At 69.0% G+C, this 53330-nt stretch carries 56 protein-coding genes and 1 pseudogene (1 of these 57 running past the window's edge); 18 read left to right on the forward strand and 39 right to left on the reverse strand.

Going from position 1 to position 53330, the window contains the following annotated elements:
- Nucleotides 1-4: 4 nt before the first annotated feature.
- A complete protein-coding gene (locus AC1DJH_RS13515) occupies nucleotides 5-721 on the forward strand; it encodes a hypothetical protein (protein ID WP_478186038.1) in 717 nt (238 codons plus the stop codon).
- A 76-nt stretch (nucleotides 722-797) separates the two neighbouring features.
- Here AC1DJH_RS13515 and AC1DJH_RS13520 read toward each other — a convergent pair whose 3' ends face one another.
- Nucleotides 798-2618 (reverse strand): DEAD/DEAH box helicase, encoded by a 1821-nt coding sequence (locus AC1DJH_RS13520; protein WP_472119093.1) that lies wholly within the window; start codon nucleotides 2616-2618, stop codon nucleotides 798-800.
- Between the two features lie 285 nt (nucleotides 2619-2903).
- On the opposite strand from AC1DJH_RS13520, the gene ettA reads away from it, so the two are divergent.
- Nucleotides 2904-4565 carry an energy-dependent translational throttle protein EttA gene (ettA, locus tag AC1DJH_RS13525; RefSeq protein ID WP_472119096.1) on the forward strand — a complete coding sequence of 554 codons (1662 nt, stop codon included), beginning with the start codon at nucleotides 2904-2906 and terminating at the stop codon, nucleotides 4563-4565.
- Between the two features lie 159 nt (nucleotides 4566-4724).
- Here ettA and AC1DJH_RS13530 read toward each other — a convergent pair whose 3' ends face one another.
- The 4 genes from AC1DJH_RS13530 to AC1DJH_RS13545 are packed head-to-tail and all read right to left on the reverse strand — an operon-like array spanning nucleotide 4725 to nucleotide 8062.
- Nucleotides 4725-5177, reverse strand: a complete 453-nt coding sequence (locus AC1DJH_RS13530) for a carboxymuconolactone decarboxylase family protein (RefSeq protein WP_478186039.1) — start codon at nucleotides 5175-5177, stop codon at nucleotides 4725-4727.
- The gene (locus AC1DJH_RS13535; protein ID WP_478186040.1) at nucleotides 5095-5592 is read right to left on the reverse strand and encodes a MerR family transcriptional regulator; all 498 of its coding nucleotides are present in this window, start codon (nucleotides 5590-5592) and stop codon (nucleotides 5095-5097) included. Before AC1DJH_RS13535 ends, AC1DJH_RS13530 begins: the two co-directional genes overlap by 83 nt.
- 50 nt (nucleotides 5593-5642) lie before the next feature.
- A complete protein-coding gene (locus tag AC1DJH_RS13540) occupies nucleotides 5643-7022 on the reverse strand; it encodes a TAXI family TRAP transporter solute-binding subunit (protein WP_478186041.1) in 1380 nt (459 codons plus the stop codon).
- 11 nt (nucleotides 7023-7033) lie between these two features.
- Nucleotides 7034-8062 carry a P1 family peptidase gene (locus AC1DJH_RS13545; RefSeq protein WP_478186042.1) on the reverse strand — a complete coding sequence of 343 codons (1029 nt, stop codon included), beginning with the start codon at nucleotides 8060-8062 and terminating at the stop codon, nucleotides 7034-7036.
- A 40-nt stretch (nucleotides 8063-8102) separates the two neighbouring features.
- On the opposite strand from AC1DJH_RS13545, the gene AC1DJH_RS13550 reads away from it, so the two are divergent.
- A complete protein-coding gene (locus AC1DJH_RS13550) occupies nucleotides 8103-9437 on the forward strand; it encodes an NAD(P)/FAD-dependent oxidoreductase (RefSeq protein WP_478186043.1) in 1335 nt (444 codons plus the stop codon).
- On the opposite strand, the gene AC1DJH_RS13555 is transcribed toward AC1DJH_RS13550, so the two are convergent.
- The 23 genes and pseudogenes from AC1DJH_RS13555 to AC1DJH_RS13665 all read right to left on the reverse strand — a co-directional run bounded on the left by AC1DJH_RS13555 (nucleotide 9400) and on the right by AC1DJH_RS13665 (nucleotide 30584).
- Nucleotides 9400-9696: a copper-binding protein gene (locus AC1DJH_RS13555; protein WP_435436408.1), complete on the reverse strand. Its 297-nt coding sequence runs from the start codon at nucleotides 9694-9696 to the stop codon at nucleotides 9400-9402. The genes AC1DJH_RS13550 and AC1DJH_RS13555 overlap by 38 nt on opposite strands.
- Before the next feature lie 32 nt (nucleotides 9697-9728).
- Complete coding sequence (locus tag AC1DJH_RS13560) at nucleotides 9729-10175, reverse strand: DUF411 domain-containing protein (protein ID WP_435436409.1); 447 nt, start codon at nucleotides 10173-10175, stop codon at nucleotides 9729-9731.
- 33 nt (nucleotides 10176-10208) lie between these two features.
- Nucleotides 10209-11603, reverse strand: a complete 1395-nt coding sequence (locus AC1DJH_RS13565) for a multicopper oxidase family protein (RefSeq protein ID WP_478186044.1) — start codon at nucleotides 11601-11603, stop codon at nucleotides 10209-10211.
- 184 nt (nucleotides 11604-11787) lie between these two features.
- A complete protein-coding gene (locus AC1DJH_RS13570) occupies nucleotides 11788-13290 on the reverse strand; it encodes a TolC family protein (RefSeq protein ID WP_478186045.1) in 1503 nt (500 codons plus the stop codon).
- Between the two features lie 77 nt (nucleotides 13291-13367).
- Complete coding sequence (locus AC1DJH_RS13575; protein WP_435484432.1) at nucleotides 13368-13799, reverse strand: hypothetical protein; 432 nt, start codon at nucleotides 13797-13799, stop codon at nucleotides 13368-13370.
- Nucleotides 13800-13823: 24 nt separating this feature from the next.
- Entirely contained in the window at nucleotides 13824-14102 is a 279-nt protein-coding gene (locus tag AC1DJH_RS13580) for a hypothetical protein (protein ID WP_435484431.1), read from the reverse strand.
- The gene (locus AC1DJH_RS13585; RefSeq protein WP_435484430.1) at nucleotides 14099-15106 is read right to left on the reverse strand and encodes a glycerophosphodiester phosphodiesterase; all 1008 of its coding nucleotides are present in this window, start codon (nucleotides 15104-15106) and stop codon (nucleotides 14099-14101) included. The genes AC1DJH_RS13580 and AC1DJH_RS13585 overlap by 4 nt, the downstream gene beginning before the upstream one ends.
- Nucleotides 15103-15711, reverse strand: coding sequence for a DUF1439 domain-containing protein (locus AC1DJH_RS13590; protein ID WP_435436415.1), 609 nt, complete (start codon nucleotides 15709-15711; stop codon nucleotides 15103-15105). Before AC1DJH_RS13590 ends, AC1DJH_RS13585 begins: the two co-directional genes overlap by 4 nt.
- 97 nt (nucleotides 15712-15808) lie before the next feature.
- On the reverse strand, nucleotides 15809-18409 hold the full coding sequence (locus tag AC1DJH_RS13595) for an ATP-binding protein (RefSeq protein WP_478186046.1): 2601 nt from the start codon (nucleotides 18407-18409) through the stop codon (nucleotides 15809-15811).
- 118 nt (nucleotides 18410-18527) lie between these two features.
- Nucleotides 18528-19493 carry a M14 family metallopeptidase gene (locus AC1DJH_RS13600; RefSeq protein WP_435484427.1) on the reverse strand — a complete coding sequence of 322 codons (966 nt, stop codon included), beginning with the start codon at nucleotides 19491-19493 and terminating at the stop codon, nucleotides 18528-18530.
- An 8-nt stretch (nucleotides 19494-19501) separates the two neighbouring features.
- Complete coding sequence (locus tag AC1DJH_RS13605) at nucleotides 19502-20482, reverse strand: Bug family tripartite tricarboxylate transporter substrate binding protein (RefSeq protein ID WP_478186047.1); 981 nt, start codon at nucleotides 20480-20482, stop codon at nucleotides 19502-19504.
- A gap of 97 nt (nucleotides 20483-20579) precedes the next feature.
- Nucleotides 20580-21473 carry a LysR family transcriptional regulator gene (locus AC1DJH_RS13610; RefSeq protein WP_435484425.1) on the reverse strand — a complete coding sequence of 298 codons (894 nt, stop codon included), beginning with the start codon at nucleotides 21471-21473 and terminating at the stop codon, nucleotides 20580-20582.
- A gap of 34 nt (nucleotides 21474-21507) precedes the next feature.
- Entirely contained in the window at nucleotides 21508-22005 is a 498-nt protein-coding gene (locus tag AC1DJH_RS13615) for a GNAT family N-acetyltransferase (RefSeq protein WP_478186048.1), read from the reverse strand.
- Between the two features lie 275 nt (nucleotides 22006-22280).
- The gene (locus AC1DJH_RS13620; RefSeq protein ID WP_478186049.1) at nucleotides 22281-22787 is read right to left on the reverse strand and encodes a P-loop nucleotide/nucleoside kinase family protein; all 507 of its coding nucleotides are present in this window, start codon (nucleotides 22785-22787) and stop codon (nucleotides 22281-22283) included.
- Between the two features lie 178 nt (nucleotides 22788-22965).
- Nucleotides 22966-23745, reverse strand: a complete 780-nt coding sequence (locus AC1DJH_RS13625; protein ID WP_435436421.1) for an amino acid ABC transporter ATP-binding protein — start codon at nucleotides 23743-23745, stop codon at nucleotides 22966-22968.
- The gene (locus tag AC1DJH_RS13630; RefSeq protein ID WP_435436422.1) at nucleotides 23729-24382 is read right to left on the reverse strand and encodes an amino acid ABC transporter permease; all 654 of its coding nucleotides are present in this window, start codon (nucleotides 24380-24382) and stop codon (nucleotides 23729-23731) included. Before AC1DJH_RS13630 ends, AC1DJH_RS13625 begins: the two co-directional genes overlap by 17 nt.
- Nucleotides 24383-24409: 27 nt before the next feature.
- Nucleotides 24410-25072 (reverse strand): amino acid ABC transporter permease, encoded by a 663-nt coding sequence (locus tag AC1DJH_RS13635; protein ID WP_435436423.1) that lies wholly within the window; start codon nucleotides 25070-25072, stop codon nucleotides 24410-24412.
- 15 nt (nucleotides 25073-25087) lie between these two features.
- Nucleotides 25088-25888 carry a transporter substrate-binding domain-containing protein gene (locus tag AC1DJH_RS13640; RefSeq protein WP_435484422.1) on the reverse strand — a complete coding sequence of 267 codons (801 nt, stop codon included), beginning with the start codon at nucleotides 25886-25888 and terminating at the stop codon, nucleotides 25088-25090.
- Nucleotides 25885-26682, reverse strand: a complete 798-nt coding sequence (locus tag AC1DJH_RS13645) for a GntR family transcriptional regulator (RefSeq protein ID WP_478186050.1) — start codon at nucleotides 26680-26682, stop codon at nucleotides 25885-25887. The genes AC1DJH_RS13640 and AC1DJH_RS13645 overlap by 4 nt, the downstream gene beginning before the upstream one ends.
- A gap of 97 nt (nucleotides 26683-26779) precedes the next feature.
- Nucleotides 26780-28120: pseudogene (locus tag AC1DJH_RS13650) on the reverse strand (MFS transporter).
- 33 nt (nucleotides 28121-28153) lie between these two features.
- The gene (locus AC1DJH_RS13655) at nucleotides 28154-29227 is read right to left on the reverse strand and encodes an MBL fold metallo-hydrolase (protein WP_478186051.1); all 1074 of its coding nucleotides are present in this window, start codon (nucleotides 29225-29227) and stop codon (nucleotides 28154-28156) included.
- A gap of 80 nt (nucleotides 29228-29307) precedes the next feature.
- Complete coding sequence (locus tag AC1DJH_RS13660) at nucleotides 29308-30081, reverse strand: SDR family NAD(P)-dependent oxidoreductase (RefSeq protein WP_478186052.1); 774 nt, start codon at nucleotides 30079-30081, stop codon at nucleotides 29308-29310.
- Complete coding sequence (locus AC1DJH_RS13665) at nucleotides 30078-30584, reverse strand: ester cyclase (protein ID WP_478186053.1); 507 nt, start codon at nucleotides 30582-30584, stop codon at nucleotides 30078-30080. The genes AC1DJH_RS13660 and AC1DJH_RS13665 overlap by 4 nt, the downstream gene beginning before the upstream one ends.
- 167 nt (nucleotides 30585-30751) lie before the next feature.
- Between AC1DJH_RS13665 and AC1DJH_RS13670 the strand changes: the two genes are divergently transcribed.
- Nucleotides 30752-31447: a Crp/Fnr family transcriptional regulator gene (locus AC1DJH_RS13670; protein WP_435484416.1), complete on the forward strand. Its 696-nt coding sequence runs from the start codon at nucleotides 30752-30754 to the stop codon at nucleotides 31445-31447.
- Nucleotides 31448-31460: 13 nt separating this feature from the next.
- Here the strand turns inward: AC1DJH_RS13670 and AC1DJH_RS13675 are convergent, their stop codons facing one another.
- Together AC1DJH_RS13675 and AC1DJH_RS13680 are read right to left on the reverse strand one after the other, a co-directional pair.
- Entirely contained in the window at nucleotides 31461-32435 is a 975-nt protein-coding gene (locus AC1DJH_RS13675) for a Bug family tripartite tricarboxylate transporter substrate binding protein (protein ID WP_435484415.1), read from the reverse strand.
- A 41-nt stretch (nucleotides 32436-32476) separates the two neighbouring features.
- On the reverse strand, nucleotides 32477-32917 hold the full coding sequence (locus AC1DJH_RS13680; protein ID WP_435436432.1) for an OsmC family protein: 441 nt from the start codon (nucleotides 32915-32917) through the stop codon (nucleotides 32477-32479).
- Between the two features lie 228 nt (nucleotides 32918-33145).
- On the opposite strand from AC1DJH_RS13680, the gene AC1DJH_RS13685 reads away from it, so the two are divergent.
- The 3 genes from AC1DJH_RS13685 to AC1DJH_RS13695 all read left to right on the forward strand — a co-directional run bounded on the left by AC1DJH_RS13685 (nucleotide 33146) and on the right by AC1DJH_RS13695 (nucleotide 36582).
- Nucleotides 33146-34834 (forward strand): long-chain fatty acid--CoA ligase, encoded by a 1689-nt coding sequence (locus AC1DJH_RS13685; protein ID WP_478186054.1) that lies wholly within the window; start codon nucleotides 33146-33148, stop codon nucleotides 34832-34834.
- A gap of 183 nt (nucleotides 34835-35017) precedes the next feature.
- Entirely contained in the window at nucleotides 35018-36013 is a 996-nt protein-coding gene (locus tag AC1DJH_RS13690) for a L,D-transpeptidase family protein (RefSeq protein ID WP_478186055.1), read from the forward strand.
- A 23-nt stretch (nucleotides 36014-36036) separates the two neighbouring features.
- The gene (locus AC1DJH_RS13695) at nucleotides 36037-36582 is read left to right on the forward strand and encodes a M23 family metallopeptidase (protein WP_478186056.1); all 546 of its coding nucleotides are present in this window, start codon (nucleotides 36037-36039) and stop codon (nucleotides 36580-36582) included.
- A 19-nt stretch (nucleotides 36583-36601) separates the two neighbouring features.
- On the opposite strand, the gene AC1DJH_RS13700 is transcribed toward AC1DJH_RS13695, so the two are convergent.
- Nucleotides 36602-39724, reverse strand: a complete 3123-nt coding sequence (locus AC1DJH_RS13700; RefSeq protein WP_478186057.1) for an autotransporter family protein — start codon at nucleotides 39722-39724, stop codon at nucleotides 36602-36604.
- Between the two features lie 447 nt (nucleotides 39725-40171).
- Between AC1DJH_RS13700 and AC1DJH_RS13705 the strand changes: the two genes are divergently transcribed.
- Nucleotides 40172-40420: a GlsB/YeaQ/YmgE family stress response membrane protein gene (locus AC1DJH_RS13705; protein WP_435436438.1), complete on the forward strand. Its 249-nt coding sequence runs from the start codon at nucleotides 40172-40174 to the stop codon at nucleotides 40418-40420.
- 28 nt (nucleotides 40421-40448) lie between these two features.
- Here AC1DJH_RS13705 and AC1DJH_RS13710 read toward each other — a convergent pair whose 3' ends face one another.
- Nucleotides 40449-40928 carry a tetratricopeptide repeat protein gene (locus AC1DJH_RS13710; RefSeq protein ID WP_478186058.1) on the reverse strand — a complete coding sequence of 160 codons (480 nt, stop codon included), beginning with the start codon at nucleotides 40926-40928 and terminating at the stop codon, nucleotides 40449-40451.
- A gap of 133 nt (nucleotides 40929-41061) precedes the next feature.
- On the opposite strand from AC1DJH_RS13710, the gene AC1DJH_RS13715 reads away from it, so the two are divergent.
- The gene (locus AC1DJH_RS13715) at nucleotides 41062-41595 is read left to right on the forward strand and encodes a thermonuclease family protein (RefSeq protein WP_472126552.1); all 534 of its coding nucleotides are present in this window, start codon (nucleotides 41062-41064) and stop codon (nucleotides 41593-41595) included.
- Between the two features lie 55 nt (nucleotides 41596-41650).
- Here the strand turns inward: AC1DJH_RS13715 and AC1DJH_RS13720 are convergent, their stop codons facing one another.
- Complete coding sequence (locus tag AC1DJH_RS13720) at nucleotides 41651-42997, reverse strand: NAD(P)/FAD-dependent oxidoreductase (protein WP_478186059.1); 1347 nt, start codon at nucleotides 42995-42997, stop codon at nucleotides 41651-41653.
- A 156-nt stretch (nucleotides 42998-43153) separates the two neighbouring features.
- Here AC1DJH_RS13720 and egtB point away from each other — a divergent pair, with 156 nt between their 5' ends.
- The 5 genes from egtB (at nucleotide 43154) to AC1DJH_RS13745 (ending at nucleotide 47787) form a co-directional block, all read left to right on the forward strand.
- Entirely contained in the window at nucleotides 43154-44410 is a 1257-nt protein-coding gene (gene egtB / locus AC1DJH_RS13725; RefSeq protein ID WP_478186060.1) for an ergothioneine biosynthesis protein EgtB, read from the forward strand.
- A 2-nt stretch (nucleotides 44411-44412) separates the two neighbouring features.
- Entirely contained in the window at nucleotides 44413-45432 is a 1020-nt protein-coding gene (gene egtD, locus AC1DJH_RS13730; RefSeq protein ID WP_472126561.1) for an L-histidine N(alpha)-methyltransferase, read from the forward strand.
- A 721-nt stretch (nucleotides 45433-46153) separates the two neighbouring features.
- Entirely contained in the window at nucleotides 46154-46438 is a 285-nt protein-coding gene (locus AC1DJH_RS13735) for a DUF427 domain-containing protein (protein ID WP_435436443.1), read from the forward strand.
- Nucleotides 46435-47190: a 2OG-Fe dioxygenase family protein gene (locus AC1DJH_RS13740; protein WP_435484403.1), complete on the forward strand. Its 756-nt coding sequence runs from the start codon at nucleotides 46435-46437 to the stop codon at nucleotides 47188-47190. Before AC1DJH_RS13735 ends, AC1DJH_RS13740 begins: the two co-directional genes overlap by 4 nt.
- A 150-nt stretch (nucleotides 47191-47340) precedes the next feature.
- Complete coding sequence (locus AC1DJH_RS13745) at nucleotides 47341-47787, forward strand: universal stress protein (protein ID WP_093128323.1); 447 nt, start codon at nucleotides 47341-47343, stop codon at nucleotides 47785-47787.
- Here the strand turns inward: AC1DJH_RS13745 and AC1DJH_RS13750 are convergent.
- Nucleotides 47784-48458, reverse strand: coding sequence for an RluA family pseudouridine synthase (locus AC1DJH_RS13750; protein WP_478186061.1), 675 nt, complete (start codon nucleotides 48456-48458; stop codon nucleotides 47784-47786). The genes AC1DJH_RS13745 and AC1DJH_RS13750 overlap by 4 nt on opposite strands.
- 107 nt (nucleotides 48459-48565) lie before the next feature.
- Here AC1DJH_RS13750 and AC1DJH_RS13755 point away from each other — a divergent pair, with 107 nt between their 5' ends.
- Nucleotides 48566-49870 (forward strand): MFS transporter, encoded by a 1305-nt coding sequence (locus tag AC1DJH_RS13755; protein WP_478186062.1) that lies wholly within the window; start codon nucleotides 48566-48568, stop codon nucleotides 49868-49870.
- Here the strand turns inward: AC1DJH_RS13755 and AC1DJH_RS13760 are convergent.
- Genes AC1DJH_RS13760 through AC1DJH_RS13770 form a run of 3 tightly spaced genes read right to left on the reverse strand, consistent with a single transcriptional unit; the run spans nucleotide 49867 to nucleotide 50608 of the window.
- Nucleotides 49867-50154, reverse strand: coding sequence for a 2Fe-2S iron-sulfur cluster-binding protein (locus AC1DJH_RS13760; protein WP_478186063.1), 288 nt, complete (start codon nucleotides 50152-50154; stop codon nucleotides 49867-49869). The genes AC1DJH_RS13755 and AC1DJH_RS13760 overlap by 4 nt on opposite strands.
- Complete coding sequence (locus tag AC1DJH_RS13765; protein ID WP_478186064.1) at nucleotides 50151-50462, reverse strand: VF530 family protein; 312 nt, start codon at nucleotides 50460-50462, stop codon at nucleotides 50151-50153. The genes AC1DJH_RS13760 and AC1DJH_RS13765 overlap by 4 nt, the downstream gene beginning before the upstream one ends.
- The gene (locus AC1DJH_RS13770; RefSeq protein ID WP_015866429.1) at nucleotides 50459-50608 is read right to left on the reverse strand and encodes a hypothetical protein; all 150 of its coding nucleotides are present in this window, start codon (nucleotides 50606-50608) and stop codon (nucleotides 50459-50461) included. Before AC1DJH_RS13770 ends, AC1DJH_RS13765 begins: the two co-directional genes overlap by 4 nt.
- Nucleotides 50609-50695: 87 nt before the next feature.
- Between AC1DJH_RS13770 and AC1DJH_RS13775 the strand changes: the two genes are divergently transcribed.
- From AC1DJH_RS13775 to AC1DJH_RS13785, 3 genes are all read left to right on the forward strand, one after another.
- On the forward strand, nucleotides 50696-51214 hold the full coding sequence (locus AC1DJH_RS13775) for a GNAT family N-acetyltransferase (RefSeq protein WP_435436450.1): 519 nt from the start codon (nucleotides 50696-50698) through the stop codon (nucleotides 51212-51214).
- A gap of 14 nt (nucleotides 51215-51228) precedes the next feature.
- Nucleotides 51229-51912 carry a PepSY-associated TM helix domain-containing protein gene (locus tag AC1DJH_RS13780; protein ID WP_478186065.1) on the forward strand — a complete coding sequence of 228 codons (684 nt, stop codon included), beginning with the start codon at nucleotides 51229-51231 and terminating at the stop codon, nucleotides 51910-51912.
- A gap of 118 nt (nucleotides 51913-52030) precedes the next feature.
- Nucleotides 52031-52939, forward strand: a complete 909-nt coding sequence (locus tag AC1DJH_RS13785; protein ID WP_478186066.1) for a DUF808 domain-containing protein — start codon at nucleotides 52031-52033, stop codon at nucleotides 52937-52939.
- A 55-nt stretch (nucleotides 52940-52994) separates the two neighbouring features.
- On the opposite strand, the gene AC1DJH_RS13790 is transcribed toward AC1DJH_RS13785, so the two are convergent.
- Together AC1DJH_RS13790 and AC1DJH_RS13795 are read right to left on the reverse strand one after the other, a co-directional pair.
- Nucleotides 52995-53207 (reverse strand): hypothetical protein, encoded by a 213-nt coding sequence (locus AC1DJH_RS13790; RefSeq protein WP_435484395.1) that lies wholly within the window; start codon nucleotides 53205-53207, stop codon nucleotides 52995-52997.
- 26 nt (nucleotides 53208-53233) lie between these two features.
- Nucleotides 53234-53330 carry the 3' end of a lactonase family protein gene (locus tag AC1DJH_RS13795; RefSeq protein ID WP_478186067.1) on the reverse strand. It continues 1100 nt past the right edge of the window, so 97 of the gene's 1197 nt are visible here — the last part of the coding sequence; its start codon lies off the right edge, out of view — the gene reads right to left on this strand; its stop codon occupies nucleotides 53234-53236.

Here is a 53330-nt window from a genome sequence, read left to right on the forward strand (position 1 = left end):
ACACATGAAGCCTCATCACGCCTCGTCACGCCGCCTGCTTCTCGCCTGCGCACTGGTGGGCAGCCTCTGGCTCGCCGCCTGTGGCTCCAGCCCCCCGGCCCCGCCGCCCACCGTCACCCGCATCATGGTGATCCCGGTGGCGCCCATCGCCAAGCTGCACACCGAAAACAAGGGCATCCCGCTCGGCGTGCTGTGGCAGTCGATTGCCGACCGCGTGAAGGGCTCGGACTTCAACGAGCGCATGGAGTCCGTGCGCAAGGGCATGGGGCCCAGGCTCACGGCGGCGCTGGTCGCGCAATTGAATGCACAGGGCTACCAGGCGCAGGTGCTCGACGGCGTGGTGCGGCCCGCGGGGTCGCCCGACAACATCGACCTGGCGAAGCTGCCGACCTCGCTGCCCGTGCTGCACGTGTACTTCAACGAGGTCGGCATGCTGTCGGCGCGCTTTTCCAACGACTACGTGCCGCGCGTCAACGTGAGCGGCTACCTGATGGGCGCCAGGGACGGCGACACCGTCTGGACGGACACGATCTACTACGGCGCCGACGCCAGCGGCGACACGCCGACCAGCGTGCCGGGCAATCCGGCGTACCGCTGGGCGAGCTTCGGCGAGCTTGTGGGCCAGCCGCAGGCCGTGGCCCAGAGCTACGACGACGCCGTGGACGCGCTGGCGTTGCGCATCGCGAAGAACATCCGCGCGAGCACGGCACCGCCGCGCTGAGCGGGCGCCAAAAGAAAAAGGGCACCGAAGTGCCCTTGATCTGGAGTGCCGGGCAGGTGTGGCCTGCCCGCGGAATTCAGCGACCGAACGAACGGCCACCGCCACCGCCGCCACCCGAACGGCCACCGCCGCCGCCGTAGCCGCCGCCACCACCCGAACGGCCACCGCCGCCCGAACGGTTGCCGCCGTAGCCGCCACCGCCGCCGCCGCCCGGGCGACCGCGACCGCGGCCGGCACCCATGTGGTCGACGCTCGTGCGCAACGGATCCGGCTGGCCCTCGCCACCTGCGACCGCTTCGGCGCGCAGATGCGCCACCTGGTTGGCTTGCGTCGGGCTGTGGCTGTTGCCGTGATGGCGCGGTTGGCGCTCGTCGTGCGGCAGATGGTTCTGTTGCGGATGCTGCGGTGCATGGTGCGGCGCGCGCGCCGGACCTTGCGGCCCACGGCCTTGCGCCGGGCGTGCGCCCTGGCCGCGCGGGCCCTGGCCCTGGCCTTGACCGCCGCCATTGGCGTTGCGGCCTTGACCACCGCCAGCACCTGCACCCTGGCCACCGCCACGGCGTTGACCGCCGCCGCCACCGCCGCCAGCGCGTTCGCCGCCACCCTGGCCGGCCTTGTTCTCACGAATGCGCGAGAGCATCTCGGTGCGGGCGGCCTTGGCGGCTGCCTGCATCACGTCGCGGCTCGGCGGACGACCGGCGCCGCCCCAGATCGTCTGGCGACCCATGGCGATCGGTTCGGCGCGTTCGCCGTCTTCAGGACCGAAGCCCTCGACGATCTGCACCGGAATCGTCTGCTTGGTGAAGCGTTCGATTTCCTGCATGAAGCCTTCTTCGTCCAGGCACACGAAGCTCACGGCCTCGCCGCTCGAACCGGCACGGCCGGTGCGGCCGATGCGGTGAACGTAGTCTTCGCTGACGTTCGGGATCTCGTAGTTCACGACGTGCGGCAGCTCGTCGATGTCGATGCCGCGCGCGGCGATGTCGGTGGCCACCAGCGCGCGGATGTCGCCGCTCTTGAAGCCGGCCAGCGCCTGCGTGCGGGCGCTCTGGCTCTTGTTGCCGTGCAGCGCCATCGCCTCGATGCCGTTCTTGGTGAGGAACTCGGCCACGCTGTTGGCGCCGAATTTTGTGCGCGTGAACACGAGCACCTGGCTCCACTTGTGCTCGTTGATGATGTGCGCGAGCAGCGCCTTCTTCTTGCCGCGGCCCACCGGGTGGATCACCTGGGTGATGCGCTGCACGGTGGTGTTGCGCGGCGTGACCTGGATGCTTTGCGGGTTCTTGAGCAGCGTGGCGGCCAGGTCGCGAATTTCGTCGCTGAAGGTGGCCGAGAACAGCAGGCTCTGCTTTTCCTTGGGCACCAGGGCCAGGATCTTCTTCACGTCGTGGATGAAGCCCATGTCCAGCATGCGGTCGGCTTCGTCCAGGATCAGCATCTGGACCTGGCTCAGGTCGAGCATGCCCTGCTGCTGCAGGTCGAGCAGGCGGCCGGGGGTGGCCACGAGGATGTCGACGCCCTTCTTGAGCTTGCTGATCTGCGGGTTCATGCCCACGCCGCCGAAGATCACGGTGGAGTCGAGCTGCAGGTACTTGCCGTACGTGCGAACCGATTCTTCGACCTGCGCCGCGAGTTCGCGGGTAGGGGTGAGCACGAGGGCACGGATGCCGACGCCGCCGAACTTGTTGGTGGCGCTGCGGCTCATGGTGAGCTTGTGCAGCATCGGCAGGGTGAAGGCGGCCGTCTTGCCGGTGCCGGTTTGTGCGCCGCCCAGCAGGTCATGACCTTCGAGCACCGCGGGGATGGCTTGCGCCTGGATGGGCGTGGGTGTGTCGTAGCCGTGTTCGAGCACAGCCTTCAAGATGGCGGGAGCCAGCTTCAGTTCTTCAAAATTCATTGGAAACAATAAGCGCCATACACGGCGCAGTGGCATCGGCCCGCTTGACGTCTTGTTGACGCCGAGCCAGTCAAGGCAGATGAAGGTCAGGGGTGGGAGCCGGAAAACCTGTTGCGAGAAGGGTCTTCTTCGTCCCCGGCAGAGAGCCGGTGTTGCGGGCAACTGGACCCGGCAACGGTGTGTATTGTCGCATGAGTCGATAATCGGTGGTTTGCCGCGCCCGATTCCTTTTCGCTGGCGCGCGCGTTTTCCCCGAATCTTTGTACCCAAGGTAACTATTCACAGATGGCTCAATACGTCTATTCGATGAACCGTGTCAGCAAGACGGTGCCGCCCAAGCGGCAGCTCTTGAAAGACATTTCGCTCTCTTTCTTCCCCGGCGCCAAGATCGGCGTGCTCGGCCTGAACGGCTCGGGCAAGTCCACGCTGCTCAAGATCATGGCGGGTGTGGACAAGGAGTTCGAGGGCGAGGCGCTGCCCATGCCGGGAATGACGATCGGCTACCTGGAGCAGGAACCCAAGCTCAACGATGAGCACACGGTGCGCGAATCGGTCGAGGAGTCCATGGGCGCGGTGTTCGCGGCCAAGGCGCGCCTCGAAGAGGTGTACATCGCCTACGGTGCCGAAGACGCCGACTTCGACGCGCTGGCGGCCGAGCAGGCCCAGCTCGAAGCCGTCATCGCCACCGCCGGCACCGATTCCGAGCACCAGCTGGAAATCGCCGCCGACGCGTTGCGCCTTCCGCCGTGGGACGCCAAGATCGGCCTGCTGTCGGGCGGCGAAAAGCGGCGCGTGGCGCTGTGCCGCCTCTTGCTGTCCAAGCCCGACATGCTGCTGCTCGACGAGCCGACCAACCACTTGGACGCCGAATCGGTGGAGTGGCTCGAAGTGTTCCTGCAGCGCTTCACGGGCACCGTGGTGGCGATCACCCACGATCGCTACTTCCTCGACAACGCGGCCGAGTGGATCCTCGAAATGGACCGCGGTCGCGGCATTCCCTGGAAGGGCAACTACAGCACCTGGCTCGAGCAGAAGGGCGAACGCCTGGCGCAGGAGCAAAAGAGCGAGGAAGCCCACGCCAAGGCACTGAAGAAGGAACTGGAGTGGTCGCGCCAGAACCCGAAGGCACGCCAGGCCAAGAGCAAATCCCGCCTGGCCCGCTTCGAAGAGCTGAGCGACATGGAATACCAGAAGCGCAACGAAACGCAGGAAATCTTCATTCCTGTGGCCGAGCGGCTGGGCCAGCAGGTGTTCGAGTTCCACGGCGTCAGTAAGTCCTTCGGCGACCGCATGCTGATCGACAACCTGAGCTTCACCGTGCCGCCGGGCGCGATCGTCGGCATCATCGGCCCGAACGGCGCCGGCAAGTCGACGCTGTTCAAGCTGCTCGCGGGCAAGGAGCAGCCGGACAGCGGCCATGTGGTCATCGGCTCGACCGTCAAGGCGGCTTTTGTGGACCAGCACCGCGACGAGCTCGCCAACCAGAAGACCGTGTGGGAAGACATCTCGAACGGGCTGGACATCATCAATGTCGGCAAGTTCCAGATGGCCAGCCGTGCGTATGCAGGTCGCTTCAACTTCAACGGCGCGGACCAGCAGAAGAAGGTCGGCACGCTGTCGGGCGGCGAGCGCGGCCGCCTGCACCTGGCCAAGACCCTGATCGCCGGCGGCAACGTGCTCATGCTCGATGAACCGTCGAACGACCTGGACGTGGAAACCCTGCGCGCACTCGAAGACGCGCTGCTCGAGTTCGCCGGCACCGTCATGGTCATCAGCCATGACCGCTGGTTCCTCGACCGCATTGCCACACACATCCTCGCGGCCGAAGGCGACAGCCAGTGGACCTTCTTCGACGGCAACTACCAGGAGTACGAAGCCGACAAGAAGAAGCGCCTCGGCGAAGAAGGCGCCAAGCCGAAACGCATGCGCTACAAGGCGCTGAAATAAGGCTCACCCCCAGGCTGCGCGCACTTCGTGTCGCTTCTCCTTCCCCCTACCGGGGGCAACACCTGCGGCCCGGCAAAGCCGGCTCCGCGGTGTTTCTGGAATTTCTCCCTCCCCTGCCGGGGGAGGGTTGGGGTGGGGGCCGACGGCCTCTGAAAAAGCTCAGTCTGCTTCAGCAAGAGCGCGCGGTTCCGCAAGGGGCCGCGCGCTTTTTTCATCGTCCGCCGCAAACACCTCGCGTGCCGCGGTCAGCCCGTTGAGTGCCGCCGGGAAGCCCGCGTACACCGCCATCTGCATGATGACCTCGACGACCTCGGTGCGCGTCACGCCGACGTTCAACGCGCCCTGGATGTGCACCTTCAGCTGCGGCGCCGCATTGCCCATGGCGGTGAGCGCGGCCACCACCGCGATCTCGCGGGCGCGCAGGTCAAGGCCGGGGCGCGCGTAGATGTCGCCGAACGGAAACTCGATCAGCAGCCGGGCGAAGTCCGGCGCGATGCCAGCCAGGCTCTCGACCACCTTGACGCCGCCTTCACCGTCGATCTCGTGGAGCTTGGCCAGGCCACGCGTGTAGCGCAGGTTGTCGTTGTGGCCCTGGTTCTGTGTGTTCGTCATTGCTCGTCTTTCCTTCCGGGACCGTGCCCGATGAAGGAGGACGCTTCTTCGTCTTCTCGACCGCGCGGTAGTGGTCGATCTTCAGCGACAGCGCATGCATGGATTGCTGCAGCGCCGCCACCTTGGCCTGAACTTCGGCGAGGTGCTGCTCGAGCATCTCGCGACGTTCGCCGACGCTGGCGTCCCCCTGGCTTCGAAGCCTGGCGAAGGCCTGCATGCCCTGGATGGGCATGCCGGTCTCGCGCAGGCGCAACAGGAAAGCCAGCCAGTCCATGTCGGCGCGCGCATAGCGCCGCTGACCGCCCGGTGCGCGCGGCACCGCGGCAATCAGCCCGATGCGTTCGTAGTAGCGCAGCGTGTAGGCCGTGAGGCCGGTTTGCTGCGCGACTTCCGCAATGGTCAGACTGGTTTCCATGGCGTCGATTCTCGAAATTAGAGCGCGCTCCAAGTCAAGCGCTTGTCGAACTATCTTGGCGCGGTGCCCGTTTCAGCAGCCGGCATTCCACGCGCCAGCACCCGCTTGCGCACCGCGTAGATGTTGTTGCGCAGCGCATAGAGCTCGTCCGCGTACGACAGCGGCACCGCCACCTTGTTCACCGTGCGGTCGAGCTGGTCGAGGTCGTCGAGCAGGGCCTTCTGCTCGCCCTCTTTGACCTCGGTCCTTGCGTCGACCTTCGCCTCGATGTCGCGCAGCCGCGCATACCAGCGGAACACGCGCCGGCGCACGCGGAACTGGTACAGCGGCGGCACCACGCGGCTCAGCGGCAGCATCAGCACCAGCAGGCCGCCCAGCACCAGCCACATTCGCTCGATGAGGTTGCTGGCCCAGAAGGGCAGGTAGCGTTGCCACACCGGCGGCGTGCCGTTGATGGCGCGGTCGCCCTCGGGGCTCACCGGCAGTTCGCTGGTGCGCGTGTTCGGAAAGTCGCGCGCCCGGTTGAACCAGCCCGCGCCGCTGTGCACCGACTGCGCGGCCTGCGCGAACAGCTGGCGCAACGCGGGGTGCGTCTCTTCGCGCGACAGCAGCGAGGTGGTGGCCGCGAGCAGCGCCACGTCGTGCGGCGGCAGGTCCTTCGACAGGTCGACCACGCCGCGCGGCAGGGTCACGGCCGACAGGAATGGAAAGCGCCGCGAGTAGGCGTCGGCCTGGCCGAAGTCCATCAGCTTGATGTCGTCCGAACGCAGCAGGCGCTGCACCTGCGGCGACTGCGGCGCGGAAGACAGCACGATGGCGTCGAGCAGCCCGGCCTCCAGCGCGGCAGCCGCGGCGCTCTGCTCCAGGTTGGACAGCAGCAGGTCGTCAGGGCCGAGCTTGTTGGCCTTGAACAGGCGCTCCATGATCTCGGGCAGCCCGCTGCCTGGCAGGTCGACGTTCACGCGCAGGCCGCGCAGCTGCGTGAGCGAGGTGAGCGCGCCCGTCTTGCGGTCGATCTTCTGCGCCGTGTCGGCGCGGTAGAACAGCCACACCGGCTCGAAGAACAGGCTGCCCAGCGAGTTGAGCCCGGCCTCCTCGTCGGCCTTCGGGTCGGCGCTGCCGCCGCGCACGAAGCCCACGTCGGCGCCGCCGGTGCGCAGCAGCTGCAGGTTCTCGGTCGAGCCCGAGGTGGCCTTCAGTTCCACCTCGATGCCCGTGTGCTTGAGCGCTTCCGCGTAGCGCTTGCCGAACTGCGCGTAGGCGCTGCCCGTGGGGCCGGTGGCCAGCGTCACGTGCTTGGGCGGCTGCGGCTGCAGGTACCAGTAGGCCGCAATCAGCAGGCCGATGACGAGGAACACGATCGGCCCCGCCGAGGCAATCAGGTCGCGGATCGACAGCAGGATCAGCTTGAGTGTCTTGGGCATGGCCATGATGTGTGCTTTCAGCCTCGCGGCGCGCCGAGGTCGGCCGAGCAGGGAATGTGCAGCTCGCCCACCGTCACCGTGCGTGCGGCGAGCACCGCGCGCAGCGTGGCGATGGCCACGGCCTCGGCCGCCATGGTGCTGAGCACCGTCATGCCGGGGGCGTTGCCTTCGAGCGGCACGCGGCCGGTGGCCAGCGCGAACAGGGTGTCGCCGTCGCTCATGGTGTGCACCGGGTTGATGGCGCGCGCCAGGCCGTCGTGCGCCACCATGGCCAGCCGGTTGGCCTGCACCTTGGTCAGCACCGCGTCGGTGGCGATCACGCCGATGGTGGTGTTGGTGCCCGCCAGCAGCGGCTTGGGCAGCTCGCCGCGCAGCAGCGCGCGGCGCGTGTCCAGCAGCGCGGTGCCGTCTTCGGTGCGCGCGCCGGCCACGGGCCGGCCGGTGTCGTGGTCGATCACGTCGCCCAGCGAGTTGACCGCAATCAGCGCGCCCAGGGTGACGCCGCCGACCGTGACCGACGCGGTGCCGATGCCGCCCTTCATTGCGCGGTGCACGCCGAACAGCTTGCCCACCAGCGCGCCGGTGCCCGCGCCCACGTTGCCTTCCGCGGGTGCCGCGGTGCTCGCAGCCTCGCAGGCGGCATAGCCCGCGGCGGCGTCGGGCCGGATGCGCGCGTCGCCCATCGGCAGGTCGAACAGCACGGCGGCCGGCACGATGGGCAGGGTGCCGAAGCGCACGTCCATGCCGATGCCGCGTTCTTCCATCCAGCGCATGGCGCCCTCGGCCGCCGCCAGGCCCCAGGCGCTGCCGCCCGCGAGCATCACGGCGTGCACGTGCTGCACGAGGTTGCCGGGCGCGAGCAGGTCGGTCTCGCGCGTGCCGGGCGCGGCGCCGCGCACGTCCACGCCGCCCACGGCGCCGTCGCGCGCCATGATCACTGTGCAGCCGGTGGGGCGGCGGGTGTCGGAGAAATGGCCGACTTCGATGCCGGCGACGTCGGTGATGGAACCGGCGAAAGAAGAAGAGGAATGAGAGAGGGCGGACATGGCGGCCGATTATGGGACCGCACCCTCTACGATCCGCTGCATGACAGTTGCAAGAAGTTTCTCCGCCGGCGCCACTGGAGATGCGCGCCGCCATGTGGTCGTGATCGGCGCGGGCGCGGTGGGCTGCGCCACCGCCATCGAGGCGTTGCGCGCGGGCCTGCGCGTGACCCTTCTCGAGCCCGAGGCGCCCGGTGGACCGCAGGCGACCAGCTACGGCAATGCCGGCTGGCTTTCGTCGCACTCGGTGGTGCCGCCCGCGCTCCCGGGGGCCTGGCGCAAGGTGCCGGGCTGGCTGGCCGATCCGCTGGGGCCGCTCGCGGTGCGCTGGCGCTACCTGCCGCGCGCGCTGCCGTGGCTCTTGCGCTATCTGGCATCGGGCTGGACCGAAGCGCGCGTGCAGCGCACCGCCGATGCGCTGCGCACCCTGCTGGCGGACGCGCCCGCGCTGCACGCGCGGCTCGCGGCCGAGGCGGGCGTGCCGCAGCTCATCGAGCAGCGCGGGCTGCTGCATGCCTACCGCTCGCGCGCCGAGTTCGAAGACGACGCGCTGGGCTGGCGCGTGCGTGAACGCGCGGGCGTGCGATGGGACGAGTGGCAGGTCGACGAGTTGCGCCGCCGCGAACCCGACCTCGATGCGCGCTATACGCTGGGCATCTTCGTGCCCGAGGCCGGCCATTGCCGCGATCCGGGCGCCTATGTGGCCGCGCTGGCGCAGCATGCGGTCGCGGCAGGGGCCGACCGGGTCTTCGGGCGCGCCCAGGGCTTTCGCATCGAGGGCGGGCGGTTGCGCGCGGTGCGCACGAACTACGGCGAGATCGCGTGCGATGCCGCCGCCATCTGCGCCGGCGCCTGGTCGGGTCCGCTGGCCGCGGCCGCGGGTTCGGCGGTGCCGCTGGACACCGAGCGCGGCTACCACGTGGTCGTCGAAGGCGCGACCGTGGGCCCGCGCACGCCGGTGATGGTGGCCGACGGCAAGCTCATTGCGCACTGGATGGACGGCGGCCTGCGCGCGGCGGGCCAGGTCGAGATCGGCGGACTGGATGCGCAGCCCGACTGGCGCCGCGCCGACATCCTGCATCGCCATCTGCAATCGATGTATCCGGCGCTGGCAGAGACCGGCGGCGCCAAGGCGTTCAAGCACTGGATCGGCCGCCGCCCCAGCATGCCCGACGGCCTGCCCTGCATCGGGCCGTCGGCCGCGAGCGCGGACATCGTGCTGGCCTTCGGCCATGGCCACGTGGGCCTGTGCGGGTCGGCGCGCACCGGGCGGCTGGCGGCGCAACTGCTGGCAGGCGCCGAACCCGAGACGCCGCTGGCGCCCTTCGATCCGCGGCGCTTCAGCTGGCGGGCGCCGGCTCGATCGTCAGCACGGTGAGCGCCCCGTCGACCTTGTCGGCCGTGAAGCGCACCTTGTCGCCGGGCTTCACCTTGGTGAGCAGGGCAGGGTCGCTCACGCGAAAGACCATCGTCATGCCGGTCATCTCGAGGTTGGGAATGTCGCCGTGCTTCAGCGTGATCTTCTTCGCGTCGGTGTCGACCTTGCGGACCTCGCCTTCGACGGACGGCAATGCAGCCTGCGCGAAGGCCGCTGCGGCGAGCATGGCGGCGCAGAGTGCGGTGAACAGTTTCTTCATGATGGGTTTGCTTTCCTTGGTGGTCGGTTGATTCAGCGATAGCTTTGATAGACGCGCGTGCTGCCGTCGGCGAGCACGAGCAGCACGTCGTAGGGATCGCGCTGGTCGCCGTAGGCCGGACCGTCCATGCCGGGCGAGCCGACCGGCATGCCTGGCACGGCGAGGCCCACCGCCTTGGGCTTTTCCTTCAGCAGGCGCTGCACCTCGCGCGCCGGCACGTGGCCTTCGATGGCATAGCCGCCGACTTGCCCGGTGTGGCACGAGCCCAGCCTGGCCGGCATGCCCAGCCGCGTGCGCGCGGCGGTGTTGCCCTCGTCGTGCACACGGGTGGCGAAGCCGTTCTTTCCGAGGTGCTTGACCCAGTCCTGGCAGCAGCCGCAGTTCGGGTCTTTCCAGATCTCGACCATGGGCGCGGCGGCCTGGGCGAGCGGGGCGATGGGCAGGGTGGCGGCCAGCGCCAGCAGGGTTCTTCGGTGCATGTCTTTCTTTCTCGGGGTCAGGGTTGTTGAACGTCAGTGGTTGTGCGCACCGTGGCCCGAAGGCTTGCGCACGGTCGCGTCGGGGCTGTTGCCCTGGGTGGCGGGGGGCGTGTTGCGCGCGGCGGGCGGCGCGTTCGCGATGTCCGAGTTCGGCACTTCGCGCGCCACCGTGCCCGCCGGGTGCCTGAACCACCCGGGGTCGCGGTAGTCGCCGGGCTTCTGGTCGCGCCGCACCTTCAGCAGCGTGAACATGCCGCCCATCTCGGCCGGGCCGAAGGGGCCGCTGCCGGTCATCATGGGCAGCGTGTTGTCGGGAATGGGCATCTCCATGCCGCCCATGTCGGCCATGCCCTTGTCGCCCATCACCATGTAGTCGGGCACGAGCTTCCTGATCTTCTCGGCCACGCCCTTGTGGTCCACGCCGATCATGGTCGGCACCTCGTGGCCCATCGGCCCCATGGTGTGGTGCGCCTTGTGGCAGTGCAGCGACCAGTCGCCTTCCTCGTCGGCGATGAATTCCATCTGCCGCATCTGGCCCACCGCCACGTCCACCGACACCTCGGGCCAGCGCGCGGTGCGCGGCACCGGGCCGCCGTCGGTGCCGGTCACCTCGAACTCGTGGCCGTGGATGTGGATGGGGTGGTTGGTCATCGTGAGGTTGCCCACGCGGATGCGCACGCGGTCGCCGCGGCGCACGTTGAGCGTGTCGATGGCCGGGAACACGCGGCTGTTGAAGCTCCAGATGTTGAAGTCGGTCATGGTGTTGACCTTGGGGGTCGCGCTGCCGGGCTCCACGTCGAAGCTGCCGAGCAGGAAGCAGAAGTCGCGCTGGACGGTGTCGATCAGCGGATGCTTCTCCTTCGGATGCGTGACCCAGAAGCCCATCATCCCCATGGCCATCTGCACCATCTCGTCGGCGTGCGGGTGGTACATGAAGGTGCCGGGCCGCCGCGCGGTGAACTCGTAGACGAAGGTCTTGCCCGGCGGAATGTGCGGCTGCGTGATGCCGCCCACGCCGTCCATGCCGTTAGGCAGGCGCTGGCCGTGCCAGTGCACGGTGGTGTGCTCGGGCAGGCGGTTGGTCACGAAGATGCGCACGCGGTCGCCCTCGACCACCTCGATGGTGGGCCCGGGCGACTGGCCGTTGTAGCCCCACATGTTGACCTTGAAGCCCGGGGCCATCTCGCGCACGACGGGCTCGGCGACGAGGTGGAATTCCTTGACACCTGCATTCATGCGCCAGGGAAGCGTCCAGCCGTTGAGGGTGACGACGGGGTTGTACGGGCGGCCGTTCGGCGGAACCAGCGGAGGGGCGGTGGCGGTGGAGCCTTGCGACACGGGCTCGGGCAGCGCGGCCATCGAGACGCGGCTGACGGTGGTTGCGGCGACGGCGGTGGCCGCGCCCGCGAAGAAGTTGCGACGGTTCATGGTGTTTGCGCCTTCCCCTGTTGGGGGAAGGTCGGGATGGGGGCTCGGCGGCGCTGGAGGTGTGGGCATGGCTGGCGGTGTGGAGGCTGCGTGCCCCCACCCCAGCCCTCCCCCGGAAGGGGAGGGAGCGAACGCGGGTGCAGGTGAGGGGGCGGGGGCGGGGGCGGGGGCGGGGGCGGGGGGCTCATTCGGCGGGCCCTCCTGCCGATGTCGCTGTCTGCAGCGCCGTCATGCCGCCAGGCGAACTGCCCGTGAGCACCAGTTGCAGGTCGGTATCGGCCAGCCAGAAATCGCGCTGGGCCTCGATGCCCGCGTTCACCGCGAGCATGCTGGCGCGCGTTTCGCCGAGCAGCTCCCACACGCTCGCGAGCATGCCGTTGTAGCGCAGCACCATCTCCTCGTTGACCTGCTTGCGCAGCGGCAGCACCTCGTCGCGGTAGCGCCGGGCGATGGCATAGGCCGTGTTCCAGCCCTGCCAGGCTTCGCGCGCCTCGCTGGCGGCCAGCACCCCCACGTTGCGCACGCGCGCGGCCGACTGCAGGTACAGCGCCTCGGCGCGGCCGTTGCGGGCCTGGCCCCAATCGAAGAGCGGAATCGGCACATCGAGCTCGAAGCCGCGCTGCGTGCGGCGAGAGCGCTCGGGCCTGTTGTCGAACTTGCTGTTGCGCGCCACGCCGAGTTCCATCGCGTTGACGACGCTCGTGGCGTGCGTGAGGCCCAGCGCGCCGGCCACGGCCGTGTTCTGCGCCTGCGCCGATCGCACGTCGAGCCGGTCGCGCAGCGCCAGCGCCTGCACGTCGCCGAGTTCGGGCGCGGCCTTGGGCAGCGGTGGCAGGCGGTCGGGCAGGGCGTAGCGGGTGCGCTCGCCGCTCAGGCCCAGCAAGCGGTTGAGCTGCTCGCGCGAGGCGACCGCGGCCTGTTCCGCGCGCGCGAGCTGCGCCGCCGCATCGGCCAGCAGCAGCTGTTCGCGCGTGCGCTGCAGCGCGCTCCAGTTGCCGGCCTGCGCCATGCGGTGCGCGAGCTCGGCGCCGGCTTCGGCGGCCTCCTTCGCGTCGCGCAGGTACACCACGCTCTGCTGCGCGGCCACGGCGCGCACCCAGGCGCGGCGCGTGTCGGCGGCCAGCAGCAGCACGCTCTGCGCGGCCTGCAGCTTGGCCGACTCGTGCCGCTCGCCGGCCCAGCGCGCCTGCCACGGCAGCGTGAGCAGGCCGACCACGTTGAAGCTCAGCAGGCGGTCGATCTCGCGCTCGCTGCCCTCGGTGAGCCGGCTGAAGGCGAACACCGGGTTCGGCAGGCTCGCGGCCTGCACGCGGTCGGCGTCGCTGAGCTGCAGCGTGGCAAAGGCGTCCTGCACGCGCGGGCTCTGGACGAGCGCGATGCGCACGGCGGCCTCCGCGTCGAGCGGCGTGGCGAGCAGTTCGTCCACGCGCTTTTGCGAGGCCGCGTCGGGCGTGCGCTGGGCCGTGGCGCCCGCCATGAGCGGGTTGCCGCCGACTAGCGCCTGCACGTCGGCGCTGCCGCCGTCCGGCGACAGGCTCGCGCAGCCGGCCAGCACCGACGCGGCAGCCAGTGCGGCGGCCGATTTGACGAACGAAATACCTGGTTTACGCTTGCCAGGCTTGCGTATGTTGCTATTTTTTGTATAGCAACGGATGCCGGCCGACGGCCAGCCAATGAAGGGGTTCACGCTCGATCTCCATGAGCAATACGACCAACGCCGCGAGCCGGGGCGGGCTCACTGCGGACGGACCACGGGCAGGGAGATCAGGAAATGGGTGGCTTCAGGCCCTGGGCGGGCTCTGCGCTGGCGAAGCGGCTGGCATGTGCGGCGGGCGGCGCCTGGGGCGCGCTGTGCACGGTGTCTACAAGGGGCATGCCGCCGAGCGCCACCGTGTGGCAGACCTGGCAGGCGGTGCAGGTGCCGCAGCCCTGGTGGTCGGCACCGGCGTTGTCGTGCGTGTCGTGCGTGGCGTGAGCAAGGGGATCGGGCATGTCGGTGCCCGCGCTCATCTGCATGGCCATGCCGCTGTGGTCACCGGCTTCCATCGCTTCATGGCAATGGGCTTCGGTGGCGGCGCCGGCCACCGAAACGGCCTCGGGCAGCGAGTGCTTCGCCATCTCCATCGCCATCGCGTCGCCCAGCCAGCCGCGAATGGGCAGCAGGGCGATCATGAGGGCGAGCAGCAGGGTGCGCATGGGGCCGGATGATAAGCGCGGGTGCTAAGCCACCAGCTGGCCGCGGGCCTTGTCCACCCACACCTGCAGGTTGTCGAGCAGGTCCTTCTGGCTGAACGAGCAGCTCTCCTCGCTGAACAGCGCGCTCGACTCCAGCCGGTCGAGCAGGTTCAGCAGCACCTCGCCGTAGCGCGGGGGCAGGGCGGCCAGCAGTTCCGCGCTGGCGCGGGCCTCGTTCGACAGGGTGGTGACCGAACCGCCGCCTTCCTTGCGCAAGGTCGCGATGCGCGCGGCGAAGGCGTCGAGTTGCTGCGCGGCGCTCATGGCGTGTTCTTTCCGGGTGGCGGCAGCGACAGCTCGCGCTCGCGCATCAGGTCGCGCAGCACGTCCGGGTAGTCGGTGATGAGGCCGTCCGCGCCCCAGTCCATCAGCCGCAGCATGTCGGCGCGCTCGTTCACCGTCCAGGGCAGCACCTTCAGGCCGAGCTGGTGCGCCTGCCTGATGACGGCGGGTGTCAGGTCGGCGTAGGCCGGCGACCAGGTCAGCGGGCCGTTCGCATTGCCTGCCGCGGCCTTCACCATCTGCGGCACCGAGGCGAAGCTCCCCGTGTCCAGGCCCGCCGTCCATCGGCTGTCCTTCAGCGTGCGGGCGGTCGTCAGGTAGGCGCGCGGCAGCTGCGGCGCAAGCCGGCCGACCAGCGCCAGCGTGCGCCAGTCGAAGCTCTGCACGGTCACCCGGCCGGCCATCCCGGTCTTGTCGATCTCGGCGAGCAGCGCGCGCACCATCGGCTCGGGCGCTGCGGTTTCGTCGGGCTTGGTGGGGTCGATCTTGGTCTCGATGTTGAAGTGCACCGTGGCCGCGTTCGCGCCGCGCGCCTGCACCCGCGCGAACAGCGCGGCCAGCGTGGGAATGCGCTCGCCGTCGCGCGCGCGCTGCAGCGCGAACTGCTTGCCGTAGTTGCTCGACGGGTTCAGGCGGCCCACGTCGTAGGTCTGCAGCTGCGCCAGCGTGAGCGAGCGGATGGCCGCGCCGCTCTTCGGCGCGAGCCAGGCGCCGCTGGCGTCGCGCGTGTGGTCGGGGTTGAGCGAGGTGTCGTGCGAGATCACCACCACGCCGTCGGCCGTGAGTCCGATGTCGAGCTCCAGCGTGTTCACGCCCAGGTCGATGGCATTGTCGAACGCGGCCAGCGTGTTCTCCGGCGCCAGCCCGCGGCCGCCGCGGTGGGCTTCCAGGTCGAAGTGCTGTCGGGCGGTGGGCGCGATGGCCGCGCAGCCGGCAACGGCCAGGGCGGCAGCGAGAAGGCCGGCGGCCAGGGGTGCGTGTTTCATTTGAGCTGGACCTTGATCCCGTTGTCTTGCACCGTGATGTCGCCGATCTCGTAGGTCTTGCGTCCGACCGTGAGCTCGTCGGCCGTGAAGCTGCGCAGCACCTGGCCCTGCAGCAGCTCCTGCGCCACCACCGCGGCCACGCGCTGCAGCCGCTCGGCGTCGCGGCCCTCCACGCCCTGCAGCTCGAGCCGTTCGGCCTTGGGCTGGTCCAGGCGCAGCGCGCGGGTGGCCGCGTCGTATTTCAGCGCGCTGCTGACCGACACCAGGCCCTGCACCGGCGAGGCCGCGAGCAGCGGGCTCGCGATGGTCAGCGTGGCGCTGACGGTTGCGCGGTTGGCGGCAGCGTCCAGGCCCAGCTGCGGCTCGCGCAGCCCGACCATGAAGATCTCGGCATAGCGCTCGGCCACCGGAAAGCGCTTGGCGATCTGCGCCTGCAGTTCGTCGCGGGTGGCGGTGTATTCGCTGGTGAAGAAGTTGAAGCCGGCCAGCGCCGCGAACGGCGCCTGCAGCGCCGCCGCGCCCAGCAGCGCGCGCAGCACCGTTCGGCGCGAGGACGGGGGCGAAAGGTGCCGGGAAGGCGAAGAGTGGAAGTGGCGGAGGTTCATACGGTGGGCGAGCTTGCCACAGCCCCGTGCGGGCCGGTGCGTTCACGGAAACGGCGCCTCGGCGGGGCTGTGGGTTGCGGGTTCGGGTTCGGGTTCGTCAACGCTCGATCATCTCCTGCACCTTGGCGGTGAGCGCCGCCACGTCGAAGGGCTTGGTGATCACTTCCATGCCGAACTCCAGCAGGCCGTTGCCCACCGCGGCGTTTTCCGCATAGCCGGTGATGAACAGCACCTTGAGGTCTGGCCGGCTCACGCGCCCCGCGTCGGCCACCTGGCGCCCGTTCAGGCCGCCGGGCAGGCCCACGTCGGTCAGCAGCAGGTCGATGCCCGCGTCCGACTGCAGCACCCGCAGCGCGGCGGCTCCGTCGGCCACCGAAATGACGCGGTAGCCCGCGTCCTCCAGCTCCTCGGCCACGATGGCGCGGATGGTGGCTTCGTCTTCCACCACCAGCACCACCTCGCCTTCGCCGCGGTGGTCGGCCACCGGCTGCATCAGCGGCGAGTCTTCCTCGGCATCGCCGACGAAGCGCGGCAGGTACAGGCACATGGTCGTGCCCTCGCCGGGCTCGGAGTAGATGCGCACCTGGCCGCCCGACTGGCGCACGAAGCCGTACACCATCGACAGGCCCAGCCCGGTGCCTTGCCCCATGGGCTTGGTGGTGAAGAAGGGGTCGAAGGCGCGCGCCGCCACCTCGCTCGACATGCCCGTGCCGGTGTCGGTGACGCACACCGAGATGTACTGCCCCGGCGGCAGTTCGCGCTGCGCCGCGGCGCGGTCGTCCAGCCACTTGTTGGCGGTCTCGATGGTCAGGCGGCCGCCGTGCGGCGACATCGCGTCGCGCGCGTTGATGCACAGGTTGAGCACCGCGTTCTCCAGTTGAGAGGCGTCGACCCGCGTGAGCCACAGCCCGCCCGCGCCCACCACCTCCACCTCCACCGACGGGCCGACCGTGCGGCGCACCATCTCCTCGATGCCGCCCACCAGCCGGTTCACGTCGGTGGGCTTGGGGTCGAGCGTCTGGCGGCGCGAGAAGGCCAGCAGCCGCTGCGTGAGCGAGGCGGCGCGCCGCACCGACTCCTGCGCCATGCCGATGTAGCGGCCCGCGTTGTCGAACTTCTGCAGCTGCAGGCGCTTTTCGAGCACCTGCAGGCTGGTGCTCATGCCGCCCAGCAGGTTGTTGAAGTCGTGCGCGATGCCGCCCGTCAGCTGGCCGATGGCTTCCATCTTCTGCGCCTGGCGGAACTTGGCCTCCACCTCCATCAGCTCCTGCGTGCGCTCGGCCACCTTGCGCTCGAGCGATTCGTTGGCCTCGCGCAGCGCCGCCTCGTTGCGCACGCGTTCCGCGGCGGTGCGGGTGCGGCCCGCCACCTCGCGCATGAAGTCGCATTCCTCGCTCGTCCATTCGCGCACCTGCACGTGGTTGACGAACAGCACCGCCACCAGCCGGCCGTGCTCCACCACCGGCATGTTCATGAAGGCACGGGCATGGCGGGCCTCCAGCGCGTCCACTGCGGCGCAGGTGCGCTCGTCCAGCCGCACGTCGGGCACGTTCACGAACCGGTCCTGCTTGAGGTCTTCGACGAAAGAGCCGTAGTCGCGCAGGTTCAGCACCCCGGCGAGCGATTCGCACTCGGGCGAGTGCCAGTCGCGCTCCACATGCAGGGTGTCCGCGTCGTGGTCGACGGTGCCGTAGCCGGCGCGGCTCACCTGGAGCGTGTCGGCCAGGATCTCGGCCGCCGCCAGGGCGACGTCGCAGGTGCTGTGGAGCGAGCGCAGCCTGTCGGTGAAGCGCGCGAGCGCCTCGCGCCGGCCTTCGGCAGCCATCCGCGCGGTGACGTCGATGCCCTCCACGAAGATGCCGACCACCTCGCCCAGCGCGTCGCGGATCGGCTGGAACACGAAGTCGACGTGCCGCTCGTGCACCGGCCCGTCGGCCTCGACCTGCACGTCGTACCGGGCGCCGTGGGCCGTGAACGCCTCGCCGCTGCGGTATACCGTGTCCAGCAGCGCCACGTAGCCCTGCGCGGCCGCGTCCGGCAGCGCCTCGGCCACCGGCAGGCCGATCAACGGGCGGTTGCCCACCAGCCGCAGGTAGCCGGGGTTGGCCAGCACCACACGGTGCTCCGGGCCTTCCAGCATGGTCATGAAGCTGGGCGCCTGCTCGAACAGCTGGGCAAAGCGCTGGCGGTCGTCCTGCAGCCGGCGCTCCGCATGCACCTTGGCGGTGTTGTCGATCACCAGCGCCCACACGCCGACCGGCGTGCCGGTGTCGTCGAGCAGCGGCGAGTAGTTCAGGTTGATCCACACCTGCTCGGGATTGCCGCGGCGGTTGAGATGGAATTCCTGGTCCTGGTAGCCGAGCGCATGGCCGGCCAGCACGACCTTCATCACGTGGTCGTTGAAGGCCGCCGCCTCTTCCCAGGCCTCGCGCACCTTCATGCCCAGCAGTTGCGGATGCCGCAGGCCGGAGAACGCGGCGTAGGCGTCGTTGTAGACCATCACGCCCTGTTCGCCCCACAGGGTGGTGATGGGCACGTCCGACCTGAGCATGATGGCGATCGCGGCGCGCATGTGGGCGGGCCAGCCGCCGATGGGACCGAGGCTGGTGCGGCCCCAGTCGAAGCCGGCGATCCGCCCTGCCATTTCCCCGCCGCCCGCCAGAAAGGGGTGGGCCGTTGTCGATGTGTCACTGAACATGCGCGCTGCTTCCTGATCGCCTGAACCTGTTTCGCCGCCAGCCGGAAAAGCTAGCAGAACTCAGGCGCGAAAACGGTCGGACAACAGCGCCACAGCGGCGCGGAACCGCGCTGTTCGTTCAGAGCGCGCGGCGGCGCGCGTAGCGCACCACCGTCACGCCCGGCTTGGCCTGGCGCGTGGAGGGCATCACCAGCACGCAGTCGTCGTACGGCGTGGCCACGGGCTCGCCGTCGTTCCAGCCGATGACGGTGCCGGCCTGGGCGATCACTTCCAGGCCGGTGAAGGGCTTGGCGAAGCGAAAGTCCTCGCTGCGCGCGACCACCGGGCCGGTCACGTCCAGCGCCCATTGGCGCGGCGCGTCGGGCTGCAGCCAGCCCGGCAGCGCCTGTGCGATGGCCGCGTCGTCGAGCGTGCCGGCCGCGCGCAGGAAGCGCGCGCACTGGTCCTGCGCCACGGTGCGGCTGGCCGGGTCGCCGTGGAAGCCGCATTCGACGAGCAGCGCCAGCGCGTCGGTGGCCGGGTCTGCATCCGGCGCGCCGAAGCGGCCGAAGTCGCGCATGCGCACGCCGTCCTTGTGGCCTGCGTCGATCACGATGTGCTCGGGGCTGCGCAGCTGCCGCGCCAGTGCCAGGTTGCGCGGCTGCACGCCGGTGAGCGTGAGCGGCGCGGAGGGTTCGTGCATCGAATGCAGGTCGAGCAGCCAGCCGGCCTGCGCCACGTGCGGCTGCAGCGCGGCGGCGCGGCGGCGTTCGCGCGTGCCGCCGGCTTCGAGCCGGTCGGCCGACCACTGGCGGTTGAGGTCTTCGTCCGTGAAGCGCGAGGCGTCGGCGTCGGCGGGGTCGAAGCTGTCGAAGGCCTCCAGGTTGCACAACGCCAGCGTCAGGCTGCCGCGCTGCGGGCGCACGCCGGCTTCCAGCAGGCCCTTGAGCGCCCAGGCGCCGCAGACCTCGTTGCCGTGCACCAGCGCGCTGATCATCACGCGGCGCCCGGGTTGACCCGAGTCGAAATGCCAGACGCCTTCGGTGCCGGTGTTGCCGGCGCGCCAGGCCGAAATGTCGGGCGCGGGGAGTTCGAAATTGGACACGGACAAGCTCATTCCTTGATGTTGGCGAATTGCACGATGTTGCGGTATTTGCTGGTTTCGGTGACGAGGAAGCGGTCGATGTCCAACGGTGCCAGTGGGACGACCGAGCTGGTCGCTTCCATCTTCCTGCGGAAGTCGGGCGATTGCAGCGTCTCGTCCAGCGCCTTCTTCAGGCGCGCCAGCACCGGCTCGGGCAGCCTGGCCGGGCCCATCAGCGCGAACCACACGCCGATGTCCATGTTCTTGAGCGCCGGGGTTTCATTCAGCGCGGGCAGGTCGGGCGTGATGGCGGAGCGCTTGGCCTCGGTGGTGCCCAGCGCCACCAGCTTGCCGCTGCGGATGTAGGGCAGGGCGCTGGACAGCACGAACATGCCGAAGTCGATGTTGCCGCCCATCAGGTCGTTGGTGAGCGGCGCCACGCCGCGGTAGGGCACGTGCGTCATGGCCACGCCGCCCTGCTGCTTGAGCATTTCGCCGGCCAGGTGCAGCGAGGTGCCCACGCCCGAGCTGCCGTAGCTGTACTTGCCGGGGTTCTTCTTCAGCAGCGCGAGCAGTTCGCCCGCGTTCTTCACGCCCGATGCCGGCGTGGCCACCAGCACCAGCGGCTGCGAGGCGACCAGGCCGATGGCTGTGAAGTCCTTCGGCTCGTAGCGCACGCTGGCGTTCACCAGCCTGGTGATGGCGATCTCGTTGTTGGCGCCCAGCAGCAGCGTGTAGCCGTCGGGTGCCGCATTGGCCACCTTCTGCGCGCCGATGGCGCCACCGGCGCCGCCGATGTTGTCCACGATCACCGGCACGCCCAGGCGGTGCGACAGCTCCACGCCCAGCGCGCGCCCGGTCAGGTCGGTCGAGCCGCCCGGCGGGTAGCCGACCACGAGCGTGATGGGCCTGGCGGGGTAGGTGTCGGCAAAGGCGGGCGCGCTGGCCGATGCGGCCAGGCTGCACAGGGCCAGGGCAAGACAGGAAGAGAAAGCACGGGAAAGTCGCATCGTGGCCTCGTTGTTGTAGTGAGTCCGCGAATTCTGCGAAGCCGCACCCCGCTTGGTGGTGCCATGCTGGCACCGATCCGTGCCGATTGGGCTCCGGTCAGCGCGCCGCCATGGCGCGCCACACGTCCTCGGCCAGCGGGCCCAGCCGGCGCTTGGGGCGGTACATCCGCACCTCGAAGTGCACTTCCATGCGCCGCCCGCCCACGGGCACCAGCAGGCCGGCCTTGCAGTCGGCCTGCACCATCGACCACGGCAGCCATGCCACGCCCAGGCCGCGCAGCACGTATTCGTACAGCGCGTCGGCCGAATCGCATTCGATGCGGCGCTTCAGGCGCGGCGCCTGGGGGTTGTTGGCGAGCAGGTCTTCCACCAGGCGCCCCATGGCCAACGTGCGCACGTAGGAAAGAAACGGCACGTCGCCCGGTGCGTCGAAGCTGTGCGTAGGCTGCCCCTGCGCGTCGGCGCGCGACACCGGCACCAGCTTGTCGGACGCCACGGTGACGTGCGAGAACTGCCGACCGTCGAGCCGAAAGGTGAGCGCGGAGTGATGAAAGATCAGCGAAAAGTCGACCTCGTTGTGTTCGAGCATGCGCACCGTCTCGGCCAGTGCGCCGGTCAGCACGCGCACCTCGCCGCCGCGCAGCACGGGCTGCAGCCGCACCAGCCAGTCGGCCATCACGGTACGAGCGAGCGTGCGGCCGGTCACGACCGTGACGGTGCGGGCCTGGCGGCCGGCCACGCTTTGCATCTCTTCGCGCGAGCTCTCCACGCCGCGCACCATCTGGCTGGCGTTTTCCAGGAAGCTCTCGCCCGCGGGCGTCAGCGCCACGGGCGAACTGCCGTGCTCCACCAGTGCCGTGCCCGCCCACGACTCCAGCGCGCGGATGCGGCGGCCGAAGGCGGGGTGCGTCACATGGCGCAGCTCGGCCGCGCGGGTGAAGCTGCGCGTTTGCGCCAGCACGATGAAGTCTTCCATCCACTTGAATTGCATGGCGCGGGTGTGGGGTGTGTGCGTGTCGCCGGAGTCAGTTGCCGAGCGGGCTTGCCGCAAGCTCGTAGCGCGCGAAGCCCCGTTCGGCCTTGTGGATCACGCTGTGCAGCGAGAAGCCGAAGCGCTCGTACAGCGCGCGCAGCGGGGCGCGGTCGGCCACGCAGTCCAGCCGCAGAAAAGGGCGGCCCAGGCTGCGTGCGCGCTCCAGGGCGAAGTCCAGCAGCTGCACCGGCACACCGTGGCCCGCCCACGCCCGGCGTACCGCGAGCTTGTGCACGTACAGCGAGCTGCCGCTTTCGATCTCGGGCCAGAAGTAGGTGTCTTCAAGGTCGAGCCGCACGACGCCGGCCACCTCGCCGTTCTTGCGCGCGATGAAGTAGCCGCCGGCGTCGGTGTCACGCTGGATGCGTTCGAGCGCAACGTCGACAGCCGACCACAGCGGACGGCCTTCGGCGGCGATCCACTGCGCGGCTTCGTTCAAAACAGCCGCGACGGTGGCGGCTTCTTCGGGGCGGGCTTGTTCTATTTGCATCTGGTTCGAGCATACCGATGACTGTTGCTGGCCGCTGCGTTCGAGTGGGGCTTGTGTTCTTGCTGCCGTTGTTCTGGGCGCTGCTGTTCAGGGCGAGTGCACAGGCCGCCGGGTGCTCCCCTCCGCGAATGTCCCCCGGCCTGCGGCCTCCTCCTTTATTTCGCTGCGGGGAGCACCCGACGCCCTGTGCACTGGACACGCTGCGGGTGCGCCCCGATCAACGGCCGCCCTGAACAGCCGCCCTTCGCACAACGCATCGCACAACGCAAAGCGTTTCAACCGTGCTGCACCACCTCGAACCCTTCAGCCTCGGACGGGGGAGCGAAGTGGCTGGTGATCAGGTCGAACTGTGCGTCCGTCGTTTCGAAGGGGTGTTCCCCACTGGCATTTCGCGCACGCAGTCGCTCCTTGCAGACCGCGTCGGGCACGTCCAGAAAGTGCAGCCGGTGGGCCACGCCGGCCGCCTCGAAGATGCCGCGCATCCAGCTTCTGCCGCTCACGGTGTTGGCGGGAAAGTCGAGCACCACGGACACGCCGGCACGCAGCAGGGCGCAGACGTGGTCCGCCATGACCTTCTTCAGCCGGCCCGACGCTCGAACGTAGTCAGGCAGTTCGCGGATCTCGCCGGGGTACAGCGCGGCGAGCCAGGTGTCCTCGCTGATCAGCACGGTGGCGGGCGCTTCGGCGAGCTGCCGCGTGAGCGTCGATTTGCCGGCGCCGATCTTGCCGCAGACCATGTGAAGCACGGGGGTGGGTGTGGGTGTGGGCGATTGCAATGTCATCTCCTGGTGAGTCGGTTTGGAAAAGAACCCCAGGAAACGAAAAAACCCGCCTCGTGGGGCGGGTCGTGTGGCGTGTACTTGTGGAACCGCGCGCTAACCCACCATCTTTCGAAAGGGGCGAATCATCGACGCGGTGTGCAGGCAGGCCATGGGCCGAGGATAGCCCAACGCGGCCGCCTCAGTCATGCAGCGACGACAGGAACTGCTTGAGCTCCGCCGTCTGCGGGTTGCCGAACACATCCGCCGGCGGCCCCATTTCGTGCACGCGGCCCTGGTGCATGAAGATCACGCGGTCGCTGACCTTGCGCGCGAAGCTCATCTCGTGCGTGACCATCAACAGCGTCATGCCTTCGTCGGCCAGCGACTCCACCACGCGCAGCACCTCGCCCACCAGCTCGGGGTCCAGCGCCGATGTGATTTCGTCGCACAGCAGCACGGCCGGCTCCATCGCCAGCGCGCGGGCGATGGCCACGCGTTGCTGCTGGCCGCCCGACAGTTGTTCGGGCATGGCGTCGAACTTCTCGGCCAGGCCCACGCGCTCGAGCAGCTTGCGCGCCTGCGAGGCGGCTTCCAGGCTGCCGCGCTTCTTCACCAGCGTGGGCGCGAGCATCACGTTCTTGCCGACGGTGAGGTGCGGGAACAGGTTGAAGCTCTGGAAGATCATGCCCACGCGCTGGCGCAGCTCGCGCATGGCCATGGCGCTCTCGTGCAGCAGCGGCTTGCCGTCGACCGTGAGCGCGCCTTCCTGGAACACCTCCAGCCCGTTGATGCAGCGCAGCAGCGTGCTCTTGCCCGAGCCGCTCTTGCCGATGATGGCGATCACCTCGCCGCGCTTGACCTCCAGGTCGATGCCCTTGAGCACCTCGTTGGTGCCGTAGGACTTGCGCAGCGCGGTGATGCGCACGATGGGGGCGCCCACCGAGGTGGCGGGTTGTTGCGGTTCAAGCACGGCGGCCATGGGTTTTCCTCTCGAGGGTCTTGGCGTACAGGCTCACGGGGAAGCACAGCACGAAATAAAGCAGGGCCACGCAGCTGAACACCACGAAGGGCTTGAAGGTGGCGTTCGAAATCATGCTGCCGGCCTTGGTGAGTTCGACGAAGCCGATCACCGACGCCAGCGCCGTGCCCTTGATGACCTGCACCAGGAAGCCGACCGTGGGCGCAATGGCGATCTTCACGGCCTGCGGCAGCACCACGTGGCGCATCTGCTCGCCGAAGCTCAGGGCCAGGCTGCCCGAGGCTTCCCACTGGCCTTTCGGGATCGAGGCCACGCAGCCGCGCCAGATCTCGGTGAGGAACGCGCTGGTGTAGAGCGTGAGCGCCACGCTCGCCGCGGTCCACGCCGACACGTCGATGCCGAACAGCGCAATGCCGAAGTAGGCCAGGAACAGCTGCATCAGCAGCGGCGTGCCCTGGAAGAGCTGCACGTACAGGCCCACGGCCTTGTTCGCGATCTTGCCGCCGCGCAGCCGCAGGAACAGCAGCAGCCCGCCCACGATGCCGCCGCCGATGAAGGCAATGAGCGAAAGCACGACGGTCCAGCGCAGCGCCAGCAGCAGGTTGCGCAGGATGTCCCAGAGAGAAAAATCAGACATGGTGACGGGGCTCCGGTGTGCAGTCGGTCAGCGGCCGAAGAAGAACTTCGGCCCGGCCCAGTCGAGCAGCCGGCGCAGCGCGACCGACAGCGCCAGGTAGATCAGCGTGGCGATGATGAAGGCCTCGAACGCGCGGAAGTTGCGGCTTTGAATGAGGTTGGCCGCGTAGCTCAGCTCCTCGGTGGAGATCTGCCCGCACACCGCCGAGCCCAGCATCACGATGATGATCTGGCTCACCATGGCGGGCCACACCTTCTTCAGTGCCGGCGGCAGCACCACGCGCAGGAACACCTGCGCCTTGCTCAGCGCCAGGCTCACGGCCGCCTCGATCTGCCCCTTGGGCGTGGCCTCGATGCCGGCGCGGATGATCTCGGTGGAGTAGGCGCCCAGGTTCATCACCATCGCGATCACCGAGGCCACCTCCGGCGAGAGCTTGACGCCCGCGGCCGGCAGCCCGAAGAAGATGAAGAACAGCTGCACGATGAAGGGCGTGTTGCGGATCAGCTCCACATAGGTGCCCACGACGAGCCGCAGCCAGCGCGGGCCGCCCGAGCGGGCCCAGGCACAGAAGGTGCCCACGATCATGCCCAGCACGGTGCCCACGGCCGTGAGGCCGATGGTCCACGCCACGCCGCGCAGCAGCAGCGGCCATTCGGCGAGCACCGCTCCGAAGTCGAATTCGATGTTCATGGCCGCGTCGGTCGATCAGACCGGCAGGTCGCCGGCGGTGCGGCCGAGCCACTTCTTCGCCATTGCGTCGATGGTGCCGTCCTTGCGCGCGGCGGCGATGATCTCGTTGACCTTGGCCTTCAGCTTGTCCTCGCCCTTGGCGATGCCGACGAAGCAGGGGCTGTCTTTCAGCAGCAGCTTGTACTCGGCGTTGAGCTGCGGGTTCTTCTGCATCATGTCGCCCGCGACGGCGGCGCTGGCGGCCAGCGTCTGTGTCTGGCCCGAGACGAAGGCGGCGATGGTGGCGTTGTTGTCCTCGAAGCGCTTGTAGTCGAGCGTGGCGGGCGCGACCTTGGCGAGTTCCTGGTCTTCCATGGCGCCGCGCGTCACGGCCACGGTCTTGCCGCCCATGTCGGCAAAGGTCTTGATGTTCAGGCTCTTGGCGGCGAACACCGCCTGGAAGAAGGGCGCGTAGGCCGACGAGAAGTCGATCACCTTCTCGCGCTCGGGGTTCTTGCCGAGCGTGGAGATGACCAGGTCGGCCTTCTTGGTCTGCAGGTACGGAATGCGGTTGGCGCTGGTCACGGGCACCAGCTCGATCTTCACGCCCAGCTTGGCGGCGATGAGCTCGGCCATTTCCACGTCCAGGCCCTGCGGCTTCATGTTCTTGTCGACCGAGCCGTAGGGCGGGTAGTCGGTGGGCACGGCGATCTTGATGGTCTTGGCCTTGAGCACGTTGTCGAGTGCGTTCTGGGCGTGCGCAGCGCCCGTGGCGGCCAGCATGGCGACCGAGGCCAGTGCGAGCGCGAGGTGGCGTTTGGACGAAGAGAAGGTCATAGCAGGGCTCCTAGGTAAGTCGAAGAATCGGATTCGGAATCGGAAGGAAGGGATGCGGCACCGGCGGCCTTGCGGCGCCTGGGCTTCGGTGACGCGGCGGCGTTGGCGTTGGTGTTGTGCAGCGGCGCCAGCGCGTCGCGCAGCTGCGCGAGCGGGTCGGTGGGTGCCTGCACGCGCAGGGCCGACTGCACCGTGCCGATGTGCACGCCCATCAGCGCCTCGGCGGCGGCGTGGTCGCCACGCTCCAGCGCGGCGACGATCTGCACGTGGTCTTCGCACGACTGCACCGCGTCGTGTGTGGACTGGTAGAGCATGGCAATCAGCGTGGTGCGCGCCGTGTAGTCGCGCAGCGTGTCGGCCAGCAGCGTGTTGCCCAGGCATTCGGCCAGGCAGACATGGAAGTCGCCCAGCAGGAAGCTGCGGTTGCCGACGTCGCTTTCTTTCAGTGCGGCTTTTTCCCGCTGAAGGTGCGCCTTCAGTTGGCGCAGCGCGGATTTTTCGATCTTTCCGGTGCGGCCCGCGCTTCGGATGAGGCCCAGTTCGATGACGTGGCGGGCCTCGAAGGCTTCACGCGCCTCGTCCTGCGAGGGCTCGATGACGAACCAGCCGCGCCGCGCGCTCACCGTGACGATGCCGCGCGCCGCCAGGCGGGTGAGCGCCTCCCGCACGATGGTGCGGCTGCAGTCGAACAGCATGGCCAGCTGCTGCTCGCCCAGGCGCGAACCCGGCGCGAGCTTTTGCGCCATCACCGCTTCGACGATGCGTGCACTGATTTCGGATGCGGAGATGGCCATGGTCCTGCATATCAGCAGCTTCTGTGCCAACTGGTATGCAAGATGTGTGCACCGAAATGGAACACGGCCCCGATTCCGGGGCCTTGAACGGGTGCGCTCAGCGCGTCGTTCGGCCCAGCGCGCTCGCCGGCATGGCCACGAGCATGAGCAGGGCCGACAGCACCAGCGCGCCGCTCAGCACATACAGGCTGGCCGTGAACCCGCCCGTGAGGGTCTTGAGCGCGCCGACCATCATGGGCGCCACCAGCCCCGCGCTGCCGCCGATGGTGCTGATGAGCGCAATGCCCGCCGCCGCGGCGCTCTTCGACATGAAGGTGCCCGGCACCGACCACAGCACGGTGAAGGCGGCGGAAATGCCCATAGACGCCAGCGCCAGGCACAGCACGGCGGCCAGGGCGTTGTGCATGAACAGCGTGGTCAGCGCCAGCCCGGCCGCGCCCACCGCCGCGCTCAGGGCGAAGTGCCAGCGGCGCTCCTTGCGCCGGTCCGAATGCCGCCCCACGGCGATGTTGGCCGCGATGCCCGCCAGCGCCGGAATGACCGCTTAGAAACCGATCTGCAGCACGCTGAGCCCCATCGACTTCAGGATGGTCGGCTGCCAGAACGAGAGCGCGTAGATGCCCAGGATGATCAGGAACGACATGAAGCCGATCAGCCACACCCGGGCGTCGCGCATCGCCGCGCCGAAGGTGTGGCGCTCGGCGGCGCCGTTCGCGGCCTGGTCCTCGGCCAGCAGGCGCGCCACGCGCTGCTTTTCCGGGGCGGACAGCCACGCGGCCTGCGAAGGGCTGTTCGACAGCCAGCGGAAGGCCGCGATGCCCAGCAGCACGCTCGGAATGCCTTCCAGCAGAAAGAGCCACTGCCAGCCGCGCAGCGACAGCATGCCGTCGAGGTACGTCATGGTGAGCCCGGCGATCGGCCCCGCCACGATGGGCGCAGCGCCGAAGGCCATGAAGAACAGCGCCGTGGCCTGCGCGCGCCGGTGCGACGGGAACCACAGCGTCAGGTAGAACAGCACGCCCGGCGCGAAGCCGGCCTCGAACACGCCGATGAGAAAGCGAAGCACGTAGAACTGCGTGGGCGTGGTCGCGAACATCATGGCCGCCGACGCCAGCCCCCACAGGCCCATGATGCGCAGCAGCGTCGCGCGCACGCCGATCTTCGCGAGCATCAGGTTGCTGGGAATCTCGAACACCGCATAGCCGATGAAGAAGATGCCCGCGCCCAGGCCGAACACGGCGTCGCTGAAGCCCAGCTGCTCCTTCATCTGCAGCTGTGCATAGCCGACGTTGGTGCGGTCCAGGTAGTTGAGCACGTAGCAGGCGCACAGCAGCGGCATCAGCCGCCAGGTGATCTTGCGAAAGAGCGCGGCGTCGTCGCTGGCGGTGGCCGAGGCCGGCGGGCGCGCCCCGGTGTGCTCGAGGGTGGCGGTGTTCATGGTGTGTCTCCTTGCGTCGTTGTTGCGGCGACCTCAGGCCAGCGAGGGTGTGCCGAAGCGCGTTTCGCCCCACAGGTGGCTGGTCGGCGCGCCCGGAAACAGCCAGTGCGGCGAGCATTCGCTGGACGGCACCACGTTGCTGAAGCCGTGTTCGGACGAGGTGCCCGCAAGCGTTTTCTCCAGCACCATCGACAGGTACTGGTCGTTGCTGCCTTCCTGCGTGTTGCCGTTCAGGATCACTTCCGCCCCGGTGGCCTGTGCATAGCGTCGGATGCCGTTGTGGCGCGACTGCAGCGGCGCCCAGCTGTCGGCCGACACCCCGTTCTCGCTGCTCACGCGCAGGCCGTCCGCCGTGCGGTACACCAGCGAATGGTTGCCTTCGGTGTGGCCCGGCGTGTGCACCAGCGCCAGGCCGCGGCCCAGCTGGATGCTGCCGTCGAAGCCCACGATGCGTTCGGCCGGCACGCCGTCCAGCCCGCGCGGGCAGTACCACTCGGCCTGCACCGGCAGCAGGCCTTGCACGTTGGCGAGCTCTTGCCGGTGCACCAGCAGCCTGGCGTTCGGCAGCAGCCCGGGCGTGCCCGCGCTGCCGAGCCAGCGGCGCACGTCCTGCGTGTGCAGGTGGTCGTAGGTGATGTAGTCGACCTGTTCGGGCTTCACGCCGCAGCTGGCCAGTGCCTGCGGCACGGTCTGGTAGACGGGCGCAATGGTCTTGTGCAGGAACTTCGGCGTCTGCTCGCTCAGGCGCTTGAAGTAGGGCGTTTCGTTGCCGGCCTCGAAGTCGGCCGGCGTGAAGAGCAAGGTGCGCAGCCGGCCTTCGAAGTCGTCGTACTGGATCAGCGTGGTGCGCGCCAGCAGATGCACCATGTGCGGCTTGAGCAGCTGCTGCGAGTACACGCCGGTGAAGGCGAACCACGCGGGATAGGGAATGCGCAGCAGGTTGAAGCTGCGCGCAAAGCGCACGGCCGGCGCGTCGAGCAGTTGTTCGCGCAGGGCTTCGGCGCCGTGGCGGATGGCGCGCAACCGGTCTTGCGGCAGGGCGGCGTTGCGTGCGCCGTCGAATGCCGTCAGCTGGGCGAAGCCGGTGGGCTCGGGGTCTCGGGTCATGGTCGTCTCCTGGAAGATTTGTTTTCGATTTGTCGTGTGGTGTCGGGGCGCGATCGAGCCGACTTGGTGCACGGCATGAATCAGTAGACCGAGCGCCCGCCAGAGATATCGAACACCGCCCCCGTGCTGAACGAACAGTCGTCCGACGCCAGCCATGCAGCCATGGCCGCCACCTCGTCCACTTCCACGAAGCGCCCCATCGGCACGCGCGAGAGCAGGGCGGTGCGCAGTTGCTCGCGGTGTTCGGCGGGCACGTCCGCGAACACCTCGGTGTCGGCCGCCGACGGCGTGATGCAGTTCACCAGCACGCCGGAGGACGCCAGCTCCTTGCCGAGCGACTTGGTCAGCGCGATGAGCCCGGCCTTCGACGCGGAGTAGGCGGCGTTGAGGCCGTTGCCCTCCTTGCCCGCGACCGAGGCGATGTTGACGATGCGCCCGCGCCGCTGCGCCAGCATCACCGGCGCCACCGCACGGCAGCACAGCCAGGCGCCCGTGAGGTTGACGTCGAGCACGTTGCGCCACTGCGCAGGCGTGTGGGCCCAGCTCGGCACCGTCGGGCCGAGCACGCCCGCGTTGTTGACCAGGATGTCGATGCCGCCGAAGCGCTCCTGCGACTGCGAGGCCGCGCCGGCGATCTGGTCTTCGTGACGCACGTCGACCACCGCCGAGGTCGCCGTGCCGAGCGGCGCCAGTGTGTGCAAGGCTGCGGACAGCACCGTCGCATCCAGGTCCCACAGCGCCACGCTGGCACCGGCTTGCAGGCAGCGCCGCGCGATGGCCAGGCCGATGCCGCGCGCGCCGCCCGTCACGATCGCGTGGCGGCCTTGCAGCGCGTCGGGGCGCAGGGCCGTCATGCGGCGGCCGCTTCGGGTGCGCGGGCGACCGCGGGCTGGCCCAGCAGGCTGCCCACCAGCGCCGCCACATGCTCCGCGGGCACGCCGACCAGCAGTTGCCGCAGCATCGTCAGCGTGTCGAAGTACACCCGCTCGCACACCAGCGTGTCGCCCTCGAAGATGAAGAAGGCGTTCATCCGGCAGCGAAAGCTGTTGCCGGTGGGCGCAATGCCCTTCAACGGGCCGCGGTGCGTGCCGAGCAGCCAGAACTCCACGATCACCGAATCGTCGGCGTGCCGCAGCTGGATGATCTCGTGGCGCTGGTCGGGAAAGGCGCGGCGCGTGTCGATGTAGTACTGCCGCACGTCGGCCGTGCCGTCGTGCACCTCGCCGCTGGGAATCAGCTCGTAGTGCGGGTGCGGGAAGGTGCCGAGCACGGCGTCGAAGTCTTGCCGGGTCTCGTCGGCGAAGTGGTCGAGCACGAGGCGCTCGCGGCGGGCTTGAAGTTCGGTGCGGGTGTTCATCGGGGTGTGCTCCATGTGACAGGAATGGCAGGGAATGACGGGCGGCCTCGGGTTGCTGCGAATGCGCCGCACCGGGCTCGCTGCGTACTATCGGCAGCCCCTCGAAACAAGACTGTCCGGTGTTGGCAATCGCCGCTACGGACAAACCCGCGATGCCGCGCACGCCCATGCCCTCCAGACCCACCGAGACGGATTCACCGGTGCACAACAGCGACATGCGCCTGGCCGGCGACGTGCAGCAGCGCCTGCTGGCGGTCGCGCACCGGCGCACGCTGGCGCGCGGCGAATCGCTCTTTCACAAGGGCTCGGCGCCCGATGCGCTGTTCGGCGTGGTCGGTGGATCGCTGCGCGTGAGCGTGGTGGCGCCGGGCGGGCGCGAGGCGGTGATCGCGATGCTCGAACCCGGGCACTGGTTCGGCGAGGTGTCGCTGCTGGTGGGGCGCGAGCGCGTGTACGACACCTGCGCGGTCGACACGACCGAGATGGCGGTGGTCGCGGCGGCCGACTTCCACCGGCTGGTGGCCGAGCATCCCGACGTGCACATGGCCTTCACGCGGCTGGTGTGCCTGCGGCTGCGCCAGGCGCTGGCGTGGATCGACGACGTCATCCTGATGCCGCTGCCCGTGCGGCTCGCGCACCGGCTGCTCACGCTGGACGCGCATGGCAAGGCGCCGGGCGAGGGGGGCGGCACGCTTCTGGGCGTGTCGCAGGAAGACCTGTCGTTCATGCTCGGCGTGTCGCGCCAGAGCGTGAACCGGCAATTGAAGCTGTGGGAAGAAGACGGCACGCTGCGCGTGCGCTACCGCAGCATCGAACTGCTGAGCCGCGCACAGCTGGAGCGGCACGCGGCCAGGCCCAGCTGAGTGCCGGAAACCGTCAGTCCATCCGCGCGCCCGAGGCCTTCACCGCCTGTTCCCAGCGCGGCGTCTCCGTCGCCAGGAAGCGCGCGAAGTCTTCGCTGCCCAGGAAGGCCGGGTCGGCGCCCTGGCTCACCATGCGGTCGCGCACCTCGGGGCTGGTCAGCACCTGCCTGAAGGCGTCGCTCAGTCTGGCGACCACGTCGCTGGGGGTGTTCTTGGGCGCCAGGAAGCCGTAGAAGCCCACCACCTCGAAGCCCTTCACGCCCGACTCGATCACGGTCGGCACGTCGGGCAGGGCGGGGTTGCGCTCGCGGCTGGTCACGGCCAGCGCGCGCACCTTGCCCTGCTTGTGATAGCTGGCCGCCTGCGGAATGGACTCGGCCATGAACTGCACCTGCCCGCCCATCAGGTCGGTGAAGGCCGGCGCGCTGCCGCGGTAGGGGATGTGCACCATGAACAGGCCGGTCGCGGTCTTGAACATCTCGGGCACCAGGTGGCTGATGCCGCCGTTGCCGGCCGAGCCGTAGTTGACCTGGCCCGGCCGCGCCTTGGCGTAGTCGATGAACTGCTTGAGGTTCTGCACTGGCAGCTTAGGCGTGACCAGCAGCGCCAGCGGCTGCATGGCGGTGCGCGCGATGGGCACGAAGTCGCGCTGCGTGTTGTAGGGCAGCTTGCTGTACAGCGCCCCGTTGATCACGGCCACGCCGGTGTTGGCCAGCATGAGCGTGTAGCCGTCGGCGGGGCTCTTGGCGACCGCGTCGGCCCCCACCGAGCCGCCCGCGCCGGGCTTGTAGTCGACGATCAGCGGCTGGCCGAGCACGGCCTGCAGCTTGTCCGTGAGCAGGCGCGCATGCTGGTCGAGCGGCCCGCCGGCGGGGAAGCCGATGACGACCTTGATCGGCTTGTCGGGGTAGGCCGCCAGCGCGTTCGTGGCGAGCGCGCCCGTGGCGAAAGAAAGGACCGCGAGCGCGGTCCGGATGGGGGTGTTCATGATCCGTCTCCTTGTTGTGGAGAGGATCATAAGCAGCCCGCTCAGGCGGCCAGCGTGGCCTTCAGCGTGATTTCGGGCACGCTCGCCAGCGCCTTCGACAGCGGGCAGCCGGCCTTGGCGGCGGCGGCGATTTCCTGGAACTTGGCTTCGTCGAGGCCGGGCACGGCGGCATCGAGCTCGAGCTGGATGCGGTCGATCTTGAAGCCGGCGCCGTCCTTGGCCAGCCGCACGGCCGCCTTGGTGTCGATGCGCGTGGCGGCCAGGCCTGCCGCTTCCAGCGCGAACGCAAAGGCCATCGTCAGGCAGGCGGCATGCGCCGCGCCCACGATTTCCTCGGGGTTGGTGCCGCGCTTGTCGTCCTCGAAGCGGCTGGCGAAGCCGTAGGGGTAGTCTTTCAGCGCGCCGGTCTCGGTGCTGACCTGGCCCTTGCCGGTCTTGCCGGCGCCTTCCCAGTGAACGCTTGCGTGCTTGTCTGCTGCCATGTCGGTTCCTTCAGTCGGGTGGTGGATGAAAAGAGAGCCTCAGCTTCGCCCTTGAAGCGGCGGTTGTCTGTAGTCGCACGGCGCATGCGGCATGCCCAGCGAACGGGCCGAGTGTGAGACAAAAGGGCGTCGCCAATGTGACGCTCCGGGGGCTTCCCCGATGGGAGCCGCGGCCTCGGCGGCTTAGGCTGGCGGACTGTCCGCTCTTCTTTCCCGCCTGTTCTCACCATGCAACAACGCCCGCATCACAAGTTCTGGCCCAAACGCCTCCCGCACGCGATCACCGTCCCCGCCACCTCGCTCTGGCACAACCTGGCCACCTCGGCCGCGCGCTACCCCGACAAGCCCGCGCTGGTGTTCTTCGGCCGCGTGCTCAGCTACCGCGATTTCGCGGCCCAGGCCGAGCGCCTGGCCGGTGCGCTGCATGCACTGGGCGTGAAGCGCGGCGACCGCGTGATCCTGGACATGCAGAACTGCCCGCAGCTGGTGATCGCGCATTTCGCGATCCTGCGCGCCAACGCCGTGGTGGTGCCGGTCAACCCGATGAACCGGGCCGAGGAACTCAAGCACTACATCACCGATCCCGACGCCAAGGTGGCCATCATCACCGGCGACCTGGCCGGCGAACTGGCCAAGGCCAGCAACGCGCTGCCGCCCGAGCAGCAGCTCGCGCACATGATCGTGACCCAGTTCACCGACGCCTTCGACGCCGACGCGTCCGGAGACGACGCCCCGGCACCTGCCTGGAAAGACTGGCTCACCACCCGCCACCCCCTGCCCGAGCTGGCCAACGGCAAGACGCTGGCCTGGACCGATGCGCTGGCCGCCGACCACCCGCCGCCCGAGCACGTGGTGGGCGCCAACGACATGGCGCTGCTGCCCTACACCAGCGGCACCACCGGCCTGCCCAAGGGCTGCGTGCACCACCATTCGAGCCTGATGCACAACGCGGTGGCCGGCCAGATGTGGGGCGGCTCCACGTCCGAAGCGGTGGTGCTGGCCGTGGTGCCCATGTTCCACATCACCGGCGTGGTGAGCATGATGCACACGGCCGTGCTGGCGGCGGCCACGCTGATCGTCATGCCGCGCTGGGACCGCGACGTGGCCGGGCGGCTCATTTCGCGCTGGAAGGTCACGGCCTGGACCAACATCCCGACCATGGTCATCGACCTCATGGCCAGCCCCAACTTCGCGAGCTACGACCTGTCGAGCATGAACTACATCGGCGGCGGCGGCGCCGCCATGCCGCAGGCGGTGGCGCAGCGCCTGTTCGAGCAGTACGGCCTGAAGTACCAGGAGGGCTACGGGCTCACCGAGACCGCCGCGCCGTCCCACACCAACCCGTCGGACCACCCCAAGCAGCAGTGCCTGGGCATTCCGTTCATGAGCACCGACGCCCGCGTGGTCGACCCCGACACGCTGGTTGAAATGCCCATCGGCGAATCGGGCGAGATCATCATCCATGGCCCCGAGGTGTTCCAGGGCTACTGGAAGCGCCCCGACGCCACGGCCGCCGCCTTCGTCGAGTTCGAGGGCAAGCGCTTCTTCCGCTCGGGCGACATGGGCCGCATGGACGAGGAGGGCTACTTCTTCATCACCGACCGGCTGAAACGCATGATCAACGCGAGCGGCTTCAAGGTGTGGCCGGCCGAGGTCGAGCTGCTGATGTTCCGACACCCCGCCATCCAGGAGGCCTGCGTCATCTCGACCAAGGACGACTACCGAGGCGAATCGGTCAAGGCCGTGGTGGTGCTGCGCGCCACGCACAAGGACACGACCGAGCAGCAGATCATCGACTGGTGCCGCGAGAACATGGCGGTCTACAAGATCCCGCGCAAGGTGCAGTTCGTCGATGCGCTGCCCAAGAGCGGCAGCGGCAAGGTGATGTGGCGGCTGCTGCAGGAGGCCGAGACCTGAGCAGGGCGGCGCGATGCGTCGCCACAGCCCGTGGTCCGATGTCGTGCATGCGATGACTGCCTGAGACTACAGCGCGCGCGCTGGCGGGGCTGTACGGTTCGCGTTTTCACAGGAATCGCCATGCCCACCAGCCCGCAGAGCCGTACAACCGTCCCGACCCGCCGCATATTCCTCGCGACATCCTTGGCTGCGTGCGCCGCAATGGCGCCGTGGTCGGTGTGGGCCGCGGGGCCGTCGGCGAAGACAAAGCCCCGCGAGCCCGAAGCGTCCGATGCGCTGGACAAACTGAATGCGCAGAACAGCACCCCGGTGCTCGCGCAAGGTTCCAAGGGCAGCGCGGTGGTGCGCGCGCAGATCCTGCTGGACCGCGTGTGGTTTTCGCCCGGCGAGATCGACGGCGGTTTCGGCGCGAACATGCGGCGCGTGGTGTCGGCCTACCAGGAGGCCAACGGTCTCTCCGTCACCGGCAAGGTCGACGCCGCGACCTGGGGCGTGCTGACCAAGGAGGCAGCCCCCTTGTTCGAGACCTACACCATCACCGACAAGGACGTGGCAGGCCCCTTCACCCCGACACCCCGCGCCATGGCCGAGCGCGCCAAGCTCAAGTCGCTCGACTACGAGAACCTGAGGGAAGCGCTGTCGGAGCGCTTCCACATGGCACCGCGCCTTCTGGCGGACCTGAACAAGGGCTCGGGCTTCAAGGCCGGCGATTCGATCGTCGTGGTCGGTGCGGCAACCGACGCCGACGCGCGCGTGGTGGCCGCGGCCAGGTCCATCCGCATCACCAAGGCGGACCACATGCTCTTCGTGCTGGACGGCAAGGGCGTGCCGCTCGCGGGATTCCCGATCAGCATCGGCGGCCCGCTCGATCCGCTGGAAGTGGGAAAGATGAAGATCACCAACGAGGTGAAGAACCCCACGTTCACCTACAACCCGGCGATCCTGAAAAAGGGCGTGCCGGCCGATGCACAAAAGGTCGACGTCGCGGCAGGGCCCAACAACCCGGTGGGCAACATCTGGATGGGGCTTTCCAAACCGCACTGGGGCATTCACGGCACGCCGTCGCCCGAGCGCGTCGGTCACGAAGAGACCAACGGCTGCATCCACCTGACCAACTGGAATGCGGCGCGGCTGTCGCAGCTGGCGAAAGCCGGGTTCGCCGTCGAGGTGCGGGCCTAGCCGTGCGCGGGGCGATCTTCGGGATGCGCCTGCTCGCGGCGTGCACGTCGGGCGCCTGCTTCTGGCTTGCCGGCCTGGGTGTGGCATTGGCCCAGGGTGCTGCGGCCGCGCCCGAGGACGGCGCCGCGCTGCTGGCTGCGCGTGCCATCGCGATGCCCATCGACGGCGTCGCCGGGCGCGCGCTGCACGACACCTTCACCGACCGGCGCACCGGCGGCTCGCACGAGGCACTCGATATTCTTGCGCCGCGCGGCACGCCGGTTCGCGCCGTAGACGACGGAAAGCTGGTGAAGCTGTTCACCAGCGTGCCGGGCGGGCTCACGGTCTACCAGTTCGACCCGGGCGGCCGGCTGGCCTACTACTACGCCCACCTCGACCGGTACCCGGAGAACCTGCGCGAGGGAATGGCGCTGCGAAGGGGCGACGTCATCGGCTATGTCGGCACGACGGGCAATGCGCCGCCCGACGTGCCGCACCTGCACTTCGCCGTCTTCGTGCTCGATGCGGACAAGCGCTGGTGGAAAGGCACGGCGATCAACCCGTATCCGGTGTTGCGGCAGTTGCCCTGACACTTGCCAGCGCACTCGCTCACCAGCGCACTTTCACGCCCAGGCTCGCCTGCAAGCCGCCCTTCGTGCGCGTGTCGCCGCCCGAGGCCCACAGCTTGCCCAGCTCCGCATACAGGCTGGTGCTTTCGGTGACTTGCAGCGTGCCTCCGGCCGCCAGCTCGGTGCTGGTGCCACCCGTGCGCGTGGCGATGTCGGTGGAGGCAGCCGGGCCGACGAAGCGGGTGATGTCCGTGCCGCTGCCGCTGCGGTACACGTTGAAGCGCACGTAGGGCTGCAGCAGGCCGGCGCCGGTGGCCATCTCACCCTTGAGCCGCACGCCCGCGCGCAGCAGCCAGCCGTCGTGGCTGTTCTGCTGCACCAGGGCGCCGGCGATGCCGGTGTCGTCCAGGCTCACGCGCTGGTGCACCAGTTGCAGCTGCGGCTCGATGGTCCAGTTCGGCGCAATGGCGAAGGCCTGGCCGACCTCGACGGAGGCCAGCAGGCTGTCGCCCTTGCCCGAGCTGCCGAAGCTGAGGGTCGGGGACACCGTGTAGCGATGACGCCCGGCCTGCAGCACGCTGTCGACGTACAGGCCGCCGTCGTTCTTCCAGGTGGCGTACGCGCCGAAGAACTGGCTGCGCAGGTCGTTGGAGCCGACGGCGAGGTTCTGCACGCCGCTGGCGAAGCCCGTCACGCGCATGTCGCCGTCGAGCTGGCCCACGTACACGCCCACGCGCCAGTTCGGGTCGGCCCACAGGTCGGTGCCGGCCTGGAAGCCGGTGAGGCGCCCTTCGCTGGTGGGGCTGACGGTGCCGGCCTGCGAGATGGTGCGGTCGGTGCTGATGACGCGGCCCCAGGCCTGGCGGTAGCCCTGCTCCGGCGACGCGGTGTTGGCGCCGCTCGGGCCGTCGTCGCCCACGCGCTGGTGCAGGTTGCCCAGCATCGCCAGGCCGGCCTGGCGGAACTGCTCGGGCAGCGCGGCGTAGAGCGGTACTTCGGCGCGGTAGGTGGGAACGACGATCCCCGCAGCGGCTGTGCCCGTGGTGCCCGCGCCGGCGTTGAGCGGGGTGCCGGTGCCGGTGGACGTACCTGGGTCTGCGCCAGTGGCGCCGCCTGGCGGCGCGATGGTGGTGGTCGAGCGCAGGTACCAGTTCTCGCCCGCACCGCTGGCATCGGCTGCGTACAGGCGGTACTCGAAGGCACCGGCATCGACGTGGCCACCCGACAGGGTGAAGGCGTTGCGGGTGGTCTGCGCCGTGGTGGTGGCGCCGTTGATGGCGCTGATCACCTCGATGCCGTTGCCGGCGGTGAGCGCGCCCAGGCCGCCCAGGTTGACGATCTGCACGTTGGTGGTGCCGCTGGCAATGGCGGTGGCCCCGCTGAGCACCAGCCGGTCGGTCACGCTGCTGCTGTTGCCCAGCACGGTGCCCAGGCGCAGCGTGCCGCCGTTGCCCACCCACGGGCCGGTCACGGTGAGCGTGGTGCCCGCCACCGCGCCCGGCAGCGACACGGTGCCGGCGTTGGTCATCGACGCCACGGTCTGGCTGTGGCCAGCCAGGTCCAGCGTGGCGCCAGAGGCCACGTTGAAGGCGCTCGCGCTGCTGAACGTGTTGACCACGCCGGCGCGCAAGGTGCCGGCCGCGACGCTGGTGGCGCCGCTGTTGGTGTTGGCGCCGCTCACCGTCAGCACGCCCGCGCCGGCCTTCACCAGATCGCTTGCGCCGGAGACGGGCCCCGTCCAGCTCAGGCTGTTGCCGTTGGTGTCGATGGTGCCGGTGCCGCCGAGGATCAGTGCGTTGGGCACGCTCAGGCCGTTGGCCCCGGCGATCACGCTGGCAGTGGCGCCGGGGTCGATGGCAATCGCGCCGACGAGTACAGCGCCCGGGCTCAGCGTGAGACTGTTGCCGCCGGCAGTGAATTCGACGGCCGACGCGCGGGTGACGCCGTCGCCGCCCAGCCCGCCCGAGATGGTGCCGGTGTTCGTTACCGTCAGGTTCGAGCCCAGCACACCGGCACCGCCTGCGCCGTTCGCGCCGTTGGGGCCGCCGTTGTTGCCGAGCCCGCCCGCGCCGCCGGCACCGCCCGTGATGCTGCCGGTGTTGGCGATGGTGGCCGCGGTGCCCGTGGACGACAGGCCCACGCCGCCGTCGCCGCCCGCGCCCGGTGCGCCTGTGCCGGTGGCGCCACCGCCGCCGTTTCCGCCCGCGCCGCCGGCTCCGCCCGAGATCACGCCGGCGTTGTGCGCGGCAATGGTGCTGCCGACCAGCGTGAGACCGATGCCGCCCGCCCCGCCGCCGCCGCCCGATGCGTTGAGCTGGCTCGGCAGCAGGTTGGTGCCGCCGGCACCGCCCGCACCCCCGGCAATGGTGCACAGGTTGGTGAACGCCAGCCCCTGCGTGGCCGCGTTCACGAAGAAGCCGCCGCCGCCGCTGCCGCCGCCGCCGGCTTGCGAGAAGGCGTCGCCGCCGGCGCCGCCGGCACCGCCGAGGGCCGGCCCTGATGAGGTGTAGCTGACCAGCGGCGCATTGAGGAGGGCGCCGTAGCCGCCCGCACCGCCGCCGCCCGCGGCCCAGTAGCCCTGGCCGCCCGCGCCGCCGGCGCCGCCCGTGTGGCTGTCGGTGGACCCGCTGAGGTTGTTGGGGATCGACGCGCCCTGGAAGCCGCCACCGCCCCCGCCGCCGTAGCCATTGCCGTTGAGCGCGTCGCCGGTCTGCGACTGGCCGGCGCTGCCGTTCGCACCCTGGAACGCGCCCGGGCCGACGATGTTGCTGGTGGTGCCCGCCGCGCCGCCCGTGCCCGCCGTGGCCCCGGCGAACGTGCCGGTGTTCGCGTTGCTCCCCGCCGTGACGCCCGCGGGTGTCGACGAACCGCCGTTGCCGCCGCTCGCGTTGACGCTTGCATCGTTGAGCGCGCCGCTTCCGCCGTTGCCGTCGCTGCCTCCGGCTCCCGCATGCAGCAGCGCAACGCCCGCAGGTTGGCCGCCAGCGCCGCCTGCCGCCATGACCGGCCCGGCGCACAGCAGTGCCGCCGCCGTGGCGATCGCACCCAGGTTGCTGCCCTTGCGGATGTTGCGGGAAGACCGCGCGTGACCGCGCGAAGCCTCGTCGATGGCCACCCCGGCGCCATGCGTGGAATTCCACAGACTTCGATAGATATTGTTCATGGCCTCAACCTGTTGCTTCGATACCTGATGGGGGCAGGCGCCCACGTGCGGCGGCATTGAAATGCGCCTCCACGTCACGTGATTTCCAGAATTCAAGTGAAAAATGTAAGTACGCGTAGGAATCGGCGGTATGCCCGATAGGCGGTACCCCCGCATGCCGTGTGCGGGTGTGTGGCGTAGCTCCGGTGCCCGGGGGGCACGCGCTTTGCCGAGTCCAACCCTGAACTGCGTCAGGGCGTAACGGATGTTTCGGCTATAGGCTCAAAGTATTACGGGTGCGAAACCCAAAGCGCTGCGCGTCGGCGCACGCGCGATGCGCCCAAGCGGCGACTTCCTACAGCGCCGCGGCAGTGCCGCACGCACCATCGAATGCATTCGGGTGCGTGCCCGGAATGTTCGATGGTCTTGGCAGCGGAGTCCCCGCTGCTTTTTTTTCAAGGAATTTTCATGTCGCTGATCTGGACGATCATCATTGGCTTTCTGGCAGGTCTGGTCGCACGCGCGGTGTTGCCGGGGCGGCAAACGCTCGGTTTCATCTGGACCACCCTGCTGGGCATTGCGGGCTCGCTGATCGCCACCTATCTGGGTCAGGCGATGGGTTGGTACGCGGCAGGCACGGGCGCCGGGTTCATCGCGTCGGTGGTGGGCGCCATCGTGGTGCTGGTGATCTACGGGATGGTGACCAAGCGCGCCTGAGTACGCAGGGCGCCCCGCGCTCTTGCTCTTACTTGCGCGCCAGCGACTTCAGCAGCGTGCCCGCTTCCTTCTTGCCCTCCGCGCTGATGCACGGGGAGGCCGCCGCCTTGCTCAGGTAGTCGACGACCTTGCGGTGGTTCTGGTTGGGGCCTTCCCAGAGAAAGAGCCGCCCGAGTTCCAGCGCGGCATCGTCGTCGCCGCGCGCATAGGCGCGTTCGAACCAGAAGCGGGCCCAGCGGAAGTTGCCTTCGTCGCGGTAGCAGATCGCCAGGTTGGCGCAGCCCGCGATGTCGCCGGCCCTGGCGGCCTTGCGGTACCAATCGCGCGCGGCCGCGGCGTCCTTCTTCACACCGATGCCATGGTCCAGAAAGTAGCCCACGCTGTTGAGCGCATGGGTCTCGCCCGCCGCCGCCGCCTTCAGGAACAGCGAGAGCGCCTTCTTGTGCGCGCCGGCCTCCCATGCGTCGTTGGCCGCGAGAAACCAGTCGTCGTTGGTCGGTTCTTGCATGGTGCGGGGTCTCCTTCGAAGCACCGGCGGAAAGACAGAGGGAAAAAGGAAAAAGTCTGTGTACCGGGCGCCTGCGGTGCGCGGATGACTTAGCCTCGATCCGGCGGCCATTCTGCCTATCTCCTGCTCTTTCATGCACTTTCGCGCGCTCCCTTCCGCCTTCTGTCTTTTCAGCCTTCTGGCTTTTCCTCTTTTCTCCCAGGCCGCTCCGCGCACCTGCCTCGTCGTCGGCATCAGCGACGGCGATACGCTCACCGCCCGCTGCGGCCGCGCGGGCGCCTACGAGCGCGTGAAGGTGCGCATCGCGGCCATCGACGCACCCGAATGGTCGCAGCCCTACGGCCGGCGCAGCAAGCAGGCGCTGAGCGACATCTGCTTTCAGGTGAAGGCGCGCATCACCGAGATCGATACCGACCGCTACGGCCGCACGGTGGCCGACGTCGACTGCAACGGCGAGGACGCCGGCAGCCGCATGGTTTCCCAAGGCTGGGCCTGGGTGTACGACTACGACCGCATCGCCACCAAGCGGGGCGGCGGCCTGTTCAAGCTGCAGGACAGCGCGCGGGCGCGGCGCCTGGGCCTGTGGGCCGATGCGAAGCCCACGCCGCCCTGGGACTGGCGCAAGCACCAGCGCAACGAGCAGCCGCACTGGGGCAGTTTCTTCTGAGCGGGCGGGGCAGCGGGTTCGACAGACGCCGCCCACCCCGGGCAGCGCGTGGCCGTCAGGACTCGCTCTTGCCCTGCACGTCGGCCACCACGCGCGCATTGCGCCGGAAGCTCCAGTAGGCGCCGGCCCAGTCCATCATCACGACGATGCGGTTGCGGAACCCGATCAGGAAGTACGCGTGCGCGAACAGCCAGAACAGCCACGCGAGCCGGCCGCTGAAGCGCAGCGGGCCGAAGGGCGTGCCCAGGTCGACCACGGCCGAGTTGCGGCCGATGGTGGCCAGGTTGCCGTAGTCCGCATAGCGGAACGGCACCGTCGGCTGGCCCGCGATGCGCCGCAGGATGTTCGCGGCCGCGGCGCGCCCCATCTGCTTGGCGCCCGGCGACACGCCGGGCACCGGCTTGGGCGGCTTGCCGGGCGCATGGCTCATGGCCGCGGCCAGGTCGCCGACCACGCTGATCTCGGGGTGGCCGGCCAGGCTCAGGTCGGGCTCGACCTTGATGCGCCCGGCGCGGTCGCATTCGACGCCGGTGGCCGCGCCGAGCATGCGGCCCAGCGGCGAGGCGGCCACGCCGGCGGCCCAGACCACGCAACTGCTATCGATTCGGTAGCTTGTGACGGGCGCACCGTCTGCGCCACCACCGGTCTGCACCTCGAGCCCGGTCGGGTCGATGGCGGTCACACGCGCGTTCAACCGCACCTCGACGCCCAGTTTTTCCAGTTGCTCCAGCGCCTTCTGGCTCAGCGATTCGGGCATGGCCTGCAGCACGCGCGGGCCGCCTTCCACCAGCAGCACCTGCGAGCTGCTCGGGTCGATGTGGCGGAACTCGCCCGACAGCGTGTGCTTGGCGATCTCGGCCAGCGTGCCGGCCATTTCCACGCCCGTGGGGCCGGCGCCGATCACCACGAAGGTGAGCAGGGCGCGGCGGCGCCCGGGGTCGGTGGTGATCTCGGCCGCCTCGAACGACAGCAGCACGCGGCGGCGGATCTCGAAGGCATCGGCCAGCGTCTTCAGCCCGGGTGCCACGCTCGCCCATTCGTCGTGCCCGAAGTAGCTGTGCGTGGCACCGGCCGCGACGACGAGGTGGTCGTAGGCCACGCGGGCGCCGTGCGCCAGGTGCACGGTGCGCGTGGCGGGATCGATGCCGCTCACTTCGCCCAGCAGCGTCGTGATGTTCGGCTGCTTGCGAAACAGCGAGCGCACCGGCGCCGCGATGGAGGGCGCGGCCAGCCCGGCGGTCGCCACCTGGTAGAGCAGGGGCTGGAACAGATGGTGGTTGGTCTTGTCGATCACCGTCACATCGACGTCGGCGTTCTGCAGCTTGCGCGCGGCTTCGAGTCCGCCGAATCCGCAGCCGACGATGACGACTTGGGGCCTGCCCGAGGGGTTGGTCGTTTGCATCCGATGGATGATACGCAGCGCGTCCTGCGCGCCCCGGCATCTTGTGCCACAGTGGCTGCCCGCCGACTTCCTGGCTGCGGACCTGCGGGACGTTGTCCTACGCACCGCCGTAACCGGGATGGGCTACAACTTGCGGCTGACCCGACTGGAGACCCCATGACGCTTTCCCGGCCGATCACACCGGCGGCGAGCGCACTGCGCGACAAGTTCCGCGAAGTGCGTGCCACGAGCCTGGCGCTTGCCGAACCGCTTTCCGCCGAAGACCAGTGCATCCAGTCCATGCCCGACGCGAGCCCGACCAAGTGGCACCTGGCGCACACGACGTGGTTCTTCGAGACGGTGCTGCTGCAACCGCACGCAACGGGCTACTCGCCGTTCGACCTGCGTTTTCACTATCTCTTCAACTCCTACTACGAGGCGTTGGGGCCGCGTCATCCGCGCCCGCAGCGCGGCCTGCTCACGCGGCCGTCGGCGGACGAGGTGCATGCCTACCGCCGCCATGTGGACGAGGCGGTGGTGGCATTGCTGGAAACGGCAGGGCTCGACTGGGCCGCCATCGAGCCCATCGTCACGCTCGGGCTGAACCACGAGCAGCAGCACCAGGAGCTGCTGCTCACCGACATCCTGCACGCGCTGTCGTGCAACCCGCTGCTGCCGGCGTACAAGCCCGCAAGCGGCCCGGCGCTGCGGCTGGCCGCGGTGCCGCCCGCCATGCGTTGGATCGCGCAGCCCGGCGGCGTGGTCGAGGTGGGGTTCGCGGGGGGGCAGGGATTTTGTTTCGACAACGAGACGCCGCGGCACAAGGCGCTGGTGCAGCCACACGCCATTGCCGACCGGCTGGTGAACTGCGGGGACTACGCGCAGTTCATCGCCGACGGCGGCTACCAGCGGCCCGAGCTGTGGCTGTCCGACGGCTGGGCCGCGGTGCAGGCGAACGGCTGGCGGCATCCGGCGTACTGGCTCGCGAGCAACGATCCTCGCCTGGGCCTGGGTGCGCAGTCGCAGGGCGCCGCCAGTTGGCATGTGTTTGGCCTGCACGGGGTGCGGCCCATGGAGGCCGAGGCGCCTGTCTCGCAACTGAGCTTCTACGAGGCCGCCGCCTATGCCGAATGGGCCGGTGCGCGCCTGCCGACCGAGTTCGAATGGGAGGCCGCCTTCGACGCGCCCGGCATCACGCAGATGGCGGGGCATGTCTGGCAGTGGACACGGTCGTCGTACGACCCGTACCCCGGCTTTCGTCCCATGCCCGGTATCGCGGCCGAATACAACGGCAAGTTCATGGTGGGGCAGCTGGTGTTGCGCGGCGGCAGCGTGGCCACGCCGGCCGGGCACACGCGAGCGAGCTACCGCAACTTCTTTCCGCCGGCCGCGCGCTGGCAGTTCTCGGGGCTGCGGCTCGCGAAAGACCTTTGATCATGCGCAATCCAACTTCTTCGTCGTCTTCGGTGTCGTTCGTGCCTGCCAGCGGGCCTTCGCCGACCAAGCCGCGCGCTTCGGTTGCGGAGGCGACGGCCCCGCTGTCCGAGTTCGGGCGCGAGATGCAGGAGGGCCTGTCGCGCTCGCCGCGCAGCATCTCGCCGAAGTTCTTCTACGACGTTGCGGGGTCGCAGTTGTTCGACCGCATCTGCGACCTGCCCGAGTACTACCCGACGCGCACCGAGCTGCGCATCCTGGGCGAATGCGCGGGCGAGATCGCGCAGCAGGTCGGGCCGAATGCCGAGATCGTCGAATTCGGGGCGGGGTCGCTCACGAAGGTGCGGCTGCTGCTCGACGCGCTCGATTCGCCGAAGCGCTACCTGCCCATCGATATTTCGGGCGAGCATCTGGAGGCGGCCGCGCAACGGCTGAAGGCCGACTATCCGGCGCTCGTCGTGCAGCCCATTGCGGCGGACTACACGATGCCTTTGGTGCTGCCCGCGCCAATGGCGGGTTCCGGACGGCGGGTCGGGTTCTTTCCCGGGTCGACGATCGGGAATTTCGAGCCCGACGAGGCGCTCGCTTTTCTGCAGCTCGCGGCCCGGATGCTGCGTGGCGGCGGGCTGCTGATCGGTGTCGACCTGGTGAAGGATCCGGCGCGCTTGCATGCGGCCTACAACGATGCACAAGGGGTGACGGGGGAGTTCAACCTCAACCTGCTGCGTCGGGCGAATTCGGAGCTCGATGCCGACTTCGATGTCGACGGATTTGCGCATGCGGCGTTCTACAACGCGCCTCGGCGGCGGATCGAGATGCACCTGGTGAGCCGGCGGGCTCAGAGCGTTTCGTTGAATGGCGAACGGTTCGGGTTCGAGGAGGGGGAGACCATTCATACGGAGTACTCGCACAAGTTCACTGTCGAGGGACTGCGTGCGTTGGCTACTCGAGCGGGGTTTCGGCCTGGGGCGGTTTGGACGGATCCTGAGAGGCTCTTCAGCGTGCATTGGTTGGCTGCTTAGTTTTGGTTTCGGGGCCGGGACTCGCCCCGGCGGGCGACTTACTTTCTTTTGCTTCGCCAAAAGAAAGTAAGCAAAGAAAAGGCGACCCCACTGTCTGCGACCCCTGCGCTGCGCTACGGGGCAACCTGCGGTGCTCACGTTTCGCGGGGTCTCGCAGAACTCGCTTCGCTCAAACAGCTGCGAGCCCTGATCCGCGAAACACTCCGCTCCTCGGCGCAGCCAGAGGGGGTGGAGACCTATCGGGCCATTGCTTCGCTCGGCCACCAAGCCGCAGCAGGCGCTGCGCGCCTGCTGCGGTTGGTATTGGGTATTTGGCGTTGGCTGTTGGAATTTCGGAAGCCGAGCGCAGCGAAGGCGTGTTGGTATCCCAACCCCTTCTGGATGCGCCGAGGAGCGGAGCGTTTCGCGGATCAGGGCTCGCCCTTGTTTGAGCGAAGCGAGTTTGGGCGAGACCCCGCGAAACGTGAGCACCGCAGGTTGCCCGCAGCGAAGCGAAGGGACGCAGCCAGTAGGGGTCGCCTTTCTTTGCTTACTTTCTTTGGCGAAGCAAAGAAAGTAAGTCGCCCGCCGGGGCGAGTCCCGGCCCCGGAAAATAAACCACCCCAAACAGGGTAGATACGGCAACGAAGGCGGCCCCCGCCGAAGCAGCGGCACAATACCCCTGCCCCGTGCGGCAGCGCAACGGCCAGCGCCCGCAACCCTCCCTCTGGAGACCAAGATCATGAAAGCAACCTGGAACGGCGTCACCATCGCCGAAAGCGACGACACCGTGCTCGTCGAAGGCAACCACTACTTCCCGATGAGTTCGCTCCATCGCGATCACGTGACCTTCAGCAACCACAAGACCACCTGCCCCTGGAAAGGCACCGCGAGCTACTACTCGCTGCTGGTCAACGGCGAACTCAACACCGACGCCGCCTGGTACTACGCCGACCCGAAGCCCGAAGCCGAAGAAGTCCGCGACCGCGTGGCGTTCTGGAAGGACGTGAAGGTCAGCGCGCAGTGACCACGGCGGCTTTCACCCCCCCGTTCATCGCCCCTGCCGAGCTCCCCGCCGCACTGCGCGAGCAGGGCTACGCGGTGCTGAGCCCGCAGGGCGTCGGCGAATGGCTGGGCGTGCCGCTCGCGCAACTCGAGGCACTGCACGCCGACTGGAACGACCTGCCGCCCGACGAGTACCTGAAGGACGGCGGGCACTACCGCACGCGGCGCCATGCCTGCTTCACCGTCGAGGCCGACGACCACGCCACGCTGGCGCAGGTGCCGCATCGCGCGCACTGGCAGCCGGTCGAATACAACGCGCTGCACGGCGGCATGCAGCGCTGGTTCGCGCCGATGCGCGAGGCCACGGTGGCGCAGCCCGTGTGGCAGCGGCTGCTGCAGCAGCTCGGCAAGGCCAGCAGCGACATGCGCGGCGCACCGCAACGCTGGTACGTGGAAGCGCACCAGTTCCGCATCGACACCGCCGGCGGCATCGGTCGCCCGACGCCCGAAGGCGCGCACCGCGACGGCGTCGACCTGGTGGCGGTCGCGCTGGTTGGCCGCCACGGCATCAAGGGCGGCGAGACGCGCGTGTTCGAGGCCAACGGCCGTCGCGGCGAGCGTTTCACCATGACCGAGCCGTGGAGCCTGCTGGTGCTCGACGACGCGCGCGTGATCCATGAATCCACGCCGATCCAGCCGCTGGAAGAGGGTGGCGAAGGCTGGCGCGACACGCTCGTGATCACCTGCCGCGCCCAGGGCTTCCAGGGAAGCTGAAAACCCGCGTAAGGCGAACGCGCGCAAGCGCGTCGCCGTTGCTGGCCGGAGTCCTACAGTCCGGTCGGGCAACAGAGGTTAAATTCGAGTCCCGGTCTCTTGTGCCTTTTAGAGGCCGTGTCTGTCTGCGAACGAAAGCGAGGTCCCGCCATGTTCAATCACATCCTGGTTCCGATCGACGGCTCCGAAACTTCCATGCTCGCCGTCAGCAAGGCCAGCGGCCTCGCATTGGCATTTGGGAGCCGCATCACGCTGATTCACGTGATCGACAACTACCCCTTCATCGGCGTGGGCGCGGACTATGCGCTTGGCCAGAACGAATACCTGGCCGCTGCCACCGCGAGTGCCAATGCGGCACTTGCACGCGGCGTGGCTGCCCTCGCAGCCGAAGGCCTGCACAGCGACCAGCGCGTGATCGACGGCCACGTGGTGCACGAAGGCATCGTCGACACGGCCATCGCCATCGCGGCCGACCTGATCGTGATGGGCTCGCACGGCCGCAGCGGCATCGAGAAACTGCTGCTGGGCAGCGTCACGCAGCGCGTGCTGCAGGACGCGAACATGCCCGTGCTGGTGGTCAAGGGCGGCTTCAACTAACCGGGCGCGAAATCGGCCGGCCGCTCGAAGCGAATTTCCTGCTGCGTCACCGGGTGCACGAAGCCCAGTTCGCTCGCATGCAGCAGCAGGCGCGGCGCACGTGCCTGCACCGCAGCATCGGCGTACAGCGCATCGCCCAGGATCGGATGGCCGATCGACAGCAGGTGCACGCGCAGCTGGTGCGTGCGGCCGGTCATGGGCTCCAGCATCACATGCGTTGCCGTGGCGTTCCCCCCTGACGAAGAAGAAGAAACCGCCTTCCACCGCGTGAGGCTCGGCTTGCCCGCCAGGTCGACCTTCTGCAGCGGGCGGCGCGGCCAGTCGGCCATCAGCGGCGCGTCGATCAGCGACCAGTCGTCCTGCACCGGCATCGCGCCGTCGACGACGGCTTCATAGCGCTTGTGCACCCGCCGCTCGGCAAAGGCCGCGCTCAGCGCGCGCTGCATCGCGAGGCCGCGCGCCATCACCACCAAGCCGCTGGTGCCCATGTCGAGCCGATGCACGATCAGCGCGTCGGGCCACCGCTGCATGGCGCGCGCGCTCAGGCAATCCTGCTTGTCCTCGCCGCGGCCGGGCACGCACAGCAGGCCCGCGGGCTTGTCGAACACGAGCAGGTACGGGTCTTCGTGAACGGGGGGAAGAGCAGGGCAGAGAGGCGGCGGCGCAGTCATGGGAGCCGTCGAGTGTAGAGAGCCCGCCAAGGCCTGGCAGAGGGGATCGAAGGGCCGTTGCGGTTCCCTCACCGCCCGCTCATGAAGCCTCGGCTATCCTCGAACGAATGTCCGGCCCCGCTTCCGCCTCCACTTCCTCCCCAGGTGCCACCGCCGCTTCGGCGCCCGGCACCGTCTCTCCCCCCAGCTTTTCCGACCTGACGCGCGAACGTCCGTTCATGCAGATGTGGACGGCGCGCCTGTTCGGCACCGCCGCCTCGCAGATGCTGCTGGTGGCCATCGGCTGGCACATGTACGACCTCACCGGCAGCGCCTGGGACCTGGGCCTGGTCGGCCTCTACCAGTTCGTGCCCGCGCTGCTGCTGGCCTTGCTGGCCGGCCACATCGTCGACCGCCACCACCGCGGGCGCATCGTGGCCGCCTGCTTCGCGGTGCAGGGTCTGGTGGCGCTGGTGCTGCTGCTGGCGGTGATGCAAAAGCACGACACGCGCGGCCTGCTGCTGGGGCTGTCGCTGGTGCTGGGCGCGGTGCGGGCCTTCCAGATGCCCGCGCAGCAGGCGCTCACGCCGCTGCTGGTGCCGCCGACGATGCTGTCGCGTGCGATGGCCTTCAGCTCGGCCGGCATGCAGGGCGCGATCATCGGCGGGCCTGCCCTCGGCGGCCTGCTGTTCGTGGCGGGCATGGCGGTGGTCTACGGGGCCAGCGTGGTGTGCTTCGTCGTCGCATGCGCGCTGGTGTTGCGCCTGCGCTATGCCTACACGCCGGCCGCGCGCGAGCCGGTGACGCTGGCCACGGTGTTCGCGGGCGTCGATTTCATCTGGAAGCGCAAGCCCGTGCTCGGCGCGGTCTCGCTCGACCTGTTCGCGGTGCTGCTGGGCGGCGCGGTGGCGCTGCTGCCGATCTATGCCAAGGACATCCTGCACACCGGCCCCTGGGGGCTCGGGCTGCTGCGCGGCGCGCCGGCGGTGGGCGCGCTGGTCATGTCGATCGTGCTCACGCGCCGGCCGGTGGAGCGCCACGTGGGGCGCACGCTGCTGATCGCCATCGCGCTGTTCGGGCTGTGCATGGTGGTGTTCGGCATCTCGAAGAGCTTCGTCGTGTCGCTGGTCGCACTCGCGGTTTCGGGTGGCGCGGACATGGTCAACGTCGTGATCCGCCAGACGCTGGTGCAACTGGAAACGCCCGACGGCATGCGCGGGCGGGTGAGCGCGGTCAATTCGATCTTCATCGGCGCGAGCAACCAGCTGGGCGAGTTCGAGTCGGGCGCCACGGCGGCGCTGCTGGGTCCGGTCGGCTCGGTCGTGGTGGGCGGCGTGGGCACGATGCTGGTCGCGATCACCTGGTTCAAGCTGTTCCCCTCGCTCGCGCAGCGCGACCGGCTGGTGGTGGCCGCGCCTGTCGCGCGGCCTTAGTCGGCGAACAGCGATCGCGCGAGCGGCGCGTCCAGCGAGAGCTCGCTGACGGCCTCGGCCACGCAGGGCAGGATCCAGCCTTCTTCCTTTTCGTCGACGCTCAGGCCGGGCCATTCGATGGTGTGGCGGGTTTCGCCCGACAGCCGCCGGCAGATGCAGGTGCGGCAGGTGCCGTTGCGGCACGAACTCGGGAGTTCGATGCCGGCCGCTTCGGCGGCTTTCAGCAGCGTGGTGCCGGCCTCGGCGTCGAACGCGAGGCCCGACGGCTCGAGTCGAACCTTCATGGCTGCGGCGGCTGGTCCGGTTGTGGGGGGTGCTGTTGCTGCTGTTCGCGGCGTTGCTCGCGCAGCATGAAGAGATAGAGGCTCTCGACCTTCTCGCGCGCCCACGGCGTCTTGCGCAGGAACTTGAGGCTGGAGCCCACGCTCGGGTCGATCGCGAAGCAACGGATGGGAACGAGCTCGCCCAGGTGCTCCCATCCGTAGTGATCGGCCAGCGTCGTGACGATGGCCTCCAGCGTGAGCCCGTGCAGCGGGTTGCGCGGCTGGGCCTTCCTGGCTGCGGGCGCCGGTGCTGGCGCTTCGTCGGTCACTTGTTCTTGAGCTTGCCGCGGGGGATCACGGCGGTCGTGATCGTGCGCACGGGCTCGATGCCGCCGGTGCCCACGGGCTTGGGTGGCGAAGTGTCCTTCTTCGGTTTCTTCGCTTCCTTGTTGGCGCGTTGCTGACCTTTGGCCATGTCGATTTCTCCTGTTGTTACGACGGATACAGCAGGCAGTTTAGCGGTGCGGCGACAATAGCCGGTTCCATCCGATTCCCCGCATTCATGTCAGATTACGAAGTTCGACCCGCTACCCTGCGCGACGCCAAGTCCGTCGCCGAAGTCCATGCCCTGGCCGCCAAGGCGGCCTACCAAGGCATCCTCCCCGAAGAAGAACTGCCCGTGCTGGCCCCGGCCTCGCGCGAGGCCAAGTGGCGCGAAGCCATCGAATACAGCGAACCGCAGGTGCGCGTGGCCGTGCTGGGCAGCGAAATCGTAGGTTTCGTGGGCTACGACCGCTCGCGCGACCCCAAGACGCCGCCCACCACAGGCGAAATCTGGGCCATCTACGTCAAGCCCGAGCATTGGGGCAAGGGCGTGGGCGTGGCCCTGTGGGACGCCGCGCGCGAAGGCCTCGAAGAAGAGGGCTGCACCACGGTCACCGTGTGGGTGCCCATTCGCAACGACCGCGCCCTGCGCTTCCATGAACTCGCCGGCTTCAAGCGCGAGATGAAGACCGCCAAGACGACCGCCATGGGCTCGGTGCGCGTCGAGGAAATCCGCCTCAAGCGCACCGTCGCCTGACCGGCCTGACCTGCATGCACGCCGACGGCACCCCCCTCGACCACGCCGCGCGCGTGCAAGCCCACCGGCGCCGCACGAGCCTCGTGCAGTGGATCCGGCGCACCCACGGCTGGTTCGGCCTGTGGGGCGCGGTGCTGGGGCTGCTGTTCGGGTTCAGCGGTATCTGGCTCAACCACCGCAACGTGCTGAAGCTGCCGCAGGCGCAGGAGCGCACGCGCGCCCAGCTGGCGTTGCCCGACCCGGTGCCCGAAACGCCCGAGGCCATGAGCCAGTGGCTGCAGGGCGCGCTGCGCATGAGCGGGCCGCCCAACTCGTCGCGCATCGAGCCAGCCAAACCGGTGGCCTGGGCCGACAAGAGCGACAAGAGCGCCCCCGCGCTCGTGCAGCCGGCCCACTGGGTGTTCAGTTTCGGCGGGCCCAACGAAACGGTGCAGGCCGAGTACTGGCAGGGCAACCGCTCGGTCGGCGTGGCCACCACGCACAACGGCTTTGTCGCCACGCTCACCAGCATGCACAAGGGCGGCGGCATGCCGCTGCCCTGGATCCTGCTGGTCGACACGCTGGCCGGCAGCCTGATCTTCCTGTCGCTCTCGGGCGTGGCGCTGTGGATGCTCACGCACCGCCGCCGCCGCGTGGGGCTGGCGCTGTTCGGCGCCTCGCTGGCCGCCGTGCTGGCGATTGCGCTCAGCGCGCTCTGATCCGGGCTTGACGCACGTTTTCCGGCGCCCGTTCAGGGCGGCCGCGTACGGGTATTCCAGGGGTGCGGGGCGGCTGCGGATAAGCTCGCCGCTTCTTTTCAGTCCCCCTACATTGCCCATGGCCACCAGCCTGCTCCTGCTGCTCGACGACATTGCGACCGTTCTCGACGACGTGTCGATCCTTACCAAGGTGGCCGCCAAGAAGACGGCCGGTGTGCTGGGCGACGACCTTGCGCTCAATGCGCAACAGGTCTCCGGCGTGCGGGCCGAGCGCGAACTTCCGGTCGTGTGGGCCGTGTGCAAGGGCTCGCTCGTCAACAAGGCCATCCTTGTGCCCGCGGCGCTGGGCATCGGCACCTGGCTGCCCTGGCTGGTGACGCCGCTGCTGATGGTGGGCGGTGCCTTTCTCTGCTTCGAAGGCTTCGAGAAGCTGGCCCACAAGTTCCTGCACAAGAAGGAACACGATGCCGACACCGAGCGCCACGAGAAAGCCGTGGCCGACACCGCGGTCGACGTGGTCGCCATGGAAAAGGACAAGATCAAGGGCGCGGTGCGCACCGACTTCATCCTGTCGGCCGAAATCATCGCCATCACGCTGGGCACGGTGCAGGGCCAGCCCTTCGTCACACAGCTGAGCGTGCTGGTCGGCATTGCGCTGATCATGACCATCGGCGTGTACGGCCTGGTCGCCGGCATCGTGAAGCTCGACGACGCGGGCCTCTACCTGAGCCAGCGCGCCAGCGCCGCTTCGCAGGCCCTGGGCCGCGGCATCCTGTGGGCGGCGCCGTGGCTCATGAAGGCGCTGTCGGTGGCCGGCACGGCCGCGATGTTCCTGGTGGGCGGCGGCATCCTGGTGCACGGCGTGCCCGCGCTGGGCCACGCGGTCGAAGACTGGGCCAAGGCCACCGGCGGCGTGTTCGGCACGCTCGGCTCGATGGGCGTGAACGCCGGCGTGGGCCTGGTGGCCGGCGCCATCGTGCTGGCCGTGGTGGAGCTGGTCGGCAAGCTTCGCAAGAAGAAGGCCTGAGCCTGCTGCCGCGCGGTTGCAAGTCAGTACGAGACCCGCCGCGAGGCGGGTTTTTTCATGGGCGCGTCTTGCCGCGCTTGACCAGCTCGCCCACGACCAGCACCGCGCCCAGCACCAGTGCGAACCAGCCGACCAGATAGGCCCCGGCGACCATCTCGAACCAGCGCGTGCCCTGCAGGAAGCGCGGCGCCAGCAGCACGACGGCGCCGATCACCATGCAGAGAATGCCGCGTTCGAGCGTGCGGAGTTGTCGTTTGGGTTGCGCCATGGGTTCTTCGTTCTGGGGGAGTGGAATCAGTGCGTCATTGTCCCGCGCATCGCGGCCGGATGGCCCTGCAGCGGGAACGACCGGCCGGTGGGCACCAGCGTGTCGCCGTCGAGCCGAAGGATC

This window comes from Variovorax sp. 10N412, assembly GCF_056394985.1.

Excerpts from the sequence above, each read along its gene's own strand:
- AC1DJH_RS13770 (WP_015866429.1), bottom strand. The coding sequence starts at position 50,608 with ATGGCCAAAGGTCAGCAACGCGCCAACAAGGAAGCGAAGAAACCGAAG.
- AC1DJH_RS13675 (WP_435484415.1), bottom strand. The coding sequence starts at position 32,435 with ATGAACACCCCCATCCGGACCGCGCTCGCGGTCCTTTCTTTCGCCACG.
- AC1DJH_RS13780 (WP_478186065.1), top strand. The coding sequence starts at position 51,229 with ATGCACGCCGACGGCACCCCCCTCGACCACGCCGCGCGCGTGCAAGCC.
- AC1DJH_RS13540 (WP_478186041.1), bottom strand. The coding sequence starts at position 7,022 with ATGGCCATGCCCAAGACACTCAAGCTGATCCTGCTGTCGATCCGCGAC.
- AC1DJH_RS13670 (WP_435484416.1), top strand. The coding sequence starts at position 30,752 with ATGCCCTCCAGACCCACCGAGACGGATTCACCGGTGCACAACAGCGAC.
- AC1DJH_RS13710 (WP_478186058.1), bottom strand. The coding sequence starts at position 40,928 with ATGCAAGAACCGACCAACGACGACTGGTTTCTCGCGGCCAACGACGCA.
- AC1DJH_RS13585 (WP_435484430.1), bottom strand. The coding sequence starts at position 15,106 with ATGAAACACGCACCCCTGGCCGCCGGCCTTCTCGCTGCCGCCCTGGCC.
- AC1DJH_RS13615 (WP_478186048.1), bottom strand. The coding sequence starts at position 22,005 with ATGCAAATAGAACAAGCCCGCCCCGAAGAAGCCGCCACCGTCGCGGCT.
- AC1DJH_RS13560 (WP_435436409.1), bottom strand. The coding sequence starts at position 10,175 with ATGCACCGAAGAACCCTGCTGGCGCTGGCCGCCACCCTGCCCATCGCC.
- AC1DJH_RS13625 (WP_435436421.1), bottom strand. The coding sequence starts at position 23,745 with ATGGCCGCCGTGCTTGAACCGCAACAACCCGCCACCTCGGTGGGCGCC.
- AC1DJH_RS13645 (WP_478186050.1), bottom strand. The coding sequence starts at position 26,682 with ATGGCCATCTCCGCATCCGAAATCAGTGCACGCATCGTCGAAGCGGTG.
- ettA (WP_472119096.1), top strand. The coding sequence starts at position 2,904 with ATGGCTCAATACGTCTATTCGATGAACCGTGTCAGCAAGACGGTGCCG.
- AC1DJH_RS13755 (WP_478186062.1), top strand. The coding sequence starts at position 48,566 with ATGTCCGGCCCCGCTTCCGCCTCCACTTCCTCCCCAGGTGCCACCGCC.
- AC1DJH_RS13745 (WP_093128323.1), top strand. The coding sequence starts at position 47,341 with ATGTTCAATCACATCCTGGTTCCGATCGACGGCTCCGAAACTTCCATG.
- AC1DJH_RS13700 (WP_478186057.1), bottom strand. The coding sequence starts at position 39,724 with ATGAACAATATCTATCGAAGTCTGTGGAATTCCACGCATGGCGCCGGG.
- egtB (WP_478186060.1), top strand. The coding sequence starts at position 43,154 with ATGACGCTTTCCCGGCCGATCACACCGGCGGCGAGCGCACTGCGCGAC.
- AC1DJH_RS13660 (WP_478186052.1), bottom strand. The coding sequence starts at position 30,081 with ATGACGGCCCTGCGCCCCGACGCGCTGCAAGGCCGCCACGCGATCGTG.
- AC1DJH_RS13750 (WP_478186061.1), bottom strand. The coding sequence starts at position 48,458 with ATGACTGCGCCGCCGCCTCTCTGCCCTGCTCTTCCCCCCGTTCACGAA.
- AC1DJH_RS13655 (WP_478186051.1), bottom strand. The coding sequence starts at position 29,227 with ATGACCCGAGACCCCGAGCCCACCGGCTTCGCCCAGCTGACGGCATTC.
- AC1DJH_RS13640 (WP_435484422.1), bottom strand. The coding sequence starts at position 25,888 with ATGACCTTCTCTTCGTCCAAACGCCACCTCGCGCTCGCACTGGCCTCG.
- egtD (WP_472126561.1), top strand. The coding sequence starts at position 44,413 with ATGCGCAATCCAACTTCTTCGTCGTCTTCGGTGTCGTTCGTGCCTGCC.
- AC1DJH_RS13520 (WP_472119093.1), bottom strand. The coding sequence starts at position 2,618 with ATGAATTTTGAAGAACTGAAGCTGGCTCCCGCCATCTTGAAGGCTGTG.
- AC1DJH_RS13685 (WP_478186054.1), top strand. The coding sequence starts at position 33,146 with ATGCAACAACGCCCGCATCACAAGTTCTGGCCCAAACGCCTCCCGCAC.
- AC1DJH_RS13760 (WP_478186063.1), bottom strand. The coding sequence starts at position 50,154 with ATGAAGGTTCGACTCGAGCCGTCGGGCCTCGCGTTCGACGCCGAGGCC.
- AC1DJH_RS13630 (WP_435436422.1), bottom strand. The coding sequence starts at position 24,382 with ATGTCTGATTTTTCTCTCTGGGACATCCTGCGCAACCTGCTGCTGGCG.
- AC1DJH_RS13515 (WP_478186038.1), top strand. The coding sequence starts at position 5 with ATGAAGCCTCATCACGCCTCGTCACGCCGCCTGCTTCTCGCCTGCGCA.
- AC1DJH_RS13715 (WP_472126552.1), top strand. The coding sequence starts at position 41,062 with ATGCACTTTCGCGCGCTCCCTTCCGCCTTCTGTCTTTTCAGCCTTCTG.
- AC1DJH_RS13590 (WP_435436415.1), bottom strand. The coding sequence starts at position 15,711 with ATGAACCTCCGCCACTTCCACTCTTCGCCTTCCCGGCACCTTTCGCCC.
- AC1DJH_RS13695 (WP_478186056.1), top strand. The coding sequence starts at position 36,037 with ATGCGCCTGCTCGCGGCGTGCACGTCGGGCGCCTGCTTCTGGCTTGCC.
- AC1DJH_RS13790 (WP_435484395.1), bottom strand. The coding sequence starts at position 53,207 with ATGGCGCAACCCAAACGACAACTCCGCACGCTCGAACGCGGCATTCTC.
- AC1DJH_RS13635 (WP_435436423.1), bottom strand. The coding sequence starts at position 25,072 with ATGAACATCGAATTCGACTTCGGAGCGGTGCTCGCCGAATGGCCGCTG.
- AC1DJH_RS13735 (WP_435436443.1), top strand. The coding sequence starts at position 46,154 with ATGAAAGCAACCTGGAACGGCGTCACCATCGCCGAAAGCGACGACACC.
- AC1DJH_RS13680 (WP_435436432.1), bottom strand. The coding sequence starts at position 32,917 with ATGGCAGCAGACAAGCACGCAAGCGTTCACTGGGAAGGCGCCGGCAAG.
- AC1DJH_RS13550 (WP_478186043.1), top strand. The coding sequence starts at position 8,103 with ATGACAGTTGCAAGAAGTTTCTCCGCCGGCGCCACTGGAGATGCGCGC.
- AC1DJH_RS13775 (WP_435436450.1), top strand. The coding sequence starts at position 50,696 with ATGTCAGATTACGAAGTTCGACCCGCTACCCTGCGCGACGCCAAGTCC.
- AC1DJH_RS13595 (WP_478186046.1), bottom strand. The coding sequence starts at position 18,409 with ATGTTCAGTGACACATCGACAACGGCCCACCCCTTTCTGGCGGGCGGC.
- AC1DJH_RS13545 (WP_478186042.1), bottom strand. The coding sequence starts at position 8,062 with ATGTCCGCCCTCTCTCATTCCTCTTCTTCTTTCGCCGGTTCCATCACC.
- AC1DJH_RS13610 (WP_435484425.1), bottom strand. The coding sequence starts at position 21,473 with ATGCAATTCAAGTGGATGGAAGACTTCATCGTGCTGGCGCAAACGCGC.
- AC1DJH_RS13580 (WP_435484431.1), bottom strand. The coding sequence starts at position 14,102 with ATGAGCGCCGCGCAGCAACTCGACGCCTTCGCCGCGCGCATCGCGACC.
- AC1DJH_RS13620 (WP_478186049.1), bottom strand. The coding sequence starts at position 22,787 with ATGACATTGCAATCGCCCACACCCACACCCACCCCCGTGCTTCACATG.
- AC1DJH_RS13535 (WP_478186040.1), bottom strand. The coding sequence starts at position 5,592 with ATGGAAACCAGTCTGACCATTGCGGAAGTCGCGCAGCAAACCGGCCTC.
- AC1DJH_RS13530 (WP_478186039.1), bottom strand. The coding sequence starts at position 5,177 with ATGACGAACACACAGAACCAGGGCCACAACGACAACCTGCGCTACACG.
- AC1DJH_RS13565 (WP_478186044.1), bottom strand. The coding sequence starts at position 11,603 with ATGAACCGTCGCAACTTCTTCGCGGGCGCGGCCACCGCCGTCGCCGCA.
- AC1DJH_RS13555 (WP_435436408.1), bottom strand. The coding sequence starts at position 9,696 with ATGAAGAAACTGTTCACCGCACTCTGCGCCGCCATGCTCGCCGCAGCG.
- AC1DJH_RS13665 (WP_478186053.1), bottom strand. The coding sequence starts at position 30,584 with ATGAACACCCGCACCGAACTTCAAGCCCGCCGCGAGCGCCTCGTGCTC.
- AC1DJH_RS13705 (WP_435436438.1), top strand. The coding sequence starts at position 40,172 with ATGTCGCTGATCTGGACGATCATCATTGGCTTTCTGGCAGGTCTGGTC.
- AC1DJH_RS13605 (WP_478186047.1), bottom strand. The coding sequence starts at position 20,482 with ATGCGACTTTCCCGTGCTTTCTCTTCCTGTCTTGCCCTGGCCCTGTGC.
- AC1DJH_RS13720 (WP_478186059.1), bottom strand. The coding sequence starts at position 42,997 with ATGCAAACGACCAACCCCTCGGGCAGGCCCCAAGTCGTCATCGTCGGC.
- AC1DJH_RS13785 (WP_478186066.1), top strand. The coding sequence starts at position 52,031 with ATGGCCACCAGCCTGCTCCTGCTGCTCGACGACATTGCGACCGTTCTC.
- AC1DJH_RS13575 (WP_435484432.1), bottom strand. The coding sequence starts at position 13,799 with ATGCGCACCCTGCTGCTCGCCCTCATGATCGCCCTGCTGCCCATTCGC.